Annotated in this window: 53 protein-coding genes, 1 tRNA gene, 1 pseudogene and 1 riboswitch; of the genes and pseudogenes, 35 read left to right on the plus strand and 20 right to left on the minus strand. The window is 38.7% G+C overall.

The window, feature by feature from the left end; genetic code table 11:
- Positions 1–54 precede the first annotated feature (54 nt).
- From A4245_RS15505 to A4245_RS15520, 4 genes are all read left to right on the plus strand, one after another.
- Positions 55–312 carry an urease accessory protein UreF gene (locus A4245_RS15505; RefSeq protein WP_084268835.1) on the plus strand — a complete coding sequence of 86 codons (258 nt, stop codon included), beginning with the start codon at positions 55–57 and terminating at the stop codon, positions 310–312.
- Between the two features lie 45 nt (positions 313–357).
- On the plus strand, positions 358–978 hold the full coding sequence (gene ureG, locus A4245_RS15510) for an urease accessory protein UreG (RefSeq protein ID WP_067729554.1): 621 nt from the start codon (positions 358–360) through the stop codon (positions 976–978).
- Positions 971–1,795: an urease accessory protein UreD gene (locus A4245_RS15515; protein ID WP_067729556.1), complete on the plus strand. Its 825-nt coding sequence runs from the start codon at positions 971–973 to the stop codon at positions 1,793–1,795. The genes ureG and A4245_RS15515 overlap by 8 nt, the downstream gene beginning before the upstream one ends.
- A 269-nt stretch (positions 1,796–2,064) precedes the next feature.
- Entirely contained in the window at positions 2,065–2,502 is a 438-nt protein-coding gene (locus A4245_RS15520; RefSeq protein ID WP_234402430.1) for a DUF5342 family protein, read from the plus strand.
- 413 nt (positions 2,503–2,915) lie between these two features.
- Here A4245_RS15520 and A4245_RS20675 read toward each other — a convergent pair whose 3' ends face one another.
- Entirely contained in the window at positions 2,916–3,023 is a 108-nt protein-coding gene (locus A4245_RS20675; RefSeq protein WP_234402431.1) for a putative holin-like toxin, read from the minus strand.
- A gap of 478 nt (positions 3,024–3,501) precedes the next feature.
- Here A4245_RS20675 and A4245_RS15525 point away from each other — a divergent pair, with 478 nt between their 5' ends.
- From A4245_RS15525 to A4245_RS15535, 3 genes are all read left to right on the plus strand, one after another.
- Positions 3,502–5,847: a helix-turn-helix domain-containing protein gene (locus tag A4245_RS15525; RefSeq protein WP_067729560.1), complete on the plus strand. Its 2,346-nt coding sequence runs from the start codon at positions 3,502–3,504 to the stop codon at positions 5,845–5,847.
- Positions 5,848–6,111: 264 nt separating this feature from the next.
- Entirely contained in the window at positions 6,112–7,509 is a 1,398-nt protein-coding gene (locus A4245_RS15530) for an MFS transporter (RefSeq protein WP_067729562.1), read from the plus strand.
- A 55-nt stretch (positions 7,510–7,564) separates the two neighbouring features.
- Positions 7,565–8,755 (plus strand): amidohydrolase, encoded by a 1,191-nt coding sequence (locus A4245_RS15535; RefSeq protein WP_067729564.1) that lies wholly within the window; start codon positions 7,565–7,567, stop codon positions 8,753–8,755.
- A gap of 207 nt (positions 8,756–8,962) precedes the next feature.
- Here A4245_RS15535 and A4245_RS15540 read toward each other — a convergent pair whose 3' ends face one another.
- A complete protein-coding gene (locus A4245_RS15540) occupies positions 8,963–9,565 on the minus strand; it encodes a trimeric intracellular cation channel family protein (RefSeq protein WP_067729643.1) in 603 nt (200 codons plus the stop codon).
- Between the two features lie 511 nt (positions 9,566–10,076).
- Here A4245_RS15540 and A4245_RS15545 point away from each other — a divergent pair.
- Entirely contained in the window at positions 10,077–11,456 is a 1,380-nt protein-coding gene (locus tag A4245_RS15545; RefSeq protein WP_067729565.1) for an MFS transporter, read from the plus strand.
- 69 nt (positions 11,457–11,525) lie between these two features.
- Entirely contained in the window at positions 11,526–12,725 is a 1,200-nt protein-coding gene (locus A4245_RS15550; RefSeq protein ID WP_067729567.1) for an amidohydrolase, read from the plus strand.
- 242 nt (positions 12,726–12,967) lie between these two features.
- Here the strand turns inward: A4245_RS15550 and A4245_RS15555 are convergent, their stop codons facing one another.
- Positions 12,968–14,053 carry a YkvI family membrane protein gene (locus A4245_RS15555; RefSeq protein ID WP_067729568.1) on the minus strand — a complete coding sequence of 362 codons (1,086 nt, stop codon included), beginning with the start codon at positions 14,051–14,053 and terminating at the stop codon, positions 12,968–12,970.
- Between the two features lie 185 nt (positions 14,054–14,238).
- Here A4245_RS15555 and A4245_RS15560 point away from each other — a divergent pair, with 185 nt between their 5' ends.
- The 4 genes from A4245_RS15560 to A4245_RS15575 all read left to right on the plus strand — a co-directional run bounded on the left by A4245_RS15560 (position 14,239) and on the right by A4245_RS15575 (position 18,943).
- Complete coding sequence (locus A4245_RS15560; RefSeq protein WP_067729570.1) at positions 14,239–15,495, plus strand: PucR family transcriptional regulator; 1,257 nt, start codon at positions 14,239–14,241, stop codon at positions 15,493–15,495.
- A 117-nt stretch (positions 15,496–15,612) separates the two neighbouring features.
- A complete protein-coding gene (gene ald, locus A4245_RS15565; protein WP_067729571.1) occupies positions 15,613–16,743 on the plus strand; it encodes an alanine dehydrogenase in 1,131 nt (376 codons plus the stop codon).
- A gap of 188 nt (positions 16,744–16,931) precedes the next feature.
- Positions 16,932–18,140 carry a putative glycoside hydrolase gene (locus tag A4245_RS15570; protein WP_067729573.1) on the plus strand — a complete coding sequence of 403 codons (1,209 nt, stop codon included), beginning with the start codon at positions 16,932–16,934 and terminating at the stop codon, positions 18,138–18,140.
- A 203-nt stretch (positions 18,141–18,343) separates the two neighbouring features.
- Entirely contained in the window at positions 18,344–18,943 is a 600-nt protein-coding gene (locus A4245_RS15575; RefSeq protein ID WP_067729575.1) for a GNAT family N-acetyltransferase, read from the plus strand.
- Positions 18,944–19,101: 158 nt separating this feature from the next.
- Here the strand turns inward: A4245_RS15575 and A4245_RS15580 are convergent, their stop codons facing one another.
- Together A4245_RS15580 and A4245_RS15585 are read right to left on the minus strand one after the other, a co-directional pair.
- The gene (locus A4245_RS15580) at positions 19,102–20,478 is read right to left on the minus strand and encodes an ammonium transporter (protein WP_067729577.1); all 1,377 of its coding nucleotides are present in this window, start codon (positions 20,476–20,478) and stop codon (positions 19,102–19,104) included.
- A 145-nt stretch (positions 20,479–20,623) separates the two neighbouring features.
- Complete coding sequence (locus A4245_RS15585) at positions 20,624–20,965, minus strand: P-II family nitrogen regulator (protein ID WP_067729579.1); 342 nt, start codon at positions 20,963–20,965, stop codon at positions 20,624–20,626.
- 384 nt (positions 20,966–21,349) lie between these two features.
- Between A4245_RS15585 and spxA the strand changes: the two genes are divergently transcribed.
- The 4 genes from spxA to pepF all read left to right on the plus strand — a co-directional run bounded on the left by spxA (position 21,350) and on the right by pepF (position 26,562).
- Positions 21,350–21,745, plus strand: coding sequence for a transcriptional regulator SpxA (spxA, locus tag A4245_RS15590; protein ID WP_067729582.1), 396 nt, complete (start codon positions 21,350–21,352; stop codon positions 21,743–21,745).
- A gap of 475 nt (positions 21,746–22,220) precedes the next feature.
- On the plus strand, positions 22,221–22,904 hold the full coding sequence (gene mecA, locus A4245_RS15595) for an adaptor protein MecA (protein ID WP_067729584.1): 684 nt from the start codon (positions 22,221–22,223) through the stop codon (positions 22,902–22,904).
- Between the two features lie 545 nt (positions 22,905–23,449).
- A complete protein-coding gene (locus A4245_RS15600; RefSeq protein WP_067729586.1) occupies positions 23,450–24,643 on the plus strand; it encodes a competence protein CoiA in 1,194 nt (397 codons plus the stop codon).
- A 107-nt stretch (positions 24,644–24,750) separates the two neighbouring features.
- Entirely contained in the window at positions 24,751–26,562 is a 1,812-nt protein-coding gene (gene pepF, locus A4245_RS15605) for an oligoendopeptidase F (RefSeq protein WP_067729587.1), read from the plus strand.
- A gap of 86 nt (positions 26,563–26,648) precedes the next feature.
- Here pepF and A4245_RS20210 read toward each other — a convergent pair whose 3' ends face one another.
- The 4 genes from A4245_RS20210 to A4245_RS15620 form a co-directional block, all read right to left on the minus strand.
- Positions 26,649–26,825, minus strand: coding sequence for a hypothetical protein (locus A4245_RS20210; protein WP_157087742.1), 177 nt, complete (start codon positions 26,823–26,825; stop codon positions 26,649–26,651).
- A 538-nt stretch (positions 26,826–27,363) separates the two neighbouring features.
- Positions 27,364–28,257, minus strand: coding sequence for a ClpXP adapter SpxH family protein (locus tag A4245_RS15610; RefSeq protein WP_067729589.1), 894 nt, complete (start codon positions 28,255–28,257; stop codon positions 27,364–27,366).
- An 18-nt stretch (positions 28,258–28,275) separates the two neighbouring features.
- Complete coding sequence (locus A4245_RS15615; RefSeq protein WP_067729591.1) at positions 28,276–28,662, minus strand: globin domain-containing protein; 387 nt, start codon at positions 28,660–28,662, stop codon at positions 28,276–28,278.
- 97 nt (positions 28,663–28,759) lie between these two features.
- Positions 28,760–29,326: a CYTH domain-containing protein gene (locus A4245_RS15620; RefSeq protein ID WP_067729593.1), complete on the minus strand. Its 567-nt coding sequence runs from the start codon at positions 29,324–29,326 to the stop codon at positions 28,760–28,762.
- A gap of 217 nt (positions 29,327–29,543) precedes the next feature.
- Here A4245_RS15620 and A4245_RS15625 point away from each other — a divergent pair, with 217 nt between their 5' ends.
- The 3 genes from A4245_RS15625 to A4245_RS15635 are packed head-to-tail and all read left to right on the plus strand — an operon-like array spanning position 29,544 to position 31,915.
- On the plus strand, positions 29,544–30,152 hold the full coding sequence (locus tag A4245_RS15625) for a GTP diphosphokinase (protein WP_067729595.1): 609 nt from the start codon (positions 29,544–29,546) through the stop codon (positions 30,150–30,152).
- Positions 30,153–30,198: 46 nt separating this feature from the next.
- Positions 30,199–31,005 carry an NAD kinase gene (locus A4245_RS15630; RefSeq protein ID WP_067729597.1) on the plus strand — a complete coding sequence of 269 codons (807 nt, stop codon included), beginning with the start codon at positions 30,199–30,201 and terminating at the stop codon, positions 31,003–31,005.
- A 19-nt stretch (positions 31,006–31,024) separates the two neighbouring features.
- A complete protein-coding gene (locus A4245_RS15635) occupies positions 31,025–31,915 on the plus strand; it encodes an RluA family pseudouridine synthase (RefSeq protein ID WP_067729599.1) in 891 nt (296 codons plus the stop codon).
- Here the strand turns inward: A4245_RS15635 and prpE are convergent.
- Positions 31,912–32,652 carry a bis(5'-nucleosyl)-tetraphosphatase PrpE gene (gene prpE, locus A4245_RS15640; RefSeq protein ID WP_067729601.1) on the minus strand — a complete coding sequence of 247 codons (741 nt, stop codon included), beginning with the start codon at positions 32,650–32,652 and terminating at the stop codon, positions 31,912–31,914. The genes A4245_RS15635 and prpE overlap by 4 nt on opposite strands.
- Positions 32,653–32,885: 233 nt before the next feature.
- On the opposite strand from prpE, the gene mgtE reads away from it, so the two are divergent.
- Entirely contained in the window at positions 32,886–34,265 is a 1,380-nt protein-coding gene (gene mgtE, locus A4245_RS15645) for a magnesium transporter (protein WP_067729603.1), read from the plus strand.
- A gap of 191 nt (positions 34,266–34,456) precedes the next feature.
- Positions 34,457–34,948: a CotO family spore coat protein gene (locus tag A4245_RS15650; RefSeq protein WP_067729605.1), complete on the plus strand. Its 492-nt coding sequence runs from the start codon at positions 34,457–34,459 to the stop codon at positions 34,946–34,948.
- Between the two features lie 56 nt (positions 34,949–35,004).
- Here the strand turns inward: A4245_RS15650 and A4245_RS15655 are convergent, their stop codons facing one another.
- Positions 35,005–35,472: a CotY/CotZ family spore coat protein gene (locus tag A4245_RS15655; protein WP_067729607.1), complete on the minus strand. Its 468-nt coding sequence runs from the start codon at positions 35,470–35,472 to the stop codon at positions 35,005–35,007.
- Positions 35,473–35,750: 278 nt separating this feature from the next.
- Here A4245_RS15655 and A4245_RS15660 point away from each other — a divergent pair, with 278 nt between their 5' ends.
- Positions 35,751–36,002: a hypothetical protein gene (locus tag A4245_RS15660; RefSeq protein WP_067729608.1), complete on the plus strand. Its 252-nt coding sequence runs from the start codon at positions 35,751–35,753 to the stop codon at positions 36,000–36,002.
- 86 nt (positions 36,003–36,088) lie between these two features.
- Here A4245_RS15660 and A4245_RS15665 read toward each other — a convergent pair whose 3' ends face one another.
- The 6 genes from A4245_RS15665 to A4245_RS15690 all read right to left on the minus strand — a co-directional run bounded on the left by A4245_RS15665 (position 36,089) and on the right by A4245_RS15690 (position 42,671).
- Positions 36,089–36,799 carry a YetF domain-containing protein gene (locus tag A4245_RS15665; protein ID WP_067729610.1) on the minus strand — a complete coding sequence of 237 codons (711 nt, stop codon included), beginning with the start codon at positions 36,797–36,799 and terminating at the stop codon, positions 36,089–36,091.
- A gap of 474 nt (positions 36,800–37,273) precedes the next feature.
- Positions 37,274–37,696 carry a GNAT family N-acetyltransferase gene (locus A4245_RS15670; protein WP_067729611.1) on the minus strand — a complete coding sequence of 141 codons (423 nt, stop codon included), beginning with the start codon at positions 37,694–37,696 and terminating at the stop codon, positions 37,274–37,276.
- Positions 37,693–38,211, minus strand: a complete 519-nt coding sequence (locus A4245_RS15675; RefSeq protein WP_067729612.1) for a YjcG family protein — start codon at positions 38,209–38,211, stop codon at positions 37,693–37,695. The genes A4245_RS15670 and A4245_RS15675 overlap by 4 nt, the downstream gene beginning before the upstream one ends.
- A 92-nt stretch (positions 38,212–38,303) precedes the next feature.
- A complete protein-coding gene (locus tag A4245_RS15680) occupies positions 38,304–39,029 on the minus strand; it encodes an alpha/beta hydrolase (RefSeq protein ID WP_067729614.1) in 726 nt (241 codons plus the stop codon).
- A 104-nt stretch (positions 39,030–39,133) separates the two neighbouring features.
- A complete protein-coding gene (locus A4245_RS15685; RefSeq protein WP_067729616.1) occupies positions 39,134–40,951 on the minus strand; it encodes an ABC transporter ATP-binding protein in 1,818 nt (605 codons plus the stop codon).
- A complete protein-coding gene (locus tag A4245_RS15690) occupies positions 40,941–42,671 on the minus strand; it encodes an ABC transporter ATP-binding protein (RefSeq protein ID WP_067729618.1) in 1,731 nt (576 codons plus the stop codon). Before A4245_RS15690 ends, A4245_RS15685 begins: the two co-directional genes overlap by 11 nt.
- Positions 42,672–42,866: 195 nt before the next feature.
- Here A4245_RS15690 and A4245_RS15695 point away from each other — a divergent pair, with 195 nt between their 5' ends.
- The 4 genes and pseudogenes from A4245_RS15695 (at position 42,867) to A4245_RS15705 (ending at position 46,343) form a co-directional block, all read left to right on the plus strand.
- Positions 42,867–43,688 (plus strand): hypothetical protein, encoded by an 822-nt coding sequence (locus A4245_RS15695; RefSeq protein ID WP_157087743.1) that lies wholly within the window; start codon positions 42,867–42,869, stop codon positions 43,686–43,688.
- Positions 43,689–43,784: 96 nt separating this feature from the next.
- A tRNA-Val gene (locus tag A4245_RS15700) sits at positions 43,785–43,857 on the plus strand.
- Positions 43,858–44,099: 242 nt separating this feature from the next.
- Positions 44,100–44,295 (plus strand): annotated as a pseudogene (locus tag A4245_RS20680) (GNAT family N-acetyltransferase); the annotation flags it as partial.
- 176 nt (positions 44,296–44,471) lie between these two features.
- Positions 44,472–44,590: riboswitch (SAM riboswitch) on the plus strand.
- Between the two features lie 358 nt (positions 44,591–44,948).
- Positions 44,949–46,343, plus strand: a complete 1,395-nt coding sequence (locus A4245_RS15705; protein ID WP_067729621.1) for an LLM class flavin-dependent oxidoreductase — start codon at positions 44,949–44,951, stop codon at positions 46,341–46,343.
- A 231-nt stretch (positions 46,344–46,574) separates the two neighbouring features.
- Here the strand turns inward: A4245_RS15705 and A4245_RS15710 are convergent, their stop codons facing one another.
- Complete coding sequence (locus A4245_RS15710) at positions 46,575–47,273, minus strand: DUF421 domain-containing protein (protein ID WP_067729622.1); 699 nt, start codon at positions 47,271–47,273, stop codon at positions 46,575–46,577.
- A 473-nt stretch (positions 47,274–47,746) separates the two neighbouring features.
- On the opposite strand from A4245_RS15710, the gene A4245_RS15715 reads away from it, so the two are divergent.
- The gene (locus tag A4245_RS15715) at positions 47,747–48,607 is read left to right on the plus strand and encodes a polysaccharide deacetylase family protein (RefSeq protein WP_067729624.1); all 861 of its coding nucleotides are present in this window, start codon (positions 47,747–47,749) and stop codon (positions 48,605–48,607) included.
- Positions 48,608–48,768: 161 nt separating this feature from the next.
- Here the strand turns inward: A4245_RS15715 and A4245_RS15720 are convergent, their stop codons facing one another.
- Positions 48,769–49,677, minus strand: coding sequence for a superoxide dismutase (locus A4245_RS15720; protein WP_067729627.1), 909 nt, complete (start codon positions 49,675–49,677; stop codon positions 48,769–48,771).
- Positions 49,678–49,914: 237 nt separating this feature from the next.
- On the opposite strand from A4245_RS15720, the gene A4245_RS15725 reads away from it, so the two are divergent.
- A complete protein-coding gene (locus A4245_RS15725; protein ID WP_067729629.1) occupies positions 49,915–50,301 on the plus strand; it encodes a hypothetical protein in 387 nt (128 codons plus the stop codon).
- 268 nt (positions 50,302–50,569) lie between these two features.
- Here A4245_RS15725 and A4245_RS15730 read toward each other — a convergent pair whose 3' ends face one another.
- The gene (locus A4245_RS15730) at positions 50,570–50,797 is read right to left on the minus strand and encodes a hypothetical protein (protein WP_067729631.1); all 228 of its coding nucleotides are present in this window, start codon (positions 50,795–50,797) and stop codon (positions 50,570–50,572) included.
- A gap of 272 nt (positions 50,798–51,069) precedes the next feature.
- Between A4245_RS15730 and A4245_RS15735 the strand changes: the two genes are divergently transcribed.
- The 6 genes from A4245_RS15735 to A4245_RS15755 all read left to right on the plus strand — a co-directional run bounded on the left by A4245_RS15735 (position 51,070) and on the right by A4245_RS15755 (position 54,298).
- Positions 51,070–51,486, plus strand: a complete 417-nt coding sequence (locus A4245_RS15735; RefSeq protein ID WP_067729633.1) for a helix-turn-helix domain-containing protein — start codon at positions 51,070–51,072, stop codon at positions 51,484–51,486.
- Positions 51,487–51,683: 197 nt separating this feature from the next.
- Entirely contained in the window at positions 51,684–51,764 is an 81-nt protein-coding gene (locus A4245_RS20995) for a putative holin-like toxin (RefSeq protein WP_407668395.1), read from the plus strand.
- 164 nt (positions 51,765–51,928) lie between these two features.
- Positions 51,929–52,588 (plus strand): hypothetical protein, encoded by a 660-nt coding sequence (locus A4245_RS15740; protein ID WP_067729635.1) that lies wholly within the window; start codon positions 51,929–51,931, stop codon positions 52,586–52,588.
- Between the two features lie 153 nt (positions 52,589–52,741).
- Entirely contained in the window at positions 52,742–53,029 is a 288-nt protein-coding gene (locus A4245_RS15745) for a YesK family protein (protein ID WP_067729637.1), read from the plus strand.
- An 89-nt stretch (positions 53,030–53,118) separates the two neighbouring features.
- The gene (locus A4245_RS15750; protein WP_067729639.1) at positions 53,119–53,697 is read left to right on the plus strand and encodes a histidine phosphatase family protein; all 579 of its coding nucleotides are present in this window, start codon (positions 53,119–53,121) and stop codon (positions 53,695–53,697) included.
- 256 nt (positions 53,698–53,953) lie between these two features.
- Positions 53,954–54,298 (plus strand): zinc ribbon domain-containing protein YjdM, encoded by a 345-nt coding sequence (locus A4245_RS15755; protein ID WP_067729641.1) that lies wholly within the window; start codon positions 53,954–53,956, stop codon positions 54,296–54,298.
- Positions 54,299–54,512 lie beyond the last annotated feature (214 nt).

Here is a 54,512-nt window from a genome sequence, read left to right on the forward strand (position 1 = left end):
TCCGTACGTACGGTGGTGTGAGAGGTCGGGGGTTAGTCACCCCCTCCTACTCGATTGCAAGTACCAAAGGAAACAACCATTTTATATTACTTATATTCCTCTATCACTAGCCTTGTTCAAAATGCAGTACGGGCAATCCCATTAGGACAAACAGCTGGTCAGAAGATAATTTATACCTTTCAGAATCATTTAACGGAAGCGGTCAAATACATTATGGATCTGAGTGAAGACGACTTTGGGATTGTTTCCCCAGGGCTGGAGTTATCACAAATGCATCATGAACGAGTTAACATTCGAATTTTTATGTCATGAAGTTACTATTCATTAAGATTTTTATTAAAGGAAGTGTTGAAAAAGATGGAAACAATTAAAATTGGTATTGGTGGACCTGTCGGGGCAGGTAAAACAGCGTTAGTGGAAAAATTGACCTGGGAATTAAAAGATGAAGTAAGCATCGCGGTCATAACGAATGATATCTATACAAAAGAGGATGCTAAAATTTTGGTGAATACGGGGGTATTGCCAGAGGATCGCATTGTTGGCGTAGAAACAGGTGGCTGTCCGCATACAGCGATTCGTGAAGATGCTTCCATGAACTTTGCGGCAATTGAAGAATTGCAGGATAAACATCCAGATGTTGAACTGATTTTTATCGAAAGCGGTGGTGACAATTTAGCAGCCACATTTAGTCCGGAGCTGGTGGATTTCTCGATTTATATTATCGATGTTGCCCAAGGGGAAAAAATTCCTCGAAAAGGTGGACAGGGTATGATCAAATCGGATCTTTTCATCATTAACAAAACAGACCTTGCTCCATATGTAGGTGCACGTCTTGAGGTTATGGAAGGAGATACGAAAGTATTCCGGGGGCATAAACCATTTGTGTTCACAAATTTAAAAGATAATACTGGTCTTGACGAAGTTGTTGATTGGGTTAAGCGTCATGTTTTACTAAAAGGACTAGCGAAAGATGCCTAATTGGACAGGCATTCTTGAACTTGATGTCGAAGCACGTCAAGGAAGGACAGTTACAAAGAATCTATACTTTCAAGGGGCGTTGAAAATCATGCGCCCCGTATATCATCATAAATCAGCCATCCCCTGTTACTATATACTTAATCCTGGTGGAGGGTATTTGGATGGTGATACCTACCGCATGCGTGTCTCGCTTGGGGAACAAGCAAAAATAACGCTCACAACCCAGTCGGCGACAAAAGTATATAAAACACCGACAAAGCATGCCTACCAGGAAACCGAGATATTTCTTAAAAAAGGCAGCTACCTGGAATATTTGCCGGATCCGTTAATAGCCTATAGAGATGCTCGCTATTTTCAAAAAAATGTAGTACGAATGGAAAAAGGGGCCACATTTTTATATACGGATATTTTAACACCGGGCTGGTCACCGGAGGGAAAACATTTCAGCTATGATTCGCTTCGATTGATAAATGAAATCTATCAGGATGATGAATTAGTTGCTTATGACCATATTAAACTAGACCCTAAAGAAAAATATATGGATGGACTAGGCTTCATGGAGGGGTATTCCCATCTGGGTTCATTTATCGTAGTAGGTCACCAAACGAATACGAAACTTCTTGATCAATTATATGAAACGATTAATCGTGAAACAGGTGATTTTAAAGCGGGACTGTCCAAGCTTGTAGTTCCGGGGCTTTCAATCAGGGTGATGGCTAACGCGACACAAGTTATTGAACGAATTTTTACTGCATGTCATCATGTAATAAGTCAGGAATGGTTTGACGTTAAACCGAGTTTTCTAAGGAAATATTAAACTTTAAACTGTAGAGCCCGGCAAACCAATTGGATTGTCGGGCAACATACATATGATATTGTTGGTATTGATAGGATAGCCCGTGACAGATCCTAACGAAATATGTATTGAAAAAATATGTATTGAAAAAATTTAGAACCAAAAATTACGCTTTTATTTGACATCGGTATAGGGAATACTTACGCTATAGATAACTTGCATTCGTTTAGAAAAGAATGAATGCCCAATCAAGTGATGCGTTTAAACCCTATATCTGTGAGGTGTATAAATTGGTCGATGATTTTGAAGTGAAAACAGTTTATCAAGATCGGACGTATGAGCGCCATCGGTTCAGTTTTTCTATAAATGGAAAAGAATTCAAAGGTAATTATCATAAAGACGAAATTCAATGGCTTAATCCCCATCCGAAGCAGGACCTTGACAGTAAGCAATTGGAATGGATTGAATCGGAAGTTCATCGGTTATTAAATGAACATGATATCATAGAAGATGTAGATGGTATTGAAGTCAAACCCATACTGGAGAATTATTCCCATGATGTCCATCAGTTCAAATTAACGATTGACGGGGATGAATATAAAGGAATGGTCCGTAATGGTAATTTAGAATGGTTCCATCCAAAACCAAGACGCAAGTTGAAGGATGCTCAGGTTAAAAAGGTAGAAAAGAAAGTGCATGAAAAAATGAGACAACATTTAAACGAATAATGATTTATAGTAAAAGCCGCTCAAACTAATGAGTGTCTTTTCTTTTTTTGACCAGAAAGTATAAACTTTCATACTTGTATAGGTGCAACTAAAGCAGACTTAGTTAATGAAAATGTAATAAGTATAGGGGGGAACAGCCGGTAAAAAAACGAATCGGTCGCGAAACTATATGCCATGCCCTTGTGGTGCTCAATAAGTGGTGCGAAGAGCAAAACCCCATTGATTGAACTTTTACTATGTTAACTCCGGAAAAATCTTTAAATTGACAGTATAATTAAATGAATTTATACTATAATTAGAATAAGGACCGAGCAGCGGAGACTACTCGGTACCAACAACTAACTGCATAAAGAGCAGTTGGCTAGCTTAATATGTTTTGGCCTAGAAGTAATCGCTAACCAGGGAATGAGCGATTACTTCTTTTTATTGAAGTAGACGACAATAGATACAAGTAATGTTAGTGTTGCTATTAGTGATAAACTAAATTGCGCTACTAAACTTAATGCCTCAAATGCCGTCATAGAACCACCTCCCTTTATAAGAAGAGATCCGGCCAACCGCTCACTACACCTATTTAGTTGTTAGAATTATTTTACCATTTCTATTTAATCAATAGAAGCTTAAATAGAACAAATGAGCTATTTTTGGTTGCTATTATTAACTCCCCCTTCTTCAGATATAAAATCCGAGTCTACTATAATGGAAAACTAGATAGCAGAAATGCAAAATATTTGATTTTAAAGCGAACTCATCATAGCTGGCAGGGATGCTTGAGGCTTATCAGTAATCCGGCCAGCAGTACACTATAAAATGGAAATTCGCGAAGTACGAGTAACACTGTTTTTCTTATACTATAGGTGTTAAAATTGAGTTAACATTAATTTGAAAGAGGAACTTAATGTACCTAGTAAAAAACATGCCACAGAGCCCAAAATATAGATTAATAATACAGTGAACGGTACAAGGCTGAAAAGACGGAAATATAAGCGAGGAAGCAAGATGATACAAGAAAATGATTATATGATCAGTTTACAGGAAATTAAATTATTGAACCCTACATTGAACCAGGGGCTTCAAGTTATAATGGTGATAAGTGGAGAACTGACGGTGGAAACGAATAGCCGATATTATACTTTGGAAGAAAAAGATCTATTGGTTATCAATCAAAATCAGCTTTATCAAATTGAAGGCAGTAACAACAATAGTGTACTAGTCGTTACCATAACAAATAAATATCTGGAGGAGCACTACCCCGCATATCAGGATTATCGGTTTGCATGCTTTTCCAAAGAAATTGATATGGGTCGTGTCCATTTGGTTAAGACGATTCGGAAACTGCTTGCAGAGATGCTAATTTCTAACTTCCGAAAAGATGAAAGCTATAAGATAGAAATGCAGTCTTATTTAAGCAAAATATTGCTTATTTTAATCCGTGGTTTCAAACAAAAAGCCCTAAGTACGGAAAAGCATATTTCGGATAATTCCCGAATAACGCAAATCATAAGTCATATAGAAGAAAATTATAAACAACCGATAACACTGGAGGAAACAGCAAAGAAATTTTATATTTCTGCAGGTTACTTGTCCCGATATTTCAAGCAGAAAATGGATATCGGTTTTAATCGCTTTTTAATGGAGATTCGACTGAGTCATGCAGTGAAGGATTTGCTTTATACTTCACATCCGATTGGACAGGTTGCAATGAATAATGGTTTTCCAAGTGCCAAATCCTTTACGACACTGTTTAAAGCGACTTATCAAGATACACCCAAGGTTTATCGTGAAAAACATCAGAAGAATATAAACGATGTGGTAAAGATCCATAAAACGGAAGATACGCTCGAGACCAAGAAATCAACTGAAATTTTGAAAAAGCTGCACATATTACTTAATGAGAACCTCACCGTTTCCTATGAAAATGCGGAGTGGCGTTCAGAGGAATTAGGGATTGATGTCTCCCTGAACAGGGATAATATGGAGGAAATTGTCAAACCGAAACATCATCTTTCCATTGGAGAGTTAAGGGAAGTATTAAGAGAAGACGTAAGATCTCAATTATTAATGACAAATAAGGATCTAGGGCTGGATTATGTAGGTGTTCGCCGTTTAATCAATGGTTCTACAATTACTCCTGCGGTAGAAACAGATGAAATTGTTGCCACGACTTCACCTTATTACAATGCCGATTTTGCATTAAGCTTCTTGCAAAAACATGGAATCTCTCTGTTTGTAAGAGTAGATTATCAAGAAATTACGGAAAATGAACAGCATTATTTTAAAGAATTGGAGGCTTTTCTGAAACATTGCCTTAATGTCTATGGGAGAAGGTTCCTAGATTCATGGAGATTTATGTTTTATGAACCATCTACAACAGCGGCCAGTGAAAATGAAATGAGCCGCGTTTATTTAAAGTTATATCAAATGATAAAGGATCTTATTCCAAATACAAAAATAGGTACATTCTTTCCCTTCTCCTATAAAGAAACAAAGAACAGTAAGAAACATGAGTGGATGATGGAAAAAAACGTCCCGATAGATTTCTTCGGGTATGAAACAAATCAAAATGAATTTATAGATTTTGAAAGCCTTGATGATGAACGATTTGCCCTAACCGAAAACTATATAGCCGACAAAACAGAACAGTTTAAAAGATTCTTACGGAAGCATCATAAGGAAAAACCTCTCCATCTTGTCAGCTGGAATACGCTAACCGGAAACACCCGTTATACTAATGGGACATTTTTTCGAGGGGCCCTGGTATTTAAAAGTGCACTTATGGTTGCAAAGGAAGTAGAATCGATTGGTTTTTGGATCAATACGGAACAGCATGAAAACAGGGGGAAAAGCAGAGCCATCAGTATAGAAGGAATGGAGCTTTATCACTATTTCAGCGGGAAGCGGCCAGCATATTTTTCCATGCAATTTCTGCAGCGGCTTAGGGGAAAAATCATAGCAAAAGGCAACGAATATGTTATGACAGAAAATGAATGGGGATACCAGCTTGTATTAATGAATTATAATAATATCAACCCCTATTATTCTACAGAAGAAACCATGTTAAAAAAATTAAATAAGGATATTCATGTGACCATATCTAACCTGGAACCTGGCCAGTATCAAATCCGAAAACGGATATTCGATAAGGATCATGGCGCACTGTATAATCAATGGTGGAAATTAAATAGTGAATTCGGTATCGATGCGGAAGTGATCCAATATATTATCGAAACGAGCCAGCCCTCTTTAGAGCTGTTTGATAAGACCTTTGATAAAGAATGGTCGTTCTATTCCTATTTAACCTTCAATGCTATCCATTTTTTTGAAATAAGAAAAATAATAACATGACAAGCACTATTTTAAAAGAACCAATGCCTGGGGCATTGGTTCTTTTAAATTTATGTAAAAAAATAACGGTGAATTTTATACTTGCCTTAACAAGTCATAAAGAAGAGGGTGAAACTTCGTCAATTATTGAACAACTATTAACTTATACGTTTATATATATTTTTTTATAATAAACTTTGTCTCAATAAGCAGCTTATTAACGAAATTTTACTGAATCATTATTTCTCGAGAGACAAAAATTAGTGTTCTAGAAGGAGGATCATCATGGAAGCTACCAACTATAAAGGTACAGATAAGATGATTATTGGTATTGTATTTGGTGTTATTACATTCTGGTTATTCGCTCAGGCGATGGTAAATATTGTACCTGCCGTACAACAGGATTTAGGTGTTGAATTAGGGACTTTAAACATTGCCATTAGTTTAACCTCTCTCTTTTCAGGTATGTTTATTGTTGTTGCAGGAGGTTTAGCGGATAGAGTTGGAAGGAAGAAAATAACGTATATTGGTTTAATTTTAAGTGTCATTGGTTCACTGTGTCTTGTGCTTGCACAAGGTGCTCCATTACTAATTATCGGTCGTGTACTGCAAGGCTTGTCTGCGGCATGTATCATGCCTGCTACCATTGCTTTGATGAAAGCGTATTTTGAAGGTGCAGAAAGACAACGTGCACTTAGTTTCTGGTCCATTGGTTCATGGGGTGGATCTGGTATCACTTCCTTTGCCGGTGGTGCTATTGCAACGTATATGGGCTGGAAATGGATTTTCATTTTCTCCATCATTTTCGCTTTGCTTGCGATGTGGTTAATTAGAGATGTACCAGAAAGCAAAGCAAAAACAACTGGTAAATTTAAATTCGATTTCGGCGGACTAGGAATATTTATCGTTACAATGCTCGCGGTTAATATACTTATTACGCAAGGTGCTGATTTAGGCTGGACAAGTCTGCCAACGATAATTATAGCATTAGTCGCTGTAGTCGGAATAGCTGCATTTATTAAGTATGAATCCAAAAAAAGTAATGCTCTTATTGACTTTAAGCTATTTAAAAACAAACCGTATACTGGTGCAACGATTTCAAACTTCTTATTGAATGCTGTTGCAGGTACATTGATTGTAGCTAATACGTATGTACAAGTAGGTCGCGGATTTACTGCGTTCCAGTCCGGTTTGCTATCTATTGGTTATTTGGTTGCCGTGCTAGGTATGATTCGTGTTGGTGAAAAACTGATGCAGAAGACTGGTGCAAAAAAACCAATGATATGGGGATCTTCCATCACTTTAGTTGGTGTTGCTTTAATGGGATTAACATTCTTGCCTGACTTAATTTACACCATACTCGTCTTTGTCGGATTTATTTTATTTGGTTTAGGACTTGGTATGTATGCAACTCCATCAACCGATACAGCAGTTTCTGCCGCACCGGACGAAAAGGTTGGGGAAGCTTCAGGTGTTTATAAAATGGCAAGTTCCTTAGGAAACGCTTTTGGTATTGCAATTTCCGCAACGGTATACAGTACAGTTGCAGTGATAAGTAATGTCCATTTAGCTGCAACAGTCGGAATTATAACGAATGTAGCTTTTGCAGCTGTTTCATTATTATCTATTATTATACTCGTTCCAAATCACCAGAAAAATATAGAAGAAGAACAGGTTAGCTAAGCAGGGCAATTAGTTGTTGCCCTTCTTGCAATAGATTTGAAAGGAGATTATTTACATGAAGGACCAATTGATGAAGATGTTGGAAGAACGGGAAAACGAGATGATCGAGATCCGCCGTTATTTACATGAGAATCCTGAGCTTTCTTTTAAAGAAGAGAAAACGGCAGCCTACATCGCCGATTTTTACAAAGGCAAAGATGTGGAAGTCGTTACCAATGCAGGTAATGGCCATGGTATTGTGGTTACGATCAAAGGTGGAAAGCCAGGTAAAACGGTTGCACTTCGGGCTGACTTTGATGCACTTCCTATAAAAGAAGAGGCAGATGTCCCGTTTAAGTCAAAAAATGAAGGCGTTATGCATGCTTGTGGTCATGATGCACATACAGCATACCTCTTAGTGTTGGCGGATTGCCTTATCGAATTAAAAGATAATATTCAAGGGACTGTTAAAATTATTCACCAGCATGCAGAAGAGGTACCGCCTGGTGGAGCGAAGAGCATTGTTGAAGAAGGTTTTCTGGACGATGTAAATGCTATCTTCGGCATCCATGTTTTACCAATGGCTCCAGCTGGTACAGTTGGCTACCATAGTGGCTATTCCTTTAATGGCCGTGCCTATTTTAAACTTCGTTTGCAGGCAAGCGGCGGTCATGGTTCTTCTCCGCATAAGGCGAACGATGCTATTGTTGCAGGATCCTATTTCGTAACTGCTGTACAGACTATTGTCAGCCGCAGAGTGGATCCGAATAATGCTGGTGTGGTCACCATTGGTTCATTTGATGGTAAGGGAAGCTTCAATGTCATTAAAGATAGCATTGAGATTGAAGGGGATATCCGCTATTCTGATAATGACACCAAGGCAACTATTGACAAAGAAATTCATCGGATTGTTAACGGAATCGAAGAATTATTCGGTGTAAATTGTGAGCTGACATATGAACCCGATTACCCACCGTTATATAATGATCCGGAATTGACTGAGTTTGTAGCCAACACCTTGTCAGAAGCTGAGGATGAAGCTATTAAAGAAGTTAAAGAATTTCCTAAAATGTCCCCATCAGATGATTTCGCGTATTTCTTGGAAAAAGTTCCTGGCTCTTATTTCTACATTGGATGTACACCAAAGGGAGTCGAAAAACCTTATTTCAATCATCATCCTAAATTTGACATTGATGAAGATGCTATTCTTGTGGCAGCTAAATCCGTGGGATATGTTGTCGGCAGTTATTTAGATATGGATAAATAACTGGATATCGAGGAAGACACTTTTAAAAATCTGCGATACAGCTGGTATCAATATTTGTTCTATTAATTAGCGGGGGATTACCTCCCGCTTTTTTTTGCATCTATAATTATGTTCTTATGATAAAGGTAAAGTAGATTAGAGAATATACATCGTAACGAAAGACGATCTGCAAACGTAGATCTACCGTTTACGTTTGCAGATCCTTCATTATCTTGTTGTTGAGTGTCGTGGCAATCTCCATTTATAACGCACCGATAACATCCTTAATGAAACAATCATAATAACAAGAATACCTATCGCCCACGGACCATGGATTAAACCAAGACCGATCGCTAGTCCACCAAGAGCTGCCCAAAGCGCGTATATCTCGGCACGAAAAATCATCGGCTTTCTCCCTGCAAATACATCCCGTAACATTCCGCCTCCTGAGCCAGTCAATGTAGCTGCTGCAATAACTCCGGTTAAAGGTGCACCAGCTTGAACAGCATATAATGCTCCTTGAACAGCAAATGTGGCTAAGCCAATCGCGTCAAAAAAGATTCCCCACTTGTTCCAATATTTTAACAAGTAACTAGGTATTAAAAAGATTATCGTAATGGATAAGAAAGCAACAATAAATAAATGACTCTGTGACCAAATATCTTCTATTGGTATGCCAATAAATAAATCACGAAACGCGCCACCGCCAAATGCTGTCGTAAACCCCAAAACGTAAAAACCTAATATATCATAATCTTCTTCCATTGCAATAATAGCACCACTGATTGCAAATGCCATGGTACCAATAAAGTTAAGTACTTCCCATATCAACACGCTTCATTCCTTCTAATTTTATTGATTTACAACCAAAAAGGACCTTTCTTTCGACACGATGTAAAGCATGCTGAATGTTAATCAAACAACAGTGTAACGCGGTCCTGGAATATACCCTTTTTGGTAACTGCCCATTTTATTGTAATTCTATATTTTCGTTTATTCAAACATTATCTCAGCAGGCAGGAAACCAACCACCATTATCAAATTTTTTAAAGAAATAAGAAATGGCAGCAAATAACGTTTTACATTAAAACAGCCGCATACAGCTCCGGTTCCTGTACCTGACAAGCTTAAGTGCCCCGGTATTGAACAAACTTTAAGCGTCGAAAACCGAAAGAACGCAGAAAAAAATCTGTTTAAGGAATTGCTAATAATTTTTTAAGACAAGCGCATGTTAATAATATTCGCATTAAAAGTTTGTGCATCAATCAATGCAAAAAAGCTGAAGTCTATATTTCCAATACAGACTTCAAATGAAGAAATAGGAGTATGAAGGAGGATTTGCATGGAAGCTGCAAACTATAAAGGTACAGATAAAATGATTCTCGGTATTGTATTAGGTGTAATAACATTTTGGTTATTTGCCCAAGCAATGGTAAATATTGTTCCAGCAGTCCAAGAAGATCTTGGCGTTGATTTAGGGGTTGTAAACATAGCGATTAGCTTGACTTCTCTATTTTCGGGGATGTTCATTGTAGTTGCAGGTGGACTGGCGGATAGGATCGGACGAAAGAAAATCACCTATGTTGGTCTAGTGCTGAGTGTGGCTGGTTCGTTATTACTTGTGCTGTCACAGGGGGCTGTCCTGTTAATAATTGGAAGGGTTTTGCAGGGGGTATCTGCTGCATGTATTATGCCAGCCACAATAGCCCTGATGAAAGCTTATTTTGAAGGTGCGGAAAGACAGCGGGCGATTAGCTTCTGGTCCATTGGTTCTTGGGGTGGTTCCGGGATTACTTCGTTTGCCGGTGGTGTTATTGCTACGTATATGGGGTGGAAATGGATTTTTATTTTCTCTATCATTGTCGCTTTGCTTGCTATGTGGCTCCTCAGAGACGTCCCTGAGAGTAAAGCAAAAACCTCTGGAAAGTTCAGATTCGACTACGGGGGATTGGGAATCTTTATCGTTACGATGCTTGCAATTAATATCTTTATTACCCAAGGTTCAGAGCTGGGATGGACAAGTTTAACAACGATACTTTTAGCTGTTGTATCCATCATTGGTGTCATTGTATTTATTTATTACGAGGGTAGAAAAAGGGATGCTCTCATCGATTTTAAGCTATTTAAAAATAAAGCCTATACAGGTGCAACGGTATCTAATTTCTTATTGAATGCTGTCGCCGGTACACTGATTGTTGCTAATACCTATGTACAAGTTGGTCGCGGTTTTTCTCCATTTCAATCTGGTTTACTCTCACTTGGTTATTTGGCGGCTGTACTTTCCATGATACGTGTGGGAGAAAAACTCATGCAGCGAACTGGTGCAAAAAAACCAATGATCTGGGGGTCCTTGATAACGTTAATTGGGGTAGGGATAATGGGAATGACCTTTTTACCAGATATACCCTATACGATTACAGTTTTTGTCGGGTTTATTCTTTTTGGTCTAGGTCTGGGAATGTATGCTACACCATCGACAGATACAGCAGTTGCTGCTGCACCTGATGAAAAGGTTGGAGAGGCTTCAGGAATCTATAAAATGGCAAGCTCTTTAGGAAACGCATTTGGTATAGCCATTTCAGTAACCGTATACAGTACAGTCACAACAATAAGTTCTGTTCATATGGCTGCGGTTGCTGGAATCGTTACAAACGTAATATTTGCTGCTATTTCTTTAATTTCTATCGTGATACTTGTTCCGCATGCAATAGATGATAAATAATAAGCAAAAGTGATTAAAAGGGTCTGTCAACGATTTAGCCTGCTTAGATTATGAAAGGAGATTTTTTTAATGAAAGACAAATTGATGAAGATGCTTAAAGAGCGGGAAGAGGAAATGATTGAAATCCGTCGTTACCTGCACGAGAATCCAGAGCTTTCTTTTAAAGAAGAAAAAACGGCAAAATATATCGCTGATTTTTATGAAGGTAAGGATGTCGAAATCGAAACGAATGTAGGAAATGGATACGGTATTGTTGTCACTGTAAAAGGAGGGAAGTCAGGTAAAACAATTGCGCTTCGTGCTGATTTTGATGCGCTTCCTATTAAAGAGGAAGCAGACGTGCCGTATAAATCTAAAAACGAAGGTGTGATGCATGCTTGCGGCCATGATGCACATACAGCATATCTTTTGGTTTTAGCCGATTGCCTTATCCAATTAAAAGGTGAGATTGCTGGAATAGTTAAAATTATTCACCAGCATGCGGAAGAACAGCCACCAGGTGGTGCCAAAAGTATCGTAGAAGCAGGTTTTCTGGATGATGTAGATGCCATTTTCGGTATTCATGTTTTACCAATGGCTCCTGCAGGAACAGTTGGCTACCATAGCGGATATTCCTTTAATGGCCGTGCCTATTTTAAATTACAGCTGCAGGCAAGCGGTGGGCATGGTTCATCGCCACATAAAGCAAATGATGCTATTGTTGCGGGAGCCTATTTTGTTACAGCAGCCCAGACTATTGTCAGCCGCAGGGTAAATCCAAATAATGCAGGTGTAGTGACAATTGGTTCATTTGATGGCAAAGGAACTTTTAATGTTATTAAAGACAGTATTGAGCTTGAAGGGGATATCCGCTATTCAAATGAGGAAGCTATGGATGTTATTCAAAAAGAAATTCATCGGATCGTCAATGGGATTGAAGAATTGTTTGGTGTAACCTGTGACCTTACGTATGAGCCTGACTATCCACCGTTATATAATGACCCTGAACTGACAGCATTTGTAGCGGATACGTTGAAAGAAATTGAGGATGAAGACATTACAGAAGTAAAGGAATTCCCTAAAATGGCCCCATCGGATGATTTTGCATACTATCTGGAAAAGGTTCCCGGTTCCTATTTCTATATTGGATGCACTCCAAAAGGCGTTGAAGAGCCTTATTTTAACCACCACCCAAAATTTGATATTGACGAGGATTCGATTCTTGTTGCAGCCAAATCAGTGGGACATGTTCTTTGCAGTTATTTAGACAAGGATGAAATAAGCTCATAATTGGTTTTATTGAAAAAGAAGTGGAGATTTTTAACCCACTTCTTTTTGTGTTAATTTAGACTCGGTAAAATTTGCCACTAGAAAAGTAACTTCCAAGTTCCTTAATGGTTTTCGCATTAGAGAATATCTTTTAAAGTCTGAACCATAAGAAAACCCAGGAAACGCCCAATAGGTGCACCTAGGTTTTAATATAGACTCTACTTTAAAAAGGTTAATTTGCTTTTTTCAATATCGAGCCAGCTCTAATCATTCACCTGACCAGTTGAAGTGGATTTTTCTTTTTCAAAGTTTTTAATTCTAAATGAAGTCACGACTAATACCGCAATGAGGACAAGACCGAGATATCCGATCAGTGGGTAGAAGTAGCTCACTAAATCGGTAAACCCAACAAAGCTTGCACCATATGCAATCAACATCGTAACAACGAAAAACAGCTTAAACTGGGATGTTCCCACTTTTGTGAAACGAGCAACAAAGGAATAGAACATGCTTATCGCTGTATTAAAAATCATTGCAAAAATAACTAGAGACATAATGATGCCGAGTGCTGGAGAGATATTATTCACAATCCCCAACATTGGCATATCCAAACTGCCGACATCCTCTATCTTAGCGAAAATGGCAAGGTTGCTTAGTATAATAAGCAGACCTATACCAAGCCCGCCAAGCAATCCGCCTAATGCGGCTGTTTTTCTATTGGGTTCAGCACCACCCATTAACAGGGCCATGGATGCTCCAACCGCCGTATTGAAAGAAACATAGTTTATTGCTGAAATAAACCAGTTCGGTAAAGAGCTCGGCTGTTCTTTGGCTATTGAATCCAAAGCCGTAATCGATCCGTCTATATTCAGAAAACTATAGATAGATATCATGATTACGAATATAATCAGAAAAGGTGTGACTCCTGCAATAATTGAAACGATCCGATTAACATTTAACATCCCTGTCAGTAATATCAGAAGCAATATAACTGTTGTACCAACAAAGTAGGGTATTCCAAATTGTTGATTAAGATTTGACCCAGATCCTGCTATCATTACGACCCCGACACCGAATAGGGTAAAGATAAGGATATAATCAATCACCCTGCCGAGGTAAGGTCCACTTATTTTGTAAATAACTTCTTTATGTGATGTTGTTTTTGTACGGCTGCCCAACCATACAAGCAGCATTCCTACGTATGCAAATAATGCGGTTGCAAGAATTGCGCCGATAATGCCCATTAGACCAAAGCTTGTAAAGTATTGTAATACTTCCTGTCCGGAAGCAAATCCTGCCCCAACAATAATACCTATAAAAGCGTTTCCAATTGTCAATGATTTTCTCATGATATTCCCCCTGTTGTTTTTTGAAAATTTTTAAAATAATTAAAAGGTGAATTCTTTTTCTGTATATACTAAAATATAATGTAGATATTTACTAAATTACACAAAAAATGTCGATTTGTCGAGAAAAATATATTTGCGCTCCACTTATAGATGAATGTTTAGCTTGGAAAGGAAGGAATTGCCTCATGAGTGATTCTCTGAAACAATTGGAGATTTTGAGAAGCAAATTAAGTAAAGTATTTAGTTCGCCAGATCAGCTGGCTGATTTGATTGGTGAAATTTTTGAAGTGCCGATCACTATAGAAGATTCGAGTCATCATATCGTATCCTACAGTAAACATATGAAAGTTATTGATGAAGCAAGAATGTCGACGATTATGAATCGTAAAGTACCGGATAAAGTTATTAATGGACTTTGGAAAAATGGAGTGATGTCGAAGCTTATTGATAGTGATAAACCTGTGATTATTTCTCGAATTGACGAAATCGGCCTTGGTAATCGGGTTGCCATATCAATTCGGGATAGAAATAAAATACTGGGGTTTATATGGGTACACACCGGGGACAAGACACTCAGTGAGGAAGAATTACGACTATTGACAGAAGTGGCAGCACAAGTCAAGAAATTCTTCTTGAAGCAATCCAAAACCAATACGCAAACCAGGGAGCAATATAATGACTTTTTCTGGCAATTATTGACTGGGGACATGGATGATACGAAAGAAATCTACCGTCAGGCCAAACAATTTAGCGTCGAGCTGGAAGGCATGCTCGCAATCATTGTCATAAGGTTTACCGATGACATTACAGAGCAACTAGAAAAGCATGCACATTATTTAACGAAACACCAATTACAAGTCCAAGTTATTTCCCACCTGTTTGACGGATATGATTTTATCATGCTTGTCCGTCATTACAAAAAGGATGATCCAGCAAAGCTGATAACTGATTTTATCAATCAATTTATTGATAGAATCAGTACACAACTGCAGCTGACAAGCGTTAATGGAGCCTCCGGATTAGTCTATAAAACGGCAAGCAATATAAAAGATAGCTATAAACAGGCCTTAAAGGTATTGGAATTAAAAGGAAATTTTCCGAATGAACTGCGTGAGACTTTTCTTTATGAAGATCTTGGCGTTTATCAATTTATAGATGAATTATATGAGATCCGGAAATCAAATCATTATCAAAATAAGTATATTGAGAAACTGAGAGCTTACGATAAAAAGCACCAAACTTCCCTGATAAGGACACTGAAGATGTATTTACATTGTGATTGTAATGTATATCAAGCAGCAAAAAAACTAATCATTCATCCCAATACGATGAATTACCGAATAAAAAGAATCAGAGAAGTCTCTGGCATAGATCTAAAAGATCCAAACCAGAAAACGACCATCTATCTCGATTTTATTATTGAAAGAATGCAAGAAGGTTGATTTGTGTAAATGCACAAATCAACCTTCTGATTTTCATTTTTTTAAATAAAGAAAAAACTCCCGAAAAGCGATAGGATAATAAGTGTAAGATACAAGAACAAAAGGGAGAGAGTAACTATGATTATAGGGGTACCGAAAGAAATTAAAAATAATGAAAATCGTGTTGCGATGACACCTGCAGGAGTTGTAAATTTAGTGAATGCAGGGCAAGTGGTTGTCGTTGAAAAGGATGCTGGATTGGGAAGTAACTTTACAAATGACGAATACATGCAAGCTGGTGCTGAAATTATTGAAAGCGCTTCAGACGTTTGGGGAAAAGCCGATATGATCATGAAGGTTAAAGAGCCACTTGCATCGGAATTTAAATACTTCCGTGAAGGGTTAATTTTATTTACTTATCTGCATCTGGCAGCTGCGCCAGAATTGGCGAAAGCACTAGTAGATAACAAAGTAACGGCAATTGCTTATGAAACAATTACTGTAAATAATACATTGCCATTGCTTACCCCAATGAGTGAAGTAGCTGGTCGTATGGCAACACAGCTTGGCGCACAGTACCTCGAAAAGTCACAAGGCGGAAAAGGTATTGTACTGAGTGGTATTCCTGGAGTCAAGCGGGGGAAAGTAACCATTATCGGTGGTGGCGTAGTAGGAACGAACGCTGCTCGAATCGCAGTCGGTCTTGGGGCTGAAGTGACGATTATTGATTTGAATCCTGCACGTTTGCGTGAATTGGATGATATCTTTGGCTCAAGCATCCAAACACTTATGTCCAATTCGTACAATATCGCAGAAGCTGTGAAAGATTCTGATCTTGTTATTGGTTCTGTATTGATTCCCGGTAGAAAAGCTCCAAAGCTTGTATCTGAAGAAATGGTTCAATCCATGCAGCCGGGCTCTGTTATTGTAGACGTTGCAATTGATCAAGGTGGAAACTTTGAGACTGTTGACCACCCAACAACGCATGATGATCCAATCTATGTAAAATATGGTGTCCTTCATTACGCGGTTGCAAATATTCCTGGTGCTGTGCCGCGTACAGCAACTGTTGGGTTAACGAACGTTACTGTACCATATGCTGCACAAATTGGTGCAAAAGGAGTTACGAAAGCAATACAGGAAAACCGAGCAATTCTCAGCGGTATAAACGTTATTAATGGTAAAGTCACTTATGAAGCTGTTGCAGATGATTTGGGATATGAGTATGTTCCATTGAAAGATGCCATTAAGGAAACGATAACATTATAAAACTTTGAAAAAATACCCTTCTTACTCATCTTGAAGGGTATTTTTTATGCTCAATTATTAAGTTTTATAAGAAGGAGGGGGGGAAAGTTTACTGCTTCAATATTTCTAGATGGTTACTTTTTACCATTTAACTAAATTTGTTTTTCCTTTATACTAAGAGTATTACATACATAGGAGATTGATTTTTAATGAAAAAATGGCGACAAATGATAACCGCATTCATAGGAATTCTCCTTCTCGTTACTATTATTCCAGTATACGCAAGTGGGGAAGAAACAAAGACAGCAACCTTACATAAAGAGAGACAGACAAGTCTCGAACTGATTGAACCGCTAAACTATATGGAACGTTTTACATATGATTCCGGTTATGATTTTGAATATCCCGATGCTGTAAGAGGTATTTATGTTACAGGCAATTCGGCGGGATCCAGCCGATTTGAAACCCTTCTTGATTTCGTTGACAGCACGGACTTAAATACAATGGTAATCGATGTCAAAGAGGACCATGGAAATCTCACATTTAAGCCTGAAGAAGGTTCGCCGTATGAAGAGATTGCCATGAATTATATTTCCGACCCAAAGGGCATGATGGATACGCTTGAAGAGAAGCAAATCTATCCTATTGCTAGAGTGGTAGTGTTCAAGGATTCTGTTCTTGCCGAAAACCGACCCGATCTATCGTTTACCAAAAATGGTGAAGTTTGGGTAAACAATAAAGGGGAGGCCTTTGTGAACCCTTTCAAAAAGAAAGTTTGGGAATACAATGTGGAGATAGCCAAAATGGCTGCTGAAATGGGATTCCAGGAAATTCAGTTCGATTATGTGCGTTTTCCTGAAGGATTCGAGAATAAAGATGAAGAACTTGACTATTCACTGGGTGACTACGCGGACCTGGATATGAACAATATTAAAAAGCGTGTCGAAGCAGTAACTAACTTTGTCGAATATGCCAGGGAGGAATTATCACCTTATGGTGTAGATGTATCGGTAGATATCTTTGGATATGCTGCAACGATTGAGGAAACTCCAGGTATTGGACAGAACTTTTCGAGGATTGCAGATAATGTCGACGTTATTTCTTCTATGATTTATCCGAGTCATTGGACACCCTACTTCGGTATTGAAAAGCCGGATGAACAACCATACGAATTGATTACGGAATATGCAAAGGTTGAAAATGAAGTGTTAGGAGCACTTGATATCCCGCCAGTATCCAGACCTTGGCTTCAGGACTTTGAAGCACCATGGCTGTATAGTGGGCCAACGAAACAATACGGTAAAGCTGAGGTAGAAGCGCAAATTAAGGCATTGTATGAAAATGGTATTGATGAGTTTTTACTTTGGAACGCAGGTAACACCTATACCGAAGATGTGGATTATATGATTGGGAAGTAATGGAAACAGGCCTGGTTTTGGCCTGTTTTTTCCAATTTCACTCTGCGAAAGTTGGGTACATAAAAATTGACTTTGAACCTAATTTTATAAGTAAACGAAGGTTTTGGAGATAGGCCAGGTATTCTTTTTGCATTGTAATGGATTTAACAAATGAATATTTTTTCGCTATACTATTAAAAATAATGGTAAAAAGGAGTAGGTCCATGAATTGGTATGATAAATTAAATAAATATTTCCCGGTTGAGGAAATGAAATCTAGAAAGCATATGGAATTATTATTGGAAGAAAAAGGCGATGTCTATTCTAAAGATGAGAGCTCCAAGCACGTTTTAATGTATGCGGAGTTTGATACATTTATCTTTATTGATTACCTCTGGGTTTCCTCGGAAACAAGAGGACAAGGGATCGGTCATAAATTAATTGAAAAATTAAAGACAAAAAGGAAACCAATTATTTTGGAAGTGGAACCTGTCGATTACGAAGATACAGACTCAGAAAAAAGACTCCGTTTTTACCACAGAGAAGGTTTTACACATGCAAAATCCATTGGATATAATCGGCGATCCTTGGCAACGAATGAAGAAACGCCAATGGAAATACTGTATTGGTCACCAAATAATGAATCAGAAGAGGTTATTTTTGAACAGATGAAAAAGATGTACATGGACATTCATACGTATAAGGATAAAGAAATATATGGGAAAGCATATCAATCTGCCGAAGAAGTGTTGAGCTATAATAAGCAACGTGATTCTGCCAATATTCTGGAAGGGCTGAAAAAGCCAAATCCGGAAAAGGCGTAACGGCTAGCACGAAATTTTCAATAGAAAAGTTTTACATCATGGACATGCTGATCATTGAGAAATAAAGCTGAAGCGCGTATGACAGCTTCAACATACAAAAGAGAGACTGCCATTATAAAGGCAGTCTCCCTTTTTTACATTTAAGAATTTCCAATTAGTTAAGAACTCTGCTTTGATACTTCTCCAATAGGAATATTCTTATTCAAACGTTCCGCTAAGTCCAAGCTTCTGGGTCTCGTTTCTGTCTCACCGTTTAATAAGCTATCTTTAAAATTATAAGCGTTTGAACCATGTTCGATAAAGTCGAGTCCAGCAACTTCTTCTTCCACGGAAACGCGAAAAGGAGAAATTTTATTAAGTACATAGGTGAACCCTCCAGTTGTCAGTCCAACCCATGCAATAACTGCAATTACTCCTGCAGCTTGGATACCAAGCTGTGAAAAATCGTTCCCGTAGAATATTCCGGTTGAGGTGGAGAATAATCCGATTGCCAATGTTCCCCAAATACCGCAGATTCCATGTACTGCGATTGCTCCAACTGGATCATCCACACGCAGTTTTGTATCTAAGAAACGAATCCCTTCGACTAGCAGGATTCCGGAAATCAGACCGACAATGATGGATCCCCCAAGAGTGATTTCTGCAGCACCTGCTGTGATTCCGACTAGGCCTCCTAAAATACCATTCATCGAAAGAGAAACATCCATCTTTTTGAATCGCAGCTTCGTATAAAGGGAAGAAGAGCATAATGCTGCTGAAGTAGACAGTAATGTCGTGCCAATAACCATTGGAACTAATGAAGGATCAGCCGCTAATGTACTACCGCCATTAAAACCGAACCAGCCCAGCCAAAGAATGAAAACACCGAGTGCGCCTAGTGGCATGTTATGTCCCTGAATAACATTCACTTTTTTTCCTTTATACTTTCCCGAGCGCGGCCCCAGAATAAGAACAACCATTAAAGCTGCGACTGCACCTGTTAAATGTACAACTGTTGATCCGGCGAAATCATTAAAACCTAAAGCGGTAAGCCAGCCGTCCCCTTGCCAAATCCAATGACCGACAACCGGATAAATGATTGCGGTTATAGCTATGACAATTAATACGTAGCTACCAAGTCTGATTCGTTCAGCAACAGCACCAGACATAATGGTTGCGCTTGTGGCCGCGAACATCGCTTGGAAAACAAAGAATCCAATGTCCGACACGTCACTAAGCATAAACCCATCGATTCCAATGAATGCTCCCACAGAAGTACCAAACATGATCCCGTATCCAATAATGAAAAATAAAATTGCAGCAATACTGATGGTCAAAAAGTTTTTCATTAGGATGTTTAACGTATTTTTAGAACGTGTAAAACCTGATTCAACCATTGCAAATCCAGCATGCATAAAAAATACTAGAATGGAACCAAGCATAACCCATACAAGATTAACGGATAATTCTAGTGATTGAACTGTAGGTGCTGCCGCATAAACTGGTGTTGTGATAAAGAACAGCAGTGTAAATAACAGTAAAGTTCTCTTCAACATATAATTTCCTCCCAAGATTTAATAAATTTAGTCAAGAAGCATCCATCCCTAAAGTTTAATGTCGCTTCTAAACGGATGCCTGTAGAAGACAACACTCTGTCGTACGAGAATGATAAGCTTCCACGTTAAACAGGTTAGAGGTCGGTCACATGACTGCTTGAACGCCTCGTTCACCTGTACGAATTCGGATTGTTTCTTCAATAGGAGAGAGGAATATTTTTCCATCGCCGATATTCCCTGTATGGCAGCTTTTGAGAATAATTTCAATAACCTCTTCCAATTGACTGTCTTCAACGACCATTTCAACCTTGAGTTTTGATAGTAATTGGATTTGAAATTCAGTGGATCTGTAAACACCTGTTTGCCCCCGTTGCTTGCCGGTTCCTGCTACCTCAGTCACTGTGAGACCGTTGATCCCAATTTGAGAAAGATTATGTCGAAGTGTTTGAAACGTTTCCGGTCTAATAATGGACTCCATTTTTTTCACTGTTCTTCATCCTCCCATTTTATTTGATGTTAGATTATCTAACATATTAAGTTATGTTAGTTATCATAATAGTAATATTAAAACATTGCAAGCATTTTTTAAAATTTTTCGGAACTTTTAGAATTATGGTTTTAGAAGTTAACGGGAATTTTTTTCAATTAGAGTGTTTAATTGAAATTGAAGTGGGGTATGTTATTTAATAAATGTCGAGTAGAGTAAAAAAACATTATTAATTACCTGATATTCTAGAATACCCCCTACCTTTTAGTTGACGATTGTAGTATAATCATACATATGGGTAATTTAAACTTATTTTAATTTAATAAGTTAAATAATGTTCTCTATATTCAACATAAACACTTAAAAATGAGGAGTGAAGTTACAATGGTAACACTTTATACCTCACCAAGTTGTACTTCTTGCAGAAAAGCAAAAGCATGGCTGGAAGAGCATGACATACCGTTTACAGAACGCAATATTTTTTCTGAGCCGTTGACACTTGATGAAATTAAGGAAATTTTACGTATGACGGAAGATGGAACAGACGAGATCATTTCTACACGTTCAAAGGTTTTCCAGAAGCTGGATGTAAATATCGATCAATTACCGATGAAAAATTTATTCAGCTTGATTCAGCAGAATCCTGGCTTGTTGCGACGACCAATCATTTTGGACGAAAAGCGTCTGCAAGTAGGATATAACGAAGATGAGATTCGCAGATTTTTACCTAGAACTGTACGTACATTTCAGTTGCGTGAAGCTCAGAGAATGGTTAACTAGATCTTTTTTTGAAACGGATATATTATTAACATAATAAAGACGCAGGTCCCTAATAGGAGCTGCGTCTTTTACATTGTACTTCGGTGAGCGAATATGTCTGAGGTGGTAAAATATAGCTGCCTGCTTTCTGCAAATTTTATGGTGACAAATCTGTAAAAATAGTTTAAAATATCATACTAACCATCCCTATATATTACTTGGGAAATCAGGCACTTATTTTAATTGTAGTATTTATAGGCATATTAATTTCCAAGATGCAGTACACTATCATACAATAGTGGTAAGCATATGATTAGAGATGGTTAGAGTTACAGGTTAACGGGTAATGAAAAAGTATACAGAGAGACGTTTTTAATTATAAATAATGGTGAAGTTGTCTCTTCCATCTAAACTGTTTTTCCTTAAAAACTTACTTCAAGAGGTGCTTTGGAAGGACGAAACAGCTAGTATTTTTAATTTGAAGGGAGAGAGTGAGATGGAAATAGAAAGAATTAATGAAAATACGATAAAATTTTATATTTCTTATATCGACATTGAAGATCTTGGTTTCGAACGCGAGGAAATCTGGTATAACCGTGAGCGCAGTGAACAGCTTTTCTGGCAAATGATGGATGAAGTTAATTATAAAGAAGATTTTAATCCGGAGGGGCCTTTATGGATTCAGGTTCAGGCAATGGAGAAAGGTCTTGAAATAGTAGTTACGAAAGCAAAGGTGTCCAAAAACGGTGAGAATCTGGAACTGGATACCGAAGAAGGAAGTAATCTTGAACTTCCGGTTGATGAGAAAATTGAAAGTTTACTCGATGATAAATTCGGCAAAAATGTTTCTTCAGAGGAAGAAACGGACGATTTGATTGATGAGAACTTATGGTTAATTGTAGAATTTGATGACTTTGAAGACTTGATTCAGCTCAGTCATTATTTCCACGAATTATCCGATTTCGGGGAAGAAACGCTTTACCATTATAATGATACGTACTATTTGTACATGGAATTTTCTCACGATGTGCTTGATGATAACAAGCAGGAAGATGTAATCAGCCAAGTGCTCGAATTTGCCAATGATTCGGATGTATCGGTACATCTGTTGGAAGAGTACGGCAAGAAAATATTTGAAACAGATACATTTTCACAAGTGAGATCGTATTTTCCCGGTTAAAGGATAGACATTCTATAATAGGAATGTCTATTTTTTTTTTGAGGATAGGAAAGTATAAAATTTTGGCAGCAATTAATTCTTACACATAAACGGCCACGTCCAGCTCCAGCGCCCAGGAATTACCGAGACTTCCTTCGCCTCCGTACGATAAAGAAGGCTTGCCGACTGGCTTTGCCAGAGGCTTAGTCGCACTTATACCCTTGTGGTGAAAGTCAACATCGACTCTCTCCGTTCGTCGTGTTTCCTTTATCTCCTACGTAGGAATGTTCGACAAGTCGAACCACCCCACAGTGCGGGGCGCAGTCCGTACGTCCCTAAACGGGCGCTTGCGCTTTAGTTCGGCCAACATGCATATGGTCAACTAAGAATGTTACCGAAAGGCTTGGTGACACTCAAATTTCTAATAAAATAAGCAGCTATTTAACTCTTTCACATAAACAGCCACGTCCAATCCATCTTGTCGGGGGTGATCAAGGCACTTGCACTTTTCTTAGCAGGATTTTATCTCCTTTTGTCGAATTATAGAAAACGGAGGTGTTTTATATATGCTGCAGGCAAAAAATAAAAATGGAAGAGTCATAACGCTTGCCTCAATGAAACGAGATGTTATTGAAAAACTCAGGAAGGAAGGTGAAAAATATTACTGTCCGGTCTGTGAACAGCCCGTCATAATGAAAGCAGGGTGGAAAATAACAGCTCATTTTGCCCATCAAACTGAATCAAATTGTCCTTCCCGGGAAGGGGGAGAAGGAATATACCATGAACAGGGCAAGCTTTTGCTATATCACTGGCTTAAAAAATATAAGATGGATGTCACATTAGAAGCTTATTTACCGGAAATCCAGCAGCGTCCGGATATCCTGATATCGTTGCACAACAAAAAAATTGCAATTGAATATCAATGTGCCCGTATATCGGCTGAGGAAGTAAGAAAGCGAAATGCAGGCTATAAAACAGCAGGTATATTCCCTATCTGGATCCTCGGCGCCAATCACTTTAAACGATACAGCGCAAATACTTTCAGGCTCGATCAGTTTACGCACCAGTTCATCCATCAACACACCCCGGAAACTCCTTTCGTCCTATACTACTTTGATCCTCACACCTCAGATGTTGCAATTGTCCACGATATCTTTATCACCAAAACATTCACTGCCATAGGGAAAATCGATATTACAAAAATTTATGAATTAAAGTTTACGGACCTGTTCCAATTGGATTATTTTTCCCAAAAGGATCTGTTCAATCTGTGGGTAAAAGAGAAACGACAATTCAGGTTAAGGCCAGCCAAAAAAATATACGGCAATGAGCTCACCTGGCGAAAATGGCTCTACTATAAAGGCTTTCATCCGGAGAATCTTCCTTCCCTCATTCATCTGCCGATAAAAACCCAGCATAGAATGAAAACCCCAATATGGAACTGGCAGAGCAAAGTCATTCTGGAAATCATTCAACCTGTCTCAGTGGGAGAAATCTTCCATATAGACTCGTGTAAACATAACTTCAGAAATCAAATTCTGGATGCTTCGCTATTTCCCCTTATATCTGTTACCGAACACCCGATCAGACAATATCTCCATTTATTGGAGCAACTGAATTATATACGTAAAGTTTCTTCAACCACCTACAAAAAAATAGAGCAAGTTAAAGCATACAAAAATGTTGAGGATGCAATGCAAGGAGATAATTTGCTGCTTGCGCAATTAATTTTCCAGAACTCGGACAAAATACGAGCATGAATGCTTGTTATTTCGTTATACTTGATACTGAAGTGATTCTTATAAAAAGGTATTTCTTAGAAAATCTAGAAATAATAGTATATAGACAGCAAAAGGAGGAATTTAACATGGCCAAATCTACAAAAGAGTTGCCAAAACGCAGTGAAGTCCCATTAGATTCCACATGGAGACTGGAAGATATTTTTACAACGGATGAACAGTGGCAGGAAGAACGGAAACAATTACAGCAGGATATACCCAAAATAGAGGAATACAAGGGCAAGTTATCTGAATCTGCGGATGCCTTATATGGTGTACTTAAACTGCAGGATGAACTTTCTGAGCGTCTGGGCAAATTATTTACATATTCGCATATGCGATATGATCAGGATACGACGAATTCATTTTATCAAGGAATGAATTCACAGGCTGAAACCATTCTTACAGTTGCATCCAGTGCAATGAGCTATATTGTACCTGAAGTGCTTAAGATGGATGAAGAGAAAATAAACCGCTTTTTGGAAGAAAAAGAAGAGCTGCAGCTATACAGAAAAGTTTTGGATGAAATCAACCGTCAGCGCCCACATGTACTGAGTGAAAGGGAAGAGGCTTTGCTTGCAGAAGCTTCTGAGCCTATGTCCAGCTCAGCTACAACATTTGGCATGTTGAATAATGCTGATCTCACATTCCCGGCAATCAAAAATGAAGATGGGGAAGAGGTGGATGTTACCCATGGGAGATATTCCACATTCCTTGAATCTAAAGATCGCCGCGTAAGAGAAGATGCTTTTAAAGCAGTTTACGATACGTATGGCAAATTTAAGAATACATTTTCATCTACATTGAGCGGAAATGTAAAAACGGATAATTTCTCTGCTAAAATAAGAAATTATGAATCAGCACGCCAATCAGCATTGGACAACAACAATATCCCGGAGCAGGTATATGACAATCTCGTCGAAGCGGTCAATGAAAAATTATCATTGTTGCATAGATATACTGAATTGAGGAAAAAAGTATTAGAGGTTGATGAGCTTCACATGTATGACCTTTACACACCATTAGTGAAGGACGTTGAAATGAAGGTTAGCTATGAACAAGCCAAGGATTATGTAACAAAAGGGCTCAAGCCACTTGGCAGTGATTATGCAGAAATTCTAAAGGAAGGCTTTGAAAACCGCTGGATTGATGTGGAAGAAAACAAAGGGAAAAGAAGTGGGGCATATTCATCCGGTGCATATGGCACAAACCCATATATTTTGATGAACTGGCAGGATGATGTAAACAATACATTCACCCTTGCACATGAACTCGGCCATTCTGTACACAGCTATTATACGAGAAAATACCAGCCCTCTCGTTATGGTAACTACTCGATCTTTGTAGCTGAAGTTGCATCGACTACAAATGAAGCGCTGCTGAATGATTACCTGTTGAAAAACCTTGAGGATGAAAAACAGAAACTTTATATCCTGAATCACTTCCTGGAAGGATTTCGCGGAACGGTCTTCCGTCAAACGATGTTTGCTGAGTTTGAACACGATATCCATGTGAGAGCTCAAAATGGGGAAGCATTGACAGCGGATAAACTGACCGAAATCTATTATGAACTTAATAAAAAATATTACGGGGATGCAGTTGTTTCCGATGAAGAGGTCGGCCTGGAATGGGCAAGAATTCCACATTTCTATTACAATTACTATGTGTATCAGTATGCAACAGGCTACTCGGCTGCAACCGCACTGGCCAATAACATTCTGGAAGGGGCAGAAGGTGCAGTCGATCGTTATCTTGACTTCCTGAAAGCCGGGAGCAGTGACTATCCAATAGAAGTCCTGAAAAAAGCGGGCGTTGATATGACATCGAAACAACCGATCCTGGATGCACTGGATGTATTTGAAGAGAAATTAAACGAAATGGAAAAATTACTGTTGGGATAAAACAGAAGCAGTCGCGGAAACGAGGTGCGCTGATTCAGTTATTTCACAGCAAAAAAGTAGGGGAGCCGGAGCATTAGCCGGTTCCCCTATCTTGATCTTCGATAAACGTTTCGATGGGACAAGGAGTACAATGTCAGGTAAATGGATAAGAAAAACAATGGCATCGTAAAATAGAGCGGAATGAGTTTCATCAGACCAAGTAGGTTTAGAAAGAAAGCAAATACCGACAGCATCAGAAAGAATACCGGATAAAAATCTCGCAATGAAATCACCCCTCCTTTAATACTCCAACAAAAATAGGAGATTCCCCGTAGAAGCGACCGGATTTTAACCTGCAAAGCTTTAAGATCCCTGATAAATCGCATGAATTCTTGATGAAATGGGAAATCGGCCGAGCAGGCCAAAGCAAGCCTTTCTTATTAAGCAGTACGAAAGTAAATAATCCAGCATATCTCTATCACTACGAGTAAACGGACAAATATCGTCCGTCACTTTAATTTATGCAAGGATATTATGTACTAGAAGTGAACTTTTTGTGAATGTATGCACATTATAGTTGAAATCTAAAATATTTCTTGCTATTATTACAATGTAAGTTTAATACAAACAAATACCCCTTTTGTTTGATCATGAAACTTTCTCCCATCCCCCTTTGTATATATACAAAGACGGAATAAGGATATACGCTGCCCCGTATATCCTTTATTTTTTTGCTTTTTTTCAGGAAGTGTAATCAGAAAAAAGGCTATGTCGAGTCTGCATATAAAAAAATAAAGCCTTTCTGCAAGGCTTTTAGAAGAATTAACTAATATATTTCCAGAATGAACCGTACTTTGCAGGGATTTTTTTGACGATTTGTCTAAATTGAAGTTTTTTCATTTCTTTCTCTGTCTTGGTCATTGACCAGTCATACACAACAGAGACCTCCTTGGTACCTACAACATCATAATACTGCAGAAAATCCTCCAATGGTGGTTTTACAGACGGAATAGGGGTGCGTTGCAGCATCTCTCTTAAGACCAGTTCATAAATGTCGTATGGATAAAGTCCTGAAATCTTGATGCCTTCTTCTTCTATAACCTGGTTAAAAAATACGATTGTCGGAATGTAGTCTACTTCCATTTCCCTCGTCAATTTCATATCACATTGAAATGCCTTTTGTGCAGAAGTGGAAAACAAATCTTTTTCAAATTCCTCGATATCCAATTTTGCTTCCTCGGCACATCGAATGAGCACCTCTTCATTTGATATATCCTGCTTCTTCAGGAAAAGATTTTCCTGAAGCTTACGGTAAAACAGTTTTCCGGCCCTTTTCCCTTGCAGTTCGGCGGCCTTGATCGCCAGCGAGGCGATCCATGGATATGTGACAGGATTGTCTTCCCATAAGTCCCCATCACAGCTCATTCCAGTACGTTTTGCAGTCCGTTCCCATATTTCCTTTAATTTTCTCGGCTTATCAAAGGTATCCGTATTTAGTGAAGATAAGTGTCCGCTGACAATCTGACGAATGGTGAAGAATCGACCATATTCAACAGACAGTTTTTTTAGATAAGGTTCAAGAGACCAGCACTCTGCGCAAAGTGGGTCAATAAATACATAAATCTCTATCGGTTTTTGTACGTAATCAATATAGCTATAATTGGCCGATGTGTTTGTGTGATTTGAGCTTGTCAGCCCAGTTTGATTCCAACTCACATCGAATTCTCCTTTCTCTTATTCCGGCGTGTTCATCATGTGGTTTGCGGTCAGGGTCAATTTATCAAATATAGCTGTACGATATGGTTCATCAATTTCTGTTTCCTCCAGTGCTTCTGCCATACATGCAAGCCAGGCATCTCTTCTTGATGGTGTAATCTCAAATGGCAGATGGCGCCTTCTCATCATTGGATGGCCACGTTCTTCTTCATAAAGTCTTGGTCCACCAAAAAATTGAGTGAGAAAAAGACTTTGTTTCCTGGCGGTTTCCGTTAAATCTTCTGGAAAAATAGGTATAAGTTTAGGATGTTTTGCTACCCGTTTATAAAATGCGTCTACTAATCGTTGTATTGTATCAAATCCGCCAATGGCTTCATAAATCGTTCGATGCTTCATCTGTTCCATAACAACTCTCCTTGAGTCTTTGTATATATTGTAGCAACGGATTGATAGATGAGCAACAAAATTGATTTATGGTCTAGTCAATTTTACCTACTTGTTGTCACGTGGAGTGGAAGAATCTTTCAATCTTGTTTGGAGTTTCTCTTTTTTGTATGTCATGTTTCCCTAGAACTTCCTGAAATATTTTTATACCACTTTCCTTTGATTTTGCTTCCAGTTCAAATTCGAAATCTTCCCTGTCATGGTACGTGCTGTAATCCAACACAAGCAATACATCGTGGTATGGAATTTCTCTTCGTACTGTCGTGAGATGTCCATAATACTGCAGATGCTTCAGCTGGATACCTTTTTTCAGCAGCTGTTTTTCGGTATTTTCTTTTGGGATGATGTTTCCTTCAAGCCACTTCTTTGCCTCCAGATCTGTCAGCAAATCATGTGTTTCCAACAGGCCATCCGGATGTGGTTCTTTTAAGGTTAATTGATATTTTCCAGATTTTTCTCTTATCCGCAGTGCACAGCCATTCTTTTTTAGAGAAAAATTTTCTGTTTCGAAATAATGATTTGTTTGTTTACTTCCAGATTCAGGAAAAGGAAGATTGTGCAATAACCGCTCATATTCATCCCTTGTCAGTAAGTTCTTATATTCAATTTCTATTTCCTGTGCCATTATTTATGTCCCCCAGTGTGAAAAATAGGTTATTATTTATTATGGCCAAAGAATAACCTCAATGCAAAGATTAGCCATTTTCATCCTGTATGGTAAAATGGATATGGTAATTATTTGCAAGTCAGAAAGTATTCTTTACTTGCATATGTGCAACCAAGGCTACGCTAAAGGCTTAGGCAGTTGCCAAGTTTTCTAAGAAAAATATAAGGGTGATTTTATGAATTGGGAAGCTATCCTTGCTCCTTATAAACAAGTTATCGAAGAATTGAAAGTAAAACTTAAAGGCATGCGATCGCAATTTGAGTTTGAATCCAGCCATTCTCCAATTGAATTTGTGACTGCGCGTGTAAAGCCGGTCCATAGTATCATTGAAAAGGCTGAAATAAGGAACATATCCATGGATAATATTGAAAGGGAAATCCAGGATATAGCTGGAGTTCGGGTTGTATGTCAATTTGTCGATGATATTTATACAATCGTGGGCTTGCTGCATGATCGTAACGATTTTACAATTATTGAAGAAAAAGATTATATAGCGAAAAAGAAAACGAGTGGATATCGTTCCTATCATATGATTATAGAATATCCGGTAGAAACAATCCACGGCCGAAAAATGGTACTCGCGGAGATACAAATCCGTACGTTGGCAATGAATTTTTGGGCAACGAATGAGCATTCGTTGAAATATAAGTACGAGGGTAATCTACCGGCAGAGGTTCAATCGAGACTGAAGCGTGCAGCGGAAGCAGCATTTAAGCTTGATGAAGAAATGTCCAAAATAAGAAGCGAAATACAGGAAGCACAGCGAATATTCCACAGAAAATAACAGGATGGCCTGCAGGAAGAGAAACGTTAGTAAGGGGAGATTAAAGATGAAATTTAAAATTGTATCCAAAGGTGATGAACGTTCAAATAAGATCAAAGCAACGATGAAGCAATATTTATCCGATTTTGATCTGGAATATGACAAAGTTGAACCGGATCTTGTTTTATCAGTTGGCGGTGATGGAACATTTCTGGAAGCTTTTCACAGATATGCACATCGTTTGGAATCTACAGCATTTATTGGCATACACACAGGACATTTAGGATTCTATACAGACTGGACACCTGATGAAGTGGAGAAACTGATTATCGAAATTGCAAAAACCCCTTTCCAAACAGTAGAGTATCCTTTGCTGGAAGTCATTATCCGTGCTAAAACCGGTGGCAAAGAGGATCGTTATTTGGCTTTGAATGAAGCGATGATCAAAACTGCTGACGGTTCTTCGGTTGTTTTTGATGTAGAAATCAAAGGAGAGCATTTTGAAACATTCCGTGGGGATGGTATTTGCATTTCCACGCCTTCAGGAAGTACCGCCTATAATAAGGCACTGGGCGGAGCGATTCTGCATCCATCACTGGAAGCAATTCAAATAACGGAGAATGCATCGATTAATAACCGTGTTTTCCGTACGATCGGTTCTCCATTAATTTTGCCAAAACATCATACATGTTTTTTAAAGCCGATGGTAAACAGCAGCTTTCTGATCCAAATCGATCATTTCACAAAAAACTATCAAAATGTAAAATCAATCCAGTGCCGTGTAGCTAAAGAAAGAATTCGGTTTGCGAGGTTCAGGCAATTTCCTTTCTGGAACAGGGTGCGTGACTCATTTGTTGCAGACGATGATAACTAGAATGTGAGGCTGAAAAAGAATGAAGTGGGTAATCGATACGCAGCATAAAGGGATGATTATCCGGGAATATCTGCAGAAGGTCCATGGATTTTCCAAGAGGATCATTATAGCTGTAAAACATCATGGAGGTAAAATCCGGGTGAACGGAACCGAGGAAAATGTCCGTTATCCATTAGCCGCTGGGGATATTTTGGAAATTGAATTTCCAAAGGAGAAGGTAAGCGGTGCATTAAAGCCTGAAAAAATGGATCTGAATGTCGTTTATGAAGATGAGGCTGTCATTGTTCTTGATAAGCCTGCTGGAATGGCTGTCGTGCCGTCTCCCAACCACGTAAGAGGCACGATGGCAAATGGCTTGCTCGGGCATTATGAGGAGCAGAGCAGGGGGACATTTACGGTGCATGTAGTGACACGATTAGATGCCGATACGTCCGGTCTGGTGCTTATCGCAAAAGACAGGTACATCCACTCCGTTCTCTCTGCTTCCCAGAAATCGCGCAATATCAAACGAAAGTATTTTGCAATTGTCGAAGGGATGCTGCCTGCAGAAACCGGTACGATCGATGCACCAATTGCAAGGGCACCACACTCGATTATAGAGCGGGAAGTAAATGAATCGGGGAAACAGGCAATTACGCACTATAAAAAGATTAAAGACCTGGTTGGTCATTCATTGGTGGAAATCGAATTGGAAACAGGCAGGACCCATCAAATCCGGGTGCATTTTTCTCATTTAGGCCATCCGCTCGCAGGTGATGACCTGTATGAAGGCTCGTTAACGTATATAGATAGGCAAGCATTACATTGCTGCCAAATCAGCTTTGAGCATCCGATTAAAAAACAGATTGTTCAGCTGCGTTCGGAATTGCCGCAGGATATGGAGGAAATGGCGGCAAGGCTGAAATTTTAAGTGAATGAGTTGAATTTTTCTTCCGCCAGCGGCTGTTTCGATGGGACGGCAATTGTTTTTTCCTCGGGTAAACGAAATGCAGTCAGTTTATTTCCGAAAACACAACCTGTGTCAATATTGATTGTTTTATTAACAATCCTAGGTTCTTTAACTGGTGTATGCCCATAAACAATCCATCTGTCACCATGATAATGCTTTGCCCAGTCTCCGCGTATTGGTCTTCCATCGGGGTGAAACTGTCCAGATATATCTCCATACAGTACGAAAGTTTCAGCCTTTTTATCCGTACGGCCAATCAGACTTTCCTTTATGCCGGCGTGAGCAACGATAACGTTCAGTTCAGGGAGCTGAAGATAAAGAGGTGCCTGCCTGTACAGTTTAATAAACTGGTTGCTGACAAGTTTCTGTTCCCTTGTACTTAAAGCACGGTATTCGGAAGCAGTAGTTTCAAGACCGTGTTTCTCCTGTACTTTATTGCCGAGGAAAAATCGATACAATTTATTACAGTGATTCCCGGGTACATAATGAGCCTTTCGCTCCTCCACAACCATTTTATAAACAAGCTTAATGACTGATAAGGAATCCGGCCCACGGTCTGTAATATCTCCCACAAAGACAGGAATCCTCCCCTCAGGGTGGATATAGACATCATGGTCAAGAACATATCCCAAGTCTGTAAATAGTTCACGCAGCTCATCAATACAGCCATGAACATCTCCGATTACATCAATTTTCATAATAAGATCCCCCTTATATCATTGGTTGCATTCTTTAACGATTTTATTTATTATTATTCCGTTAGAAAAATGGCGATGTTCCGCCTATAATAGATATGAATATTGTTATCAATTTTACCTGATATTATTTTGATTTAAAAACTAAATGAAAATGCCAGTCGTTTGAAAACACTGCATTCAGGGAAAATATGTTTTGACACGTAGTGTGCCAGGGGAGAAAGAAGGTTAAGAGAATGAATCCGGACAGATATGAAGAAACGTATGAAGAAAAGTATAAAGAACAGTTTGAGATCATCCAAACATCCTTGACTGAAGAAAACATCGAAAAATTCCGTTTGGATTTCCTGGAAATGCATCCCTACGACCAGGCAATGTTTTTTATGGATCAGGATAATAAAGGTCGTGAAAACATCTATGCTTACCTGTCACCCGGGGAAATGTCTGAAGTGATGATCAATATTGAGTTGGAAGATGTGACAGATTTTTTCCCGGAAATGGATCCAAGATATGCTGCGATGGTATTTTCTGAAATGCCTGCAGATGACGCGGTCGATATTTTGAATGAACTGGATAAGGAAGAGGTTGCGAGCTTCCTGACAATTATGGATAAAGAGGCAGCAGATGAAATAAAACAACTGCTGCATTATGAGGAGAAGACTGCCGGTAGTATCATGACTACCGAGTATGTCGCGATTTATAAAGACAAGACAGCGAAAGAAACGATGCAGCTGCTTAAAACAGAAGCTCCAGATGCAGAAACGATTTATTATCTGTTTGTGCTTGATGAGCTAAAACGCCTCGTTGGAGTTGTATCCATCAGGGATTTAATTGTTGCCGAAGATCATATTTTGATTGAGGAGATAATGAGTACAAAGGTGGTAGCTGTTTCGGTCGCAAAAAATCAGGAAGATGTCGCCCAAATGTTCAGGGACTATGATTTTCTTGCACTGCCAGTTGTTGATTTTCAAAATCACCTCCTTGGGATTATTACTGTCGATGATATCCTGGATGTCATGGAGGAAGAGGCAAGTGAAGATTATACACGGATGGCTGCGATGTCAGATACTGACCGAAAAGATGATACGGCATTTACGGCTGCAAAAAAAAGACTTCCATGGCTGATTATATTATTGTTTTTGGGACTTTTCACTGCAAGCCTGATCGGCAGGTTTGAAGCAACCTTGAATCAGGTTGCGGTACTCGCTATCTTTATTCCTTTAATCGCGGGGATGGCCGGAAACACAGGGACACAGGCTCTCGCAGTTGCAGTCAGAGGGATCGCGACAGGAGAATATGGCAACCAGGGTAAGATGAAATTGATTATGCGTGAAGCATATACCGGATTAATTACAGGAACAGTATGCGGCATACTGATTGCTGTAGTTATCTATGTGTGGCAGGGCCATCTGTTTCTCGGTTTACTTGTCGGCTTTTCCATCCTGGCCTCACTGATTGTAGCGACACTTGCAGGGTCTTTGATTCCAATCATCATGCACCGGTTCAACATCGACCCAGCAGTAGCTTCCGGGCCTTTTATCACAACTGTAAACGATATTATCTCGATATTAATTTATTTTGGAATGGCAACAACATTTATGGGATATTTAACTTAAGAAAAAAAGCAGAGCATCCTTCCGTTTGGGAGGATGCTCTATATTTTGGGGAACGGGCAGGGAGTACGGGATACAGCGCTCGACAATATTCGACAAAAACCGGGTAGTGACAGGCACTGTTCGTAATTATAACATTTCGGTAGGTGGGTTCATATAATGGGTTGAGGAAAAAAGGAAGGAGAGAATGATACATGGCAGAGAAGAAATTTGCCAATGAACCGTTACTTTATATTCATCAACCAAGTACTGGCGGTACTCAGGCTCCGATGCAGCATAAGTATATGAGCAAGAAAAGGAAAGCCAAGGAAGATAAGGCCGTTGAGGAAGAGAAACCTGTCAAGAAAAAGATCAGCAGACGTACTTCTTCATTTCAGCAGGAGCCTGCAACAGATAAAACGGCAGTAGCCAAAGAGGAACAAATAGATAAGGGTTCAGAGGAAACGAAGTCTGAAAAACGCAAAAGCTTCAAGGAAATGGATATACCCGAGAAGATAGATTATTTTACGAGCAGGCCAGCATATGCACCTCAGGTCAGATGTGAAATAAAGTCCAAAGGAAAAAACTATAGGGGATTGATCACAGGTTTTGAGGAAAATATGGTATTTGTGAAAGTCTCTAACAGAAAAACGCCTATTTCCATACCTCTTGATGAGATAAAAGATATACAAATACTTGGGTTTTAAAGAAAAACACCATTGAGGAGAAAATCTCCTAATGGTGTTTTTTAAATGCACATTTGTTAGTTAAATGCATTGATTGCTGGTAGGCAAGTTACATGGCAGAAGCAGTCGAGATCAACAGTGATGCAAATTCCTGTTGCTTCAAGGTCCTTGGTGCTTTGGTCTGTAGGATCTTTCAGATGGTCATGCCCGCATGTTTCACCGTCTTTTAACAGTAATTCAAGCACTGCGCAATTATCGTCATCAACTTTTTTCACTCGGAAAATGAAGCTGGACACGATATCACCGATCTTACCATTGTCTCTTGGAGCCCCAAATCCTTTAAATGGTTTACAGTCTTTGCAATATAAAATTACTGGTACTGTATCTAAACCATTAACCGCGTCAGTCTCACCAAGCAACTCACTGATTGACTGCTCACAGCTCGTGTCACAGCAATTTTCCACGATATCATTTTGTGCTTCTACAATGTCTTTTAAAATATCGGCTACACAGTTACCTGTATCGAATTTTTTTCCACAACCCATGAAAAATAACTCCTTTCGCTAAATGAATTTACTTTCCTTATAGGATATGTGTCATGTCTTGGATGGTGTGGGCATATGTATATTTTTCGTCCTGGCAGTCTTAAGGAAGAAAATATGACGCAACAGCATATAATAATAGAGAATAAAAATTTACCGAATACAATGATTATTTTTCCATGGAAAAGGGTAAAGAAATATAGATAGTTATTCAAGAACGCCCATAAAAAAATCGTTTTATGCGAAATAATATTATAATTAACTGATAAGGGGTGAGGAATATGGGATATATATTACCGATTGACCACTTTCAATATAATGATTATCAGAAGCGGATTGTACAGCAAAAGGATAACAAGCACCATATTGAGGGCCCGTTCAAAGTTATACTGAATACACAGCATGAAGAGATTTCAAGCAAATATGACACAATGAATAAGTCATCTACTGAAAATATCCAACCCCACAATGCTTCAGAAGCATTATTTGGTACATTGACTGGCAAAGGGAGAAACTTTAGTGAGCAAGCATAAATGCAATAAAAAACACTCATTAGCTTATTGTAATGAGTGTTTTGCGTGAGTGAGCATATTATGGACACACTAAGCTTCCTTAAATTTTATTCGATATCCCATTTTTGATGGTTTCTGTTAAGAATGGGATAAATCAGAAGATCTTGGCCCTTCTCATACTCCACATGGAATATATCTTCAATTCGATCGTAGCCTTGTTCTTTTAATTTCTCTCTCAGCCAGTCCTCTGTCAGGTTTTTCTCTTTCAGGTTATCATGAATAATTTCCCCGTCATTTATTAAGGTTGTCGGTAAGTTAACCTCCTGGGCAGAAAGCCTCATATCTTTCCGGTTCGGTGTCTGATAATCAGATTTTCGTAAAACAGAGATGGTACCGTTCGCTTCCAATATGGCAAATTCAACCTCACGCAGGGAGAATACATCTTTTGCCCGGAGTAAATGCTGAAGCTGATTAATATCAAGCTTATTTTTTTTCATTGTATCCCGGATAAGCTTTCCATTATAAATCACAATTGCCGGATCGCCTTCAATCAGGTGTCGTGTTTTTTTATGCTTTTGAGTGATGATTTCAGTAGAGTACATCAATACACCGTATACCCCGACGACAAATCCGATTTCAGGTATTCCCGCATTCTCATCGAATAAGGCATTCCCTACAAGTTCTCCTAATAATAAAGCAGAAATAAAATCAAAAGGTGTAATCTGATTAATTTGTGATTTTCCAAGGATTTTGGTAATTATAAATAATGCTATGAAACCAAATATCGTTTCAATAAACATAGAAAAATATCCAGTCATCGTTTCCCGTCCCCTTACAATAACATTCAGCTTTTAGTTTTACCTGAAAGGGTAAAAACATGCATGGAAATAGCTCCGATATTTGGATGGGTTGGAAATCCAGATAAAGGGTCAAGAAGTATTAAGGCATATGGATTCGCAATTGTGCTTATGCGGCTGTTCATGAGTAAGAATTATTGCAAAAAAGGTGTATCACGAGGAGCGTGATACACCTTTAATTCACAAGCGGATAAAACTCTTGCCTACATAAAAACAACTAAGCATCCGCCCCAGCGTTGTTGGGCGTTCGTATTTTATTGAAAATAAGAAAGTATCAATTTTGGCAGCAATTAATTTTTACACATAGACAGCCACGTCCAGCTTCGGTTCCTAGAAACTCCCGTCATAAGCAATGGACATTCCAAGCACGAAAACCATGCGCTTTCCAGTCCCTTGCTAGCGTTGAGTTTCTAAACAGTCACCTCCGCTTTTGTTCTAAAGCTCTTTTATCATTGTCACATGTGGGATTCCTGCATCCAGAAATTTACCGGATACTGTTTTATATCCCAATTTTTTGTAGAAAGCCTCTGCATGGGTTTGTGCATTGAGTTTCGCTTTGTTATATCCTTTTCCTGTAATCATTTTTTCCATTTCCTGGATCAATTGTTTACCATGGGAGTGTCCACGGTATTCTTTGAGCACACAAATGCGTTCAAGCTTTCCATATTCGTCAACAAAACGAAGACGGCTTGCAGCTATTGGAGTTTCGTCGTCAAAGGCAATAAAATGCATAGCTGTTGCGTCATGCTCATCCAATTCTTCTTCTGGCGGTACGCGTTGTTCTTCGACGAATACTTTCATTCTGACTTGATACGCATGCTCAAGTTCTTCTCTTTTTTCTGCTGTTTTGATGATCATACCTTTTCCTTTCCAAATACAAATGTTTCATATACTGTCCAAGATCCATTTTCAAGCTGATACAGTAACTGGAAACGATCAACTTTATCTTCAAAGTGAAACTCATCCATTTCCAGTCTGCCAAGAACGTCTGAAAATTCATCATGCAAAAGTTCCTGGGCAATCGTAATATGTGGAACAAACGGATGCTCAGAGTTGTCCTCGAACTTTCCTTTCTGCATTTTCTCCTGCAGGTCCATTAAAGGCTGAACCGGTTCAACCTTGAAATAAATTGTGTTCGTTACCGGCGCAAATGTTCTCACTTTATCAATATTGATTGTAAAAGGATCCGTTGCATTGGCGATTATCTTGAGCTCGGTAATCAATTCATTGATTTGTTCATCATCTGCCTCAAACGTTTCTTTCAGAGTTATATGTGGCGGTATCAAAGAATAGTGAGGGTCATAGCGCTTTCTAAATGCGTTTGCCTGATCCTGAATCGGTTTTGACGGAAATATAGCAATCCCATAATTCATAAGAAAACCTCCTGCATCCTGATTTTATACATGATGACTTAATATATGATGTAGTTTTATTTAGTATAGCAAAAATCACTCAAGAACAAAAATTAATGAAACATCGTAGTTAAAACCCGTGGCATATCTTTTTGCCAATATTTCCAAGTATGCTCACCGGATTCAATTTCGTTGTAATAATAAGTGGAGCCTTTAGATTCCAGCAGCTCATGAAGCTCGCGGTTTGGCTTGAGAAAATCAGCTTTATCTCCATCTGTTGTGGTGACCACAGTTTCTTTCTCCCCGATCGTATGGTAAATATCGATGGAATGAAGATCTTTAGCATTTTTAACGGTTTCCATCACTTTCCCATCAACGTAAGGAGATTGCATGACGACCTTGCCGAACGTATTTGGATAGTTGATCGCAGTCATCAATGCGAGCGTACCTGCGAGTGAATCGCCCATTAAAGCCCTTGACTGTCCCATATGGTATGTCGGTATCATTTCATCCAAGAGAGGTACAACTTCATGAATAAGAAACTTTGTATATGCTTCATTTTGTTCACCGCTTGGATGATATTTCTCCCTCCGGTCATATCTGTCCTCGTAATGAATTCCGGCAAATACGGTATTTGTTATTTCCTTACTTTCATGCAGTCTGTCACTTAAAGTGGCAATTCTGCCCATTTGAAAATAGTCATCCCCATCTTGCATGATACAAATAGAATATTTATACATAGAGGAAAATGACTCTGGCTGGTATACTTTGATTGTCATTGTTTCATTCAGATAACGGCTTTCGATTTCTCTTTCGACCATCTTTCCTTTTCTGCCCAAAAATATACACCTCAATCATCTAGTTATCTATGCACATACTTACTCTTAGTCTATCACTAACATGCTCTGCCTGTCACGTCTCGACAAAATCCGGGTAGTGGTACCTATCTCAACTGCCCTTTATACAATTCGTAGTAATGTCCTTCAAGGTTAATCAGCTGTTCATGGCTTCCTTTTTCGATAATTTCACCGCCGTCCATCATAATAATCGTGTCTGCATCCTGGATCGTGTTCAATCGATGTGCAATGACAAAACAGGTTCTGCCCTTCATCAGACGCTCTAATGCATCCTGGATTTTCAGTTCAGTAATTGTATCAATATTACTCGTAGCTTCATCCAATATGAGGATGGCGGGCGCTGCAAGCAGTGCCCTTGCGATTGTTAGCAATTGTTTCTGACCTTGACTGATGCCGCTTCCGTCCTGATCAAGAACGGTGTCATAACCATCGGGAAGTTTCCTAATGAAATCATGTGCATTTGCATTTTTTGCCGCATTTTCAACCTCTTGATCCGTTGCTTCCAGCCGTCCATAACGGATATTATCCCGTATGGTACCATGGAAGAGGAAGGCATCCTGCAATACAAATGCCATATGCTGGCGAAGACTGCTTCGCTTAATATTTTTCAAATCCACTCCATCGAGCTTGATTTTCCCGCTATCATAATTGTAAAAACGAGAGATCAAATTAATGATCGTTGTTTTACCAGCCCCCGTATGCCCGACAAAGGCAACGGTTTCGCCAGTCCTTGCTTCAAAACTGATCCCCTTCAGTATAGGTGTATCCTCATAACCGAAAGAAACGTTGTCAAATTTAATATTTCCCTTTGTACCGGAAATTTCAATTGCTTCAGCTTCATCGATTTCTTCCTGGGTTTCATCCATTATATTAAATACGCGCTCTGCACCGGCAATTGCTGAGAGCAACACATTAAACTGGTTGGAAAGCTCATTGAGCGGGCGGGTGAACTGACGTGCATACTCTGTAAAAATAACAATAATACCTACTGTCACAAGCTGCTGGTCTGTAACGATAACAAGAATACCACCGACCAAAGCAATGAGACCGAAACTGAGGAAGTTCAGCATATTCATGATTTTTGGAATGAAACCGGCAATTGTCAGCGCCCAGAAGCCTGTTTTCTTCAGTTCATTATTTCTCTCTTCGAATTGACCAATGACCTTGTCTTCCTGGGAATAGGTTTTGACAACATGCTGGCCGGATACAATTTCTTCCACGTAACCATTCACGTCACCAAGGTTTTTCTGCTGCAATTTATATAATGGACCGGTTCGTTTCGTTATCCACTTCATCGCGAGAAACATTGCAGGTATCACAGACATCGTCACAACAGTCAATATCGGACTCAAATAAATCATCACTGCAATTGTCCCGACTAGTGTCAGCACACTGGAAAAAATCTGGATAACCGATGTATTCAATGTATTATTCACATTATCTATATCATTGGTTAACCTGCTCATCAATTCCCCATGCTGCCGCTTGTCAAAAAAGGAAATAGGCAGACGATGGAACTGTTTGAAGAGGTCCTTCCTCAGTGTATAAACTGTATTTTGGGCAATACCGATCATCCAGAAATTCTGTAAAAAAATCGATAATGAATGGAACAAATAAACGATAATCAATGAAATCAACAGCATACCAAGTCCAGATGTTTCCTGGGTAACAATAAAATCATCGATCGCCATCCCGACAAGGAACGGACCGAGAAGCGCTAACCCTGAGCTTGCCAAAACCATGAGGATGACGAGGGAAAGCTTCATTTTTTCCACTGCTAAATAGGCCCATATTCTTTTTAGCGTAGCCCCCATATTTTCAGCTTTTTTCTTATTATCTATCTCAACATGTTCCAAAGAAATTCTCTCATACTGAAAAGGAGCTTTTAATGAATTACTTGCCATGTGCATAATCCTTTCCAAATTGTGATTCCAATATATCCCTGTAAAGACCCGATGTTTTCAGCAGCTTATCATGTGAGCCGATATCAAGTGTTTTTCCCTCGTCAATAAGTAAAATACGATCGGCACTGCTGGCAGTTGAAACTTTTTGTGTGATGATAAAAACGGTGCAGTTATACTTTTGGATAGCAGCAAGCAATCGAGATTCTGTTGCTAAATCCAGTGCACTTGTACTGTCATCGAGCATGAGAATCTTCGGTTTTCTGATCAGTGCACGGGCAATGGATATCCGTTGTTTCTGGCCACCGGATAAATTGACCCCTTTCTGACCAACCCGTGTTTCATATTGATTTGGCAGTTCCATTATCGTCTCATGAATCTGTGCATCCTTTGCAGCCTGCACAATATCTTCGGTGGAGGCATCCTTTTTACCCCATGCAATATTGTCCGATATACTGCCTGTAAAAAGCAGAGGAGTTTGCGGTACGTAACCGATGCTTCCACGAATCTGGGCAAATGAATAGGAAGTGATCGGTTTATCATCCACTAAAATTTCTCCACTGTTTACGTCATATAATCGGGGCATAAGTTGGAATAGAGAGGATTTACCCGCTCCGGTCGCACCGATAATTGCAAGCTTTTCCCCACCATCGACCGTAAATGAAATATCATTTAATGTTGGTTGATCTGCACCTGGATAAGAGAATGAAACATGCCTATATTCGACTTTGCCATCCCTCACTGCCATGTTCCGATCTGCTTCCGGATTATCCACCAGGTCCACATCAACGGAAAGGACTTCATCGACACGCCGTGCGGAGGCCTTTGTTCGTGAAACAGCGATGATGATAAAGGAGAACATGGAAATAGCCATCGCTACACGCAGCGCATAATTGACCATCGCAACAACCTCCCCGACGTTCGCCTGGCCGGCAATGGTTTGGGAATTTCCGTACCAAATAATAAAAATGATGCTCATATTCATAACAAAAAGAAGTACTGGCATTGATGATTCAACAAAACGGAAAGTCTTACGGGTGGAGTCCGCCAATTCAGTATTTGCGTCCGTAAATCGAGTTTCTTCATAATTACGTCTCGTAAAAGCTTTGATCAAACGCATTCCAGCGAGGTTTTCCTGCATGACACGGTTTACATGATCTACATTTCCCTGCACCTTGGAAAACATGCTGCTGGCAATTTTAAGTACCCATAACAGGAAAATGACCAGCAGCGGTACAGTGACAAGAAAGACAACAGCAAGTCTCGCATTTACAGCGAAAGCCATTATCACACCACCGAGTACTATCAGGGGTGCTTTTGCCATAATGCGCAGCACCATAAAAACAGTATTCTGCATCTGTCTGATATCATTGGTAAACCTCGTTACGAGTCCGGAAGTTGGATACTGGTTCAAGTTGGCAAACGAAAATTCCTGGATTTTCTCAAATAATTTCTGACGAATATCATATCCGAATGCAAAGCTTACATGGGAAGAGAAAAATGAATTCACTATACCGGCAATCAGTGAAATAAATGCGAGGCCAATCATAATGCTTCCCCACATGACAATATTATTTATATCTTGGTTCATTATACCTTGATCGATCATCTTTCCAAGAAATAACGGAAGGAGCAATTCCACTGCAAGCTCGACAAGCATTAGCAGAAATGCCACTACAGCAGGGAGTTTATAAGGTTTTAAAAAGGAAAAAATATTTTTCAAAAGCTAACCACCCTCAATCTCAGATAAAAAGCAATTTTTTTACTATTATAAGGGGAATCAGGGATATTATCCAGTTCTTTATTTCGTGAACCGAAATTGTTTTGTCCGAATGATGAAGGTAAGCAAATTGATTTTAAGATAAAATATTCGGGTATAGATATGGAAAGAGAATTCTTAAAAGAGAGGATGTATTCAGTGGAAGCAATAGAAGAACGATTAGTGAAAAAAGCCAGAAGGCATAAAAAATGGCGGGAAGACCATCAATTTGTACCACATTATTTAGTCCATAACGATTGTAATTTCTATGCGGTCGAATATGAAAAGAGGTCTCCCAAGCAACTAACGAATCTAGCTATATTTACCACTGGAGAAACCGTACCAGACTCAGACAGGCAATACGCTATCGAAAAAATGGTCATGCTGCGGCACTTGATGTCACTTTCATTGCAAGATGGTATTAGTGAAAATTCACTTGAAGTGGAAGAACTTATAAAAATGAAAAACTTTATGCAAAAATTAGTATCTGGAAATAACCTGAGTGAAATAGAAGAGAGGTATTACCTGCAAGGGAAGGAATCAATCGAGTTTATTATAGACGAACGAAAAAAACAATTATACGATACGGCACAATTCCGCAGATTGATAGAAGAAAGAGAAAAAAGCGAGTCAGTTCATACGGAGGATGTAGATGCATTAGAAAATCTATTGATGGAAATAGATTATAGTGTGTTTGTCCAGCTCCATGTATTTCTTGGGTTAACAAAGCCAATTACCTTTATTAAGAAACAATTGAATAAGAGCAGCAGGGAAGCCCAATTAGCGGATGTTCAAATAAGGAATACAGTGGAGAAGTTATCAAATGACAGCTGGATTAAGGCTGAAATCCTCAGATCCCATAAGGTGCAGGATGCTGAGGACATGACGAAAAAAGAGTTTAAAAAAGCAGTCAGGGACTATTATTATGAAAGGAAAGGCAAGGAATTTGTGAATCTGGGATTAAAGGTGAGGAATATATAGAAAAACAACAGGGGGTAATACTTTTTTTACTTTTATGCCAGTTGAATATTGACAGTTTCCCATTATCGGTTTATAGTTTAATTTATAATTTCATTCGATTCCGTAGCTCAGCTGGGAGAGCGCTACCTTGACAGGGTAGAGGTCGTTGGTTCGAGCCCAATCGGAATCATTATAGAACAGAGGTCTGTATCCCTTATATATCAAGGGGGAACAGGCTTTTTTCTTTTCTATGATACAGCCTACTATTTTTCACCTTTATGAATAGTAGTCACAAAAAGCAAGCAATATTTTTAATCGACGCGGTTATAGTGGATGGTCTATTGAACAAACTTCTTCACAAACGGCCCGTTTGCGGAAGACTGATCTTATTGCGTTTCATTAGAGGATTTAGGGAAAGGGGAGCACTTTGTCATTTCTGAACTAAATAAGAAAGACTTTTATAGGTGAGAAAGTTTATTAAATCAGCACGGGCAATTAGAAGTTAAAGCTGTAATTGAAGAAATTAATCCTGGTCGTGTTTTTTAGATAAGATCGCTCTGGACTTGTATGGTTAGGCAATAATGACGGTTTTTTCTTTATTGGAAATGAAGAAAATGAGGTATTTAATGTTAATATTAAAGGTAGAGTTATCGAACGGGCGGGTTAGTTGAGCAAGGTTTTAGTTTTAAGCATATTTCGAAGGAAAAGTCTTACACCTAGCTAAATTATCCTCATACAAACAAAAACTTGACAGTACTATTAGTATCCATTATGATGTGAATAATCATTAAAAACTGAATATTTTCCTTATCAAGAGTCAGGGGAGGAATCTGGTCCGTCGATCCTGCGGCAACCTTTACTTAAAATGTATTTTAAGTGAAAAGGTGCCAAATCCAGCAAGCATTTAGCTTGAGAGATAAGGGAGGGTGCAGATTCTGTATATGAAGCCTCTTCCTTAGTGGAAGAGGTTTTTTGGTATTTTAAATTAAGGCTTGGCAACAGCTAAACGCTAAATTCTTTGTACGATTATTCATTTTCATTATCATCTTGGAAGAGATTTTCAAAGATTTATACATCCATATAACTGAGTTATCGCATTGGTTTTATAAGGATAATAAATAGCATTTTCAACGAAAGATGCTTGATAGGGAGAAAATCAGTTAATAAACAACAGAAGGAAGTGAAGAAAGATTCCAAAAAAACTTCTATCTTAACCATTAATTAGCTTTATCTACTTAAACAATAGCTATAAAAATCTATCTCTAGAAGGAGTGTTATTCAATGAAAAAGAAAATTCGTTTAAATGGGTTTACTCAGAATTCTGTTGCCCCACATTCACCTGGACTATGGAGACATCCTGATGATCAAGGGCAGCGTCATGGCGATCTGGATTACTGGACTTCCTTGGCTCAACTTTTAGAGCGCGGGAAGTTTGATGCGTTATTTTTAGCGGATGTTATCGGTATCTATGATGTATATCAAAACAGTTATAAACCTGCCGTCAAAAATGCGGTCCAGGTACCATTACATGATACATTACTGCAAATTTCAGCAATGGCTGCTGTTACAAAAAATCTCGGTTTTGCACCAACTTATTCGGCGACATATACACAGCCCTATAAATTAGCGCGTCAATTTTCAACATTAGATCATTTAACGAAAGGGAGGATTGCCTGGAATATCGTAACCTCCTATTTAAAAAGTGAAGCAGTAAATTTAGGCTTAGAAAAGCAAATTGAACATGAAACAAGATATGAGCGAGCAGAGGAGTATATGGATGTTGTCTATAAACTTTGGGAGCAAAGCTGGGAGGATGATGCCATCATTGCTGATAGAGATACTGGTGTCTATACTGATCCTGAAAAAGTGCATCCGATTAATCATAAAGGAGACTACTTTAGTGTTCCAGGTGTACACCTTGTCAATCCATCGCCTCAACGAACGCCTGTATTATTCCAAGCAGGTGCTTCATCACGGGGAAGAGCGTTTGCTGCTAAACATGCAGAAGCAATTTTCACAACGATAGCAAATGATATTTCAGAGTTAAGAACATTTACAGCTGATATTAGGGAGCGTGCAGCACAATTTGGCAGAGACCCTCAAGACATTAAAATTTTTCCTGCAATTGTTCCGATTGTTGGTGAAACAGAGGAAGAAGCTCAAGCCAAATATGAAGAGTTATTATCTTATCTAAGTTATGAAGGTACAGCTGCTTTGCTGTCAGGTCATACGGGAGTAGATTTTTCTAAATATGACCCTGATCAATATGTAGAAAACGTTATTACTGACGCATCTCATGGTTTCCTGCAGAAATATACTATTGCTAGTACGAGTAAGCGATGGACAGTAAGGGAAGCGGTTCTGCATCATGGATTAGGAATAGGTGCCACGAAAATTATTGGTACACCTGATCAAATTGCTGATGAGTTAGAAGCAATGTCACAGGAAGGGGATGCCGACGGATTTAATATTATTCAAGCATCGAGTCCCAATACTTTTACAGATTTTATTGAGCATGTCGTTCCTGTATTGCAATCAAGAGGTATTTTTCGTGAAGAATACGAAGCAAATACATTACGAGAAAATTTATTTGGAAAAGGGAATGTACATTTGCCAGAAAGCCATCCAGGGAAGAAGGTATCCATTTCGGATCCTAAAGTTAAGTCTGTACACTAAAGTTTAGCAAAAATTATTTAGAACAAAAGTCTGTAACCTTTTACTAATAAGGATACAGGCTTTTTTCGATAGGAACCGTTGCTTTCCGATATTTTAGCTAACGGCCAAAAGAAGTCACAGAAATTTTACCTCATTTTTGCTGCAAGGCTTGCTTTTTGGACATGAAATTGTCCGAACATCAGAGCTATATCTTCTCGAACTGATTGACCTAGGGAGGACCTTTAAAGTTTTTTAATGTAAGACATCATTCTTATTATCAATATACAGAGTGCCATCCTTTTGTACCTCGGCATAAAAGACCTCAGATATTGAATTGATTCCCGACAATTGCAATTGTTGATCTAACCATTGTTTATTAAGATTTAACTTTTCTAAATTTGTTGAAATAATTCTTCCATCCGTTATGACCTCGGTAGAAGTGGGATAAACATCTGGTTTAGTTTTTTGAACCCCCATATCGGATTTTGTTAAAAATTGTTGTGATTCCTTTTTCAAAACAGATAGTCTTCCATCTGTTTCGAAAATTGCATAGTCAACATCAGCAACAGAAAATATATTTTTTTGCCTTAATAAAGCATTTAATGCATCAACATCTAAGCGTACTTTCCGAAGTTCATCTTCCATAATTTGCCCCTTTTTAATAAGGATTCGTGGTTGACCTTCAATGAGTTCGCGGGCTTTTTTAGATTTAATGTCTATAAAACCTAAAGCAATCGTAATCAAACTCCAACCTGCCAATGCAATTAGGCCATTGCGAATGCTGAGAGAAGAATCAATTACGAGAGAACCCCCGATAGTTCCAATAGCAATACCAGATACAAAATTAAAGAAAGTCATTTGTGAAAGTTCTTTTCTACCCATAAGTCTTGTTAGGACTAATAAAGTTACAAAAGCAAGAACAATTCTTAACGATAATTCTAATATTGACATATGTTGTCTCGATACTCCTTTTTGCTTTTTATTTAAGTAAACTATAGATAATGTGTTCAAAGTTCAAAGATATTGATATTTTGTTCGAAAACGGGAAATCCTATTCAACTATATGTCAGTAGTAAAATTAAACTGAGAATTCATTTTTTTATCTCTTTCGCATTTTAATATTCCGCAAGGGGGAATGATTGATAGGCCTAATTACTCGCTAAAAGTGAAGGCATTAGGCTTTTCTATCTTTCAAAATTTTTAACGTTGTAAATCTTCTCCTGATGATACCCATTGGTAAATGTATTAGTGCTAAGTGGTAAATCGAGTGGCGATCACCGGTAAAAAACATGACAGAAGTGATACATTCTTATGACCGTAACCACAACCAGACAAATGGGAGAACAGACGGTTTATTTAATGAATAAAGCTTTACTTATTACCAAAGATAACGAGGTATTAATATTTTACGAGGAGATGGATAGATGAAGGTGAGAGTGTTACTTTTGATTTCCGCTGCTGTGCTTTTGTTTTGCTTTCAACTATCTAATGTGATGGTGGTTGATGCGAAGGAGTCAGCCGAGCAGCAGATCTGGTGGGGAAATGTAAAAACAGCTAATACGGAGAAGGATTTTCCTGATCTTAGAGGGGGACCTGAAAATCCAGAGCGGGAACGTCAACTTCCTATTGATATGAGAATCCTGCAGCAGAGATATCCGGATACTTTTATTTTACAGGGTCCATTGGAACAAAATAAAATCGCTTTAACCTTTGATGATGGTCCAGACCCACGTTTTACAGATGATGTATTAGATGTATTAGATCAATACAATGTTCCTGGTACATTTTTCGTAATGGGCTCGCGAGCGATTGCATATCCTGAAATTGTTGAGCGGATGAATAATGAAGGTCATGTGATTGGAAATCATACATATTTCCATCCTAACCTCGTTGAAGAAGGCGATTTAGCAACATTGGAGAGAGAAGTAACAAGAACAGAGGACGTACTTAATGATATTATTGGCTATCGAACAAGTCTCTTTCGACCACCATATGGTTTTTTATATGATGAATTGGTGGAAAAGCTTGCTGAAATGCAATACTTAGTTATTGGATGGTCAGTGGACGCTTTGGATTGGGAGGAGGATCCACCAGAAGTCATCGCTTCAAATGTTTTAGATAACGTTCAGCCGGGAGCAATTATTCTAATGCATGATGGTGCAGATTGGGATGGAGATAGATCAAATACAATCGAATCCCTTGACCAAATTATTCCAATCCTGCAGGAACAAGGGTATGAGTTTGTCACAGTGCCAGAATTATTAAATGTTCCATTTGCGAAATGATAATATTGACAATTAAGGTGGGTTTCCAAAAAGTACATGTAATTTTTAATTACCTGATTATGTAGGAGCAATGACCAGGGAAAATGTTGCAGGTCATTGCTTTTTGGGATCTTCCTCACTATACGATTTCTCTTATCAATACCGATAATGACAATTTTCCTTTAAAAAGCTTTCCATCTCAGCTGCTTTGCCTGTTGATAGCGTCTGCCAACTTCCGGCCAGTTCACAACCTCCCACCAATTATCTACATATTTATCTCTTTCGTTTTTATATTGAAGGTAGTAGGCATGTTCCCAGACATCAAGGACAAGGAGTGGCACAACATCCCACTGACTCAGGTTTTGATGCTTTTCCGCCTGAAGAATTTCCAGACGTCTGGACCGTGGCGACCAGACTAAAATGGCCCAGCCGACTGCTTCCACGTTTTTAGCAGCTTCGGAAAAGTGTTTTTTGAATTGATCAAAACTGCCAAATGATCGATTGATTTCCCTCATTAAATCTCCAGAGGGTTGACCACCACCATTGGGGCTCATAATATACCAAAAGATGGTATGGAGATAATGGCCAGCACCATGGAAAGCTGCTTCTCTTTCCCAATGCTTGATAAGATCAAAATCATTGGAGGATCGTGCTTTTTGTATCTCCAGTTCTGCTTTGTTCAATCCATCAACATAGCTCTGGTGATGCTTATCGTGGTGCAATCGCATGATTTCCTCATCAATGTAAGGCTCTAATGCATCATATCGATAGGGAAGTGGCGGAAGTGTGTGTCCCCCGATGGGAACAGTCTCCCAACTATGCTCAGCTCTTTCATCTGCCGTATGGTTACTTTCACTGTCATTTTCCAGCAAAGATTGTAATTGTTCATATAATTCACTTCCACGGTTGTAGGCATCCTGATCCTGTAAAGACTCTTCCACTGAAAGTTCTTCCTTGAACTGAATGAATCTTTCCTTCCATTCATCCAGCTTTTCTGTACTAACATTGTCTCGTAACGTATTGATTGACTCATCGTAGTTCTTTAATACTTCTTCACACCATTTTTTTATTGAAGCAATATACTCTGACAATTAAAGCCCTCCCCCGAACCTAGTCGTTGACAATATATGCAGGAAATGAAGATGGGTGAATGCCTCATCTCGGGAATGATAGATTTTTTCAGGAAAATTATGTACCTGTATGAGGTTGATAACTTTCTGGCGTGAAACCTCTTCATTACTGCAATCATTATAACTGCTAATGTATACTCTTTATTTATTTTGCTTATAACTAACTATTAATTACGTAAAAAAATAGGTGGGGAACTGTTGATTATGAATGTACCGAAAACAGGATTATTATATACGCAAAGAACCATTCAACCAATAGATAATCTAATTAGAACAGAGGACAGAATCGAGCGTTTCCTTGAAGTAAGCAATATTAAGCTTATAAAAAAGTATAGTGATATTGGATATGAAAACCTGATGCGTCCTGGGTTAAACGGACTTCTGAATTTTCTTGCCAATACAGAAGAAACCATCGATATCGCCGTTTTCTATTCTTTTGATCCGTCTGGAAGAGGTCAAAGAAGAATCCAGTTTGTAATGCCAAGAATAAAAAAAACGGTTAAAGATGTTATGTTTATTAGGAATTTTTCTGACCGTTCAGTACGATATGATGAACCTTTAAAAGGTAACAAAGAAATGTTCTGAAAATCACTCTTAGCAAAAAAGCCATAATTCACCCCTAATCAGGAAATGAATATGGTATTATACTGATAAAATGCTTCAAACAGTCGTACATCCTGGAAACTAAGGAATTGAACGACCAATCTCAATCGGTAGCAATTCAGCAGTCTGGGCAATTTCACGAAAACATTCAAAGCCTGCAAAAGACAATAGTCATAAAATCAGTAAAAATGTAATTTAAATAGTAAGGGTCAGTCCCCTTTGTTCAAGAGAAACCGACCCGTTTAGTTTCTTAGTTTTCTTCTTCGCCATTTTCTGTTATTGAATAAGTTAGTAAATCTGCTTCTTTATTCCAATCGATTTCGACTTCCGCAGTAAAACCTTTTCTGTTGCTGACTAAAAATGTTGAGTCACCATGTTCTCCTGCCTTTTTTTCCTGTTCCATAAAATTTGCTTGAACCTCATCTTCCAATAGATTATTCAATTTCTCTATCGCTTGTTCACGGGTTAGGTTCTTCAATTCCTCGCCTCCTGTAATTTCATCTGTGGAGTTACGTCAGTCTAAACGTGCTTGGCACAAAAACCATTTTAAATAGGAATTTTTGGTTAAACTAAAGAATATGTAAGTAAGAGGACATTCTAATCCTCTGAAGCTTGTCCAAAAATCTACCCGTTTCTGCCTTTATCAAATGTATCGTGGATTATTTCAATAACTTCATCTTTATCATTATTATGCTTCACTTTTGATCATCCTTTCACTTATACATTTTCCAATTCTGAGGTGATTTATACATGAAAGAAATAACGATCCAGCTAAATGACGAAATTTATAATCAAATTCACGATTTAACCGAACTGGAAAATTTAATCAATCGCCATAGAGATAAAAACAGAAGTGACGATTATAAAATTGAAGAATTTATTGTTGGAAGCATCATTGATAAATTGGAACAGATTAAACATTTTGATTTAACAAATCCATTTATCGAAAATAATCGGCAGCCTGTCATCAAAAATCGATTCAAAGAAATTGCAAAACAGAAAAACATATATATTAAGGATATTGCTGAGCAACTGAATATGCAGCCTCCAAATATAAGTAAGATATTTAACAATGTCTCACAGCCCCGGTTGGAGTTATTTGTAAAAATTTGGCTGGTACTTGGATGCCCGCCGTTACAGCAATGTATTTACCTTGAAGAAGACTGAACTGATGGATTTGTCTTCTTTTTTAGCTTTTTGTAATAGGACAGGCACGCTCTAACATATCAATAAATATAATAAAATTTCATCCAACATATCAAAAACATTATGCCGATATAGCTAAGCAAGACATCTTCAGGAAATTAGAATATGGCAACATAAATTACTTGTCTCCTGACTTAAGATGGAAGGGAGGAAGACGAGTGACAGTATTCGAAACGCTTGTGCTGATGATTTCATTTGGGTCATTACTTGTTGCGGTATTGTCAGAAAATAAGAAATAAGTGCTCATATGGAAGAAAAGCATGTTCTATTTTTGCTTTCTTCACATATGGGCTCTTTTTCATTGAACAAAACCATCATTACCAAAAAATTACTTTTGAATAGAATGAGATAAATTTTATTAGATGGTCATAATAAGAAAGACAATTGAAAGGTGGTAATTTACATGAACTTGGAATGGTTTGACAGAGTATGTGGGGAACTGCAGGATAGTCTGAATTCGATCTGTGAAAAGTATGATGAAAACGGCAGGATGTTAATTGAGCGGGGAGCAAAGCATCCGCGAATAGATTTTTTTACAGACAGTGGTGAAGAGGACAGAGATTATTTTTGTACCTTATTCTTTGATCCACATAATGAAGAATTCTATATTCAGTCAATTGATCCGGATTATGGGCATCTCAGCAAGGTTGTGCTTGATGATATTGAGGACATTGTTGATGCCGTTCATGAAAGTTTCCATAATTATATGGAAGGTGCGGATGATGAGGTATCTGAAATACAAATCATTGAGGAAGAAACAGACGTTGAGTCTGATGAGATTGAAGATGAATTATTACTGGAGGAAATCGATGTAGAATGGGAAACTCCTGAGGTAACAGCTTCCTACAATGAAGAAGAAGGGGAAGTCTCCTATCAGTTTGGAATCACCCAGGATACCGGTGAAGGTGTCATAAAACGGATTAACCGTACTCGGACAGATGAAGCGGATTTTATAAAGGACGAAACAATCATGACCTTTGGCAAGGAAGAAGCTAGTACATTGATTGCAATGATTGCAAGCCATATGGATACGATCGGTACGGTGGATTTTCTGGATAGTTAACATATTGAAAACAAAAACCCGTCATTTGGCGGGTTTTTGTTTTGTATGTAAAGAAATTCAGAACCCTTCATATGTTAAAATGATGGTATTATTTTATATATAGATGCATGGAAGATCATTTCTGCTTGTTACCTTTGGGCAAGGAGGGTGAATATGATTGAAGGACTTGAAATTTTTTATTTTATTTTTTTGGGAGTTACTGCATTTATTATCATATTAACCAGAATATCAAAAAGGTATCTACCGGAGCAAAGCTACTACATGTTTGTTAGTGCTGGCTATGCAGCAATCACTTTTGTAAGCCTTACGATTATATTTGTCAGCTTTACCGTAATGGGCTGGAAAGGAATGGGGTTCGGATTGCTGGGACTTTCGATTCTTGCAGGTACGGTCTCAGCGATTATTATAAACGGATGTATGACATTCTTTTTTGGCAGGTAGAAAAGTATTTTTACCAACCTGCATAAGTCGCAACTTAGGCTGCCATCGAAAGATTTGGGGACAATCAAACCAAAGAAAGGGGTCTTTTTATGACCAAAATCGGAATCGTACGTCATGGGGTCACACATTGGAATATAGAAGGCAGAGCCCAGGGGAGTTCGGATATCCCTTTGAATGAAGAAGGATTAATGCAGGCGGAACGGGTTGCCGAGCGATTAAGCAAGGAAGAATGGGATATCGTTTATACCAGTGATTTAACAAGAGCACATCAGACCGCCAAAGCGATTGCGGAGAAAATGGACATTCCATTGCGATTGGATTCGCGGCTCCGTGAATTAGGTGGGGGCCTGATTGAAGGCACTACCGAAGCGGAAAGGGTCAGCAAGTGGGGGACGGATTGGCGTGAATTGGACTTAAAAATGGAGACGGAAGCTAGTGTAATTGAGAGAGGAAAAACTTTTATCGATGAAATCACCGGAAAGCATACAGGTGAAAGAATTCTCATTGTAAGTCATGGTGCATTTTTAAAGAGGCTGATAAACGTCGTAGTGCCTCACTTTACCATTGAAGAGTCACTGAAAAATACGTCATTTACATCATTGGTCATGGCGGATAGGCAATGGGATTGTGATTTATACAACTGCACGGCGCATTTGGTTCGCAGCTGACTTACATAGCGGTTCTCTGATTTTCTTTAACACTAATTTTTCGCAGAGTCTCACAAAGGTAGGGCCTGAACTGGACTCATCCGGGTTTGCTTATTGGCACGAATGAGCCAGTCAGTCCGTAAAATATGTAAAGGATGGAGCAAATGGCGTATTAACGGCATTTGCTATTCAATTTCAACTGTATTAATATTATACTCGGTGACTTATAAATGACGTGATGTTCTTTTAAAATAATTGATACAATAAAGGAGAAAAAATGCATAAACTACCCGATTGCCCGGAATGCCAATCAGAATATACCTATGAAGATGGAACGCTTTATATATGCCCGGAATGTGGATATGAATGGACTGCAGAAGCTGATGCGGAAGCAGAGGAAAGCAAAGTAACTAGAGATTCCAACGGAAATATACTTACAAACGGAGATACCATTACAGTTATCAAGGATCTAAAAGTAAAAGGCAGCTCAAATCCTCTTAAAATGGGTACAAAGGTAAAAGGTATCCGAATTGTAGATGAGGTCGACGGTCATGACCTGGAAGGAAAAGTGGATGGTTTTGGGGTCTTGTATATTAAATCAAAATTTGTGAAGAAGCTCTGACAGGGACAAGGGTCCTGATCCTTCCCTGTCTCATTTCTGCCGATCCTCTCACCACTTGATGAACCCCCCATCGTTGTGTTACCATTTACGCAATTTTTCACATATAAACTTCGAGAAGTTCCTGTTCAACCGCCTCTGAAGCTGCTCCTTGAAGGTCATTTCATTAGCTTTTTCATCTCGTTTTGATGTTCATAGCCATGATGAAGGTCATTTC

Source organism: Oceanobacillus damuensis (genome assembly GCF_001618145.1).
GTDB classification, from domain to species: Bacteria; Bacillota; Bacilli; order Bacillales; family Amphibacillaceae; genus Oceanobacillus; species Oceanobacillus damuensis.

Coding starts and splice junctions, on each gene's coding strand:
- ureG (WP_067729554.1), top strand. CDS start 358: ATGGAAACAATTAAAATTGGTATTGGTGGACCTGTCGGGGCAGGTAAA.
- A4245_RS15515 (WP_067729556.1), top strand. CDS start 971: ATGCCTAATTGGACAGGCATTCTTGAACTTGATGTCGAAGCACGTCAA.
- A4245_RS20675 (WP_234402431.1), bottom strand. CDS start 3,023: ATGACGGCATTTGAGGCATTAAGTTTAGTAGCGCAATTTAGTTTATCA.
- A4245_RS15525 (WP_067729560.1), top strand. CDS start 3,502: ATGATACAAGAAAATGATTATATGATCAGTTTACAGGAAATTAAATTA.
- A4245_RS15530 (WP_067729562.1), top strand. CDS start 6,112: ATGGAAGCTACCAACTATAAAGGTACAGATAAGATGATTATTGGTATT.
- A4245_RS15535 (WP_067729564.1), top strand. CDS start 7,565: ATGAAGGACCAATTGATGAAGATGTTGGAAGAACGGGAAAACGAGATG.
- A4245_RS15545 (WP_067729565.1), top strand. CDS start 10,077: ATGGAAGCTGCAAACTATAAAGGTACAGATAAAATGATTCTCGGTATT.
- A4245_RS15550 (WP_067729567.1), top strand. CDS start 11,526: ATGAAAGACAAATTGATGAAGATGCTTAAAGAGCGGGAAGAGGAAATG.
- A4245_RS15555 (WP_067729568.1), bottom strand. CDS start 14,053: ATGAGAAAATCATTGACAATTGGAAACGCTTTTATAGGTATTATTGTT.
- A4245_RS15560 (WP_067729570.1), top strand. CDS start 14,239: ATGAGTGATTCTCTGAAACAATTGGAGATTTTGAGAAGCAAATTAAGT.
- ald (WP_067729571.1), top strand. CDS start 15,613: ATGATTATAGGGGTACCGAAAGAAATTAAAAATAATGAAAATCGTGTT.
- A4245_RS15570 (WP_067729573.1), top strand. CDS start 16,932: ATGAAAAAATGGCGACAAATGATAACCGCATTCATAGGAATTCTCCTT.
- A4245_RS15575 (WP_067729575.1), top strand. CDS start 18,344: ATGAATTGGTATGATAAATTAAATAAATATTTCCCGGTTGAGGAAATG.
- A4245_RS15580 (WP_067729577.1), bottom strand. CDS start 20,478: ATGTTGAAGAGAACTTTACTGTTATTTACACTGCTGTTCTTTATCACA.
- spxA (WP_067729582.1), top strand. CDS start 21,350: ATGGTAACACTTTATACCTCACCAAGTTGTACTTCTTGCAGAAAAGCA.
- mecA (WP_067729584.1), top strand. CDS start 22,221: ATGGAAATAGAAAGAATTAATGAAAATACGATAAAATTTTATATTTCT.
- A4245_RS15600 (WP_067729586.1), top strand. CDS start 23,450: ATGCTGCAGGCAAAAAATAAAAATGGAAGAGTCATAACGCTTGCCTCA.
- pepF (WP_067729587.1), top strand. CDS start 24,751: ATGGCCAAATCTACAAAAGAGTTGCCAAAACGCAGTGAAGTCCCATTA.
- A4245_RS15615 (WP_067729591.1), bottom strand. CDS start 28,662: ATGGAACAGATGAAGCATCGAACGATTTATGAAGCCATTGGCGGATTT.
- A4245_RS15620 (WP_067729593.1), bottom strand. CDS start 29,326: ATGGCACAGGAAATAGAAATTGAATATAAGAACTTACTGACAAGGGAT.
- A4245_RS15625 (WP_067729595.1), top strand. CDS start 29,544: ATGAATTGGGAAGCTATCCTTGCTCCTTATAAACAAGTTATCGAAGAA.
- A4245_RS15630 (WP_067729597.1), top strand. CDS start 30,199: ATGAAATTTAAAATTGTATCCAAAGGTGATGAACGTTCAAATAAGATC.
- A4245_RS15635 (WP_067729599.1), top strand. CDS start 31,025: ATGAAGTGGGTAATCGATACGCAGCATAAAGGGATGATTATCCGGGAA.
- prpE (WP_067729601.1), bottom strand. CDS start 32,652: ATGAAAATTGATGTAATCGGAGATGTTCATGGCTGTATTGATGAGCTG.
- mgtE (WP_067729603.1), top strand. CDS start 32,886: ATGAATCCGGACAGATATGAAGAAACGTATGAAGAAAAGTATAAAGAA.
- A4245_RS15650 (WP_067729605.1), top strand. CDS start 34,457: ATGGCAGAGAAGAAATTTGCCAATGAACCGTTACTTTATATTCATCAA.
- A4245_RS15655 (WP_067729607.1), bottom strand. CDS start 35,472: ATGGGTTGTGGAAAAAAATTCGATACAGGTAACTGTGTAGCCGATATT.
- A4245_RS15660 (WP_067729608.1), top strand. CDS start 35,751: ATGGGATATATATTACCGATTGACCACTTTCAATATAATGATTATCAG.
- A4245_RS15665 (WP_067729610.1), bottom strand. CDS start 36,799: ATGACTGGATATTTTTCTATGTTTATTGAAACGATATTTGGTTTCATA.
- A4245_RS15670 (WP_067729611.1), bottom strand. CDS start 37,696: ATGATCATCAAAACAGCAGAAAAAAGAGAAGAACTTGAGCATGCGTAT.
- A4245_RS15675 (WP_067729612.1), bottom strand. CDS start 38,211: ATGAATTATGGGATTGCTATATTTCCGTCAAAACCGATTCAGGATCAG.
- A4245_RS15685 (WP_067729616.1), bottom strand. CDS start 40,951: ATGGCAAGTAATTCATTAAAAGCTCCTTTTCAGTATGAGAGAATTTCT.
- A4245_RS15705 (WP_067729621.1), top strand. CDS start 44,949: ATGAAAAAGAAAATTCGTTTAAATGGGTTTACTCAGAATTCTGTTGCC.
- A4245_RS15710 (WP_067729622.1), bottom strand. CDS start 47,273: ATGTCAATATTAGAATTATCGTTAAGAATTGTTCTTGCTTTTGTAACT.
- A4245_RS15715 (WP_067729624.1), top strand. CDS start 47,747: ATGAAGGTGAGAGTGTTACTTTTGATTTCCGCTGCTGTGCTTTTGTTT.
- A4245_RS15735 (WP_067729633.1), top strand. CDS start 51,070: ATGAAAGAAATAACGATCCAGCTAAATGACGAAATTTATAATCAAATT.
- A4245_RS15740 (WP_067729635.1), top strand. CDS start 51,929: ATGAACTTGGAATGGTTTGACAGAGTATGTGGGGAACTGCAGGATAGT.
- A4245_RS15745 (WP_067729637.1), top strand. CDS start 52,742: ATGATTGAAGGACTTGAAATTTTTTATTTTATTTTTTTGGGAGTTACT.
- A4245_RS15750 (WP_067729639.1), top strand. CDS start 53,119: ATGACCAAAATCGGAATCGTACGTCATGGGGTCACACATTGGAATATA.
- A4245_RS15755 (WP_067729641.1), top strand. CDS start 53,954: ATGCATAAACTACCCGATTGCCCGGAATGCCAATCAGAATATACCTAT.